Origin of the sequence: Janthinobacterium sp. GMG2, from assembly GCF_033949445.1 — a bacterium.
GTDB classification, from domain to species: domain Bacteria; phylum Pseudomonadota; class Gammaproteobacteria; order Burkholderiales; family Burkholderiaceae_D; genus Janthinobacterium; species Janthinobacterium aestuarii.
In genome coordinates this window covers 1,259,843-1,315,854 of record NZ_JAXAWA010000001.1, presented here as the reverse complement: position 1 = coordinate 1,315,854, position 56,012 = coordinate 1,259,843, and the positions used below count along the sequence as shown (strand labels likewise).

Annotated in this window: 55 protein-coding genes (1 of these 55 cut by a window edge); 21 read left to right on the top strand and 34 right to left on the bottom strand. The window is 63.9% G+C overall.

All coding sequences use genetic code 11. The features are described 5' to 3' along the window. The first annotated feature begins 11 nt into the window (after positions 1-11). Positions 12-3,218: a DUF2339 domain-containing protein gene (locus SKZ59_RS05880; protein WP_319991060.1), complete on the top strand. Its 3,207-nt coding sequence runs from the start codon at positions 12-14 to the stop codon at positions 3,216-3,218. Beyond that, positions 3,215-4,666, top strand: coding sequence for a DUF3999 family protein (locus SKZ59_RS05875; protein WP_319991059.1), 1,452 nt, complete (start codon positions 3,215-3,217; stop codon positions 4,664-4,666). Before SKZ59_RS05880 ends, SKZ59_RS05875 begins: the two co-directional genes overlap by 4 nt. A 37-nt stretch (positions 4,667-4,703) precedes the next feature. Here SKZ59_RS05875 and SKZ59_RS05870 read toward each other — a convergent pair whose 3' ends face one another. After that, complete coding sequence (locus SKZ59_RS05870) at positions 4,704-5,447, bottom strand: helix-turn-helix domain-containing protein (protein WP_034750344.1); 744 nt, start codon at positions 5,445-5,447, stop codon at positions 4,704-4,706. A gap of 160 nt (positions 5,448-5,607) precedes the next feature. Between SKZ59_RS05870 and SKZ59_RS05865 the strand changes: the two genes are divergently transcribed. From SKZ59_RS05865 to SKZ59_RS05855, 3 genes are read left to right on the top strand one after another with little or no spacing between them, the layout of a single operon-like run. Then, positions 5,608-6,030: a hypothetical protein gene (locus SKZ59_RS05865; RefSeq protein ID WP_128142355.1), complete on the top strand. Its 423-nt coding sequence runs from the start codon at positions 5,608-5,610 to the stop codon at positions 6,028-6,030. A 24-nt stretch (positions 6,031-6,054) separates the two neighbouring features. Further along, entirely contained in the window at positions 6,055-6,471 is a 417-nt protein-coding gene (locus tag SKZ59_RS05860) for a hypothetical protein (RefSeq protein WP_034750348.1), read from the top strand. 5 nt (positions 6,472-6,476) lie between these two features. Beyond that, on the top strand, positions 6,477-7,262 hold the full coding sequence (locus tag SKZ59_RS05855; RefSeq protein WP_070305218.1) for a DUF2145 domain-containing protein: 786 nt from the start codon (positions 6,477-6,479) through the stop codon (positions 7,260-7,262). Here SKZ59_RS05855 and SKZ59_RS05850 read toward each other — a convergent pair. From SKZ59_RS05850 to SKZ59_RS05725, 26 genes are all read right to left on the bottom strand, one after another. Then, entirely contained in the window at positions 7,259-7,882 is a 624-nt protein-coding gene (locus SKZ59_RS05850) for a 4-phosphopantetheinyl transferase (protein WP_319991058.1), read from the bottom strand. The genes SKZ59_RS05855 and SKZ59_RS05850 overlap by 4 nt on opposite strands. 133 nt (positions 7,883-8,015) lie before the next feature. Continuing rightward, on the bottom strand, positions 8,016-8,612 hold the full coding sequence (locus SKZ59_RS05845) for a hypothetical protein (protein WP_034750355.1): 597 nt from the start codon (positions 8,610-8,612) through the stop codon (positions 8,016-8,018). 106 nt (positions 8,613-8,718) lie between these two features. Continuing rightward, on the bottom strand, positions 8,719-9,168 hold the full coding sequence (locus SKZ59_RS05840) for an excinuclease ATPase subunit (RefSeq protein ID WP_034750358.1): 450 nt from the start codon (positions 9,166-9,168) through the stop codon (positions 8,719-8,721). 73 nt (positions 9,169-9,241) lie between these two features. Beyond that, positions 9,242-10,474 (bottom strand): beta-ketoacyl-ACP synthase, encoded by a 1,233-nt coding sequence (locus SKZ59_RS05835; protein WP_319991057.1) that lies wholly within the window; start codon positions 10,472-10,474, stop codon positions 9,242-9,244. Continuing rightward, on the bottom strand, positions 10,471-11,196 hold the full coding sequence (fabG, locus tag SKZ59_RS05830; protein WP_374106824.1) for a 3-oxoacyl-ACP reductase FabG: 726 nt from the start codon (positions 11,194-11,196) through the stop codon (positions 10,471-10,473). The genes SKZ59_RS05835 and fabG overlap by 4 nt, the downstream gene beginning before the upstream one ends. Further along, positions 11,189-11,662: a hotdog family protein gene (locus tag SKZ59_RS05825; RefSeq protein WP_319991056.1), complete on the bottom strand. Its 474-nt coding sequence runs from the start codon at positions 11,660-11,662 to the stop codon at positions 11,189-11,191. The genes fabG and SKZ59_RS05825 overlap by 8 nt, the downstream gene beginning before the upstream one ends. After that, on the bottom strand, positions 11,659-12,849 hold the full coding sequence (locus SKZ59_RS05820) for a beta-ketoacyl-ACP synthase (protein WP_319991055.1): 1,191 nt from the start codon (positions 12,847-12,849) through the stop codon (positions 11,659-11,661). The genes SKZ59_RS05825 and SKZ59_RS05820 overlap by 4 nt, the downstream gene beginning before the upstream one ends. Further along, complete coding sequence (locus SKZ59_RS05815) at positions 12,850-13,404, bottom strand: DUF3261 domain-containing protein (protein ID WP_070305212.1); 555 nt, start codon at positions 13,402-13,404, stop codon at positions 12,850-12,852. After that, positions 13,404-15,797: an MMPL family transporter gene (locus SKZ59_RS05810; RefSeq protein ID WP_319991054.1), complete on the bottom strand. Its 2,394-nt coding sequence runs from the start codon at positions 15,795-15,797 to the stop codon at positions 13,404-13,406. The genes SKZ59_RS05815 and SKZ59_RS05810 overlap by 1 nt, the downstream gene beginning before the upstream one ends. Further along, complete coding sequence (locus SKZ59_RS05805; protein WP_319991053.1) at positions 15,794-16,405, bottom strand: outer membrane lipoprotein carrier protein LolA; 612 nt, start codon at positions 16,403-16,405, stop codon at positions 15,794-15,796. Before SKZ59_RS05805 ends, SKZ59_RS05810 begins: the two co-directional genes overlap by 4 nt. Beyond that, positions 16,402-16,857, bottom strand: coding sequence for an acyl-CoA thioesterase (locus SKZ59_RS05800; protein ID WP_319991052.1), 456 nt, complete (start codon positions 16,855-16,857; stop codon positions 16,402-16,404). The genes SKZ59_RS05805 and SKZ59_RS05800 overlap by 4 nt, the downstream gene beginning before the upstream one ends. Then, positions 16,850-18,418, bottom strand: a complete 1,569-nt coding sequence (locus SKZ59_RS05795) for an aromatic amino acid ammonia-lyase (protein ID WP_319991051.1) — start codon at positions 18,416-18,418, stop codon at positions 16,850-16,852. The genes SKZ59_RS05800 and SKZ59_RS05795 overlap by 8 nt, the downstream gene beginning before the upstream one ends. Further along, entirely contained in the window at positions 18,405-19,376 is a 972-nt protein-coding gene (locus tag SKZ59_RS05790; RefSeq protein ID WP_319991050.1) for an acyltransferase, read from the bottom strand. The genes SKZ59_RS05795 and SKZ59_RS05790 overlap by 14 nt, the downstream gene beginning before the upstream one ends. Then, positions 19,373-20,128 carry a glycosyltransferase family 2 protein gene (locus SKZ59_RS05785; protein WP_319991049.1) on the bottom strand — a complete coding sequence of 252 codons (756 nt, stop codon included), beginning with the start codon at positions 20,126-20,128 and terminating at the stop codon, positions 19,373-19,375. Before SKZ59_RS05785 ends, SKZ59_RS05790 begins: the two co-directional genes overlap by 4 nt. Then, positions 20,121-21,209 (bottom strand): class I SAM-dependent methyltransferase, encoded by a 1,089-nt coding sequence (locus tag SKZ59_RS05780; RefSeq protein WP_319991048.1) that lies wholly within the window; start codon positions 21,207-21,209, stop codon positions 20,121-20,123. The genes SKZ59_RS05785 and SKZ59_RS05780 overlap by 8 nt, the downstream gene beginning before the upstream one ends. After that, on the bottom strand, positions 21,203-23,035 hold the full coding sequence (locus SKZ59_RS05775; RefSeq protein ID WP_319991047.1) for an AMP-binding protein: 1,833 nt from the start codon (positions 23,033-23,035) through the stop codon (positions 21,203-21,205). Before SKZ59_RS05775 ends, SKZ59_RS05780 begins: the two co-directional genes overlap by 7 nt. Continuing rightward, entirely contained in the window at positions 23,028-23,573 is a 546-nt protein-coding gene (locus SKZ59_RS05770) for a hypothetical protein (protein WP_070305203.1), read from the bottom strand. Before SKZ59_RS05770 ends, SKZ59_RS05775 begins: the two co-directional genes overlap by 8 nt. 3 nt (positions 23,574-23,576) lie before the next feature. Beyond that, positions 23,577-23,843: an acyl carrier protein gene (locus tag SKZ59_RS05765; RefSeq protein WP_374106831.1), complete on the bottom strand. Its 267-nt coding sequence runs from the start codon at positions 23,841-23,843 to the stop codon at positions 23,577-23,579. A gap of 19 nt (positions 23,844-23,862) precedes the next feature. Further along, a complete protein-coding gene (locus tag SKZ59_RS05760) occupies positions 23,863-24,117 on the bottom strand; it encodes a phosphopantetheine-binding protein (RefSeq protein ID WP_034750401.1) in 255 nt (84 codons plus the stop codon). Beyond that, on the bottom strand, positions 24,110-24,901 hold the full coding sequence (locus tag SKZ59_RS05755) for a lysophospholipid acyltransferase family protein (protein WP_070305201.1): 792 nt from the start codon (positions 24,899-24,901) through the stop codon (positions 24,110-24,112). The genes SKZ59_RS05760 and SKZ59_RS05755 overlap by 8 nt, the downstream gene beginning before the upstream one ends. Further along, the gene (locus SKZ59_RS05750; RefSeq protein WP_319991046.1) at positions 24,894-25,655 is read right to left on the bottom strand and encodes a beta-ketoacyl synthase chain length factor; all 762 of its coding nucleotides are present in this window, start codon (positions 25,653-25,655) and stop codon (positions 24,894-24,896) included. The genes SKZ59_RS05755 and SKZ59_RS05750 overlap by 8 nt, the downstream gene beginning before the upstream one ends. A gap of 678 nt (positions 25,656-26,333) precedes the next feature. After that, positions 26,334-27,407, bottom strand: a complete 1,074-nt coding sequence (locus tag SKZ59_RS05745) for an ABC transporter ATP-binding protein (RefSeq protein WP_070305197.1) — start codon at positions 27,405-27,407, stop codon at positions 26,334-26,336. Positions 27,408-27,440: 33 nt separating this feature from the next. After that, a complete protein-coding gene (locus tag SKZ59_RS05740; protein WP_072454034.1) occupies positions 27,441-29,231 on the bottom strand; it encodes an ABC transporter permease in 1,791 nt (596 codons plus the stop codon). A gap of 69 nt (positions 29,232-29,300) precedes the next feature. Continuing rightward, on the bottom strand, positions 29,301-30,398 hold the full coding sequence (locus SKZ59_RS05735; RefSeq protein ID WP_072452496.1) for an ABC transporter substrate-binding protein: 1,098 nt from the start codon (positions 30,396-30,398) through the stop codon (positions 29,301-29,303). Positions 30,399-30,441: 43 nt separating this feature from the next. Then, on the bottom strand, positions 30,442-31,437 hold the full coding sequence (locus SKZ59_RS05730) for a Bug family tripartite tricarboxylate transporter substrate binding protein (protein WP_034750417.1): 996 nt from the start codon (positions 31,435-31,437) through the stop codon (positions 30,442-30,444). Between the two features lie 3 nt (positions 31,438-31,440). After that, complete coding sequence (locus tag SKZ59_RS05725) at positions 31,441-32,502, bottom strand: porin (RefSeq protein WP_128142349.1); 1,062 nt, start codon at positions 32,500-32,502, stop codon at positions 31,441-31,443. A gap of 214 nt (positions 32,503-32,716) precedes the next feature. Between SKZ59_RS05725 and SKZ59_RS05720 the strand changes: the two genes are divergently transcribed. The 3 genes from SKZ59_RS05720 to SKZ59_RS05710 are packed head-to-tail and all read left to right on the top strand — an operon-like array spanning position 32,717 to position 35,324. After that, positions 32,717-33,439, top strand: coding sequence for a response regulator (locus SKZ59_RS05720; protein ID WP_034750889.1), 723 nt, complete (start codon positions 32,717-32,719; stop codon positions 33,437-33,439). Next, positions 33,436-34,950, top strand: coding sequence for a sensor histidine kinase N-terminal domain-containing protein (locus tag SKZ59_RS05715; protein ID WP_319991045.1), 1,515 nt, complete (start codon positions 33,436-33,438; stop codon positions 34,948-34,950). Before SKZ59_RS05720 ends, SKZ59_RS05715 begins: the two co-directional genes overlap by 4 nt. A gap of 23 nt (positions 34,951-34,973) precedes the next feature. After that, the gene (locus SKZ59_RS05710; RefSeq protein ID WP_081367940.1) at positions 34,974-35,324 is read left to right on the top strand and encodes a ribonuclease E inhibitor RraB; all 351 of its coding nucleotides are present in this window, start codon (positions 34,974-34,976) and stop codon (positions 35,322-35,324) included. Positions 35,325-35,495: 171 nt separating this feature from the next. Here the strand turns inward: SKZ59_RS05710 and SKZ59_RS05705 are convergent, their stop codons facing one another. Further along, positions 35,496-36,818 (bottom strand): homoserine dehydrogenase, encoded by a 1,323-nt coding sequence (locus SKZ59_RS05705; protein ID WP_070305189.1) that lies wholly within the window; start codon positions 36,816-36,818, stop codon positions 35,496-35,498. An 86-nt stretch (positions 36,819-36,904) separates the two neighbouring features. Further along, positions 36,905-38,134, bottom strand: a complete 1,230-nt coding sequence (locus tag SKZ59_RS05700; RefSeq protein WP_070305187.1) for a pyridoxal phosphate-dependent aminotransferase — start codon at positions 38,132-38,134, stop codon at positions 36,905-36,907. A gap of 423 nt (positions 38,135-38,557) precedes the next feature. On the opposite strand from SKZ59_RS05700, the gene SKZ59_RS05695 reads away from it, so the two are divergent. The 13 genes from SKZ59_RS05695 (at position 38,558) to SKZ59_RS05635 (ending at position 51,334) form a co-directional block, all read left to right on the top strand. Beyond that, positions 38,558-38,950, top strand: coding sequence for an Mth938-like domain-containing protein (locus SKZ59_RS05695; RefSeq protein WP_070305185.1), 393 nt, complete (start codon positions 38,558-38,560; stop codon positions 38,948-38,950). After that, positions 38,947-40,620: a glycosyltransferase family 39 protein gene (locus tag SKZ59_RS05690; protein ID WP_034750432.1), complete on the top strand. Its 1,674-nt coding sequence runs from the start codon at positions 38,947-38,949 to the stop codon at positions 40,618-40,620. The genes SKZ59_RS05695 and SKZ59_RS05690 overlap by 4 nt, the downstream gene beginning before the upstream one ends. 205 nt (positions 40,621-40,825) lie before the next feature. Beyond that, the gene (locus tag SKZ59_RS05685; protein WP_034750435.1) at positions 40,826-41,962 is read left to right on the top strand and encodes a DegT/DnrJ/EryC1/StrS family aminotransferase; all 1,137 of its coding nucleotides are present in this window, start codon (positions 40,826-40,828) and stop codon (positions 41,960-41,962) included. A gap of 11 nt (positions 41,963-41,973) precedes the next feature. After that, complete coding sequence (locus SKZ59_RS05680) at positions 41,974-42,969, top strand: glycosyltransferase (RefSeq protein WP_319991044.1); 996 nt, start codon at positions 41,974-41,976, stop codon at positions 42,967-42,969. After that, positions 42,969-43,886, top strand: a complete 918-nt coding sequence (locus SKZ59_RS05675; protein ID WP_072452490.1) for a formyltransferase — start codon at positions 42,969-42,971, stop codon at positions 43,884-43,886. Before SKZ59_RS05680 ends, SKZ59_RS05675 begins: the two co-directional genes overlap by 1 nt. Positions 43,887-43,907: 21 nt before the next feature. Then, a complete protein-coding gene (locus SKZ59_RS05670) occupies positions 43,908-44,960 on the top strand; it encodes a bifunctional UDP-4-keto-pentose/UDP-xylose synthase (RefSeq protein WP_034750441.1) in 1,053 nt (350 codons plus the stop codon). Beyond that, on the top strand, positions 44,960-45,919 hold the full coding sequence (locus SKZ59_RS05665; RefSeq protein ID WP_070305177.1) for a polysaccharide deacetylase family protein: 960 nt from the start codon (positions 44,960-44,962) through the stop codon (positions 45,917-45,919). The genes SKZ59_RS05670 and SKZ59_RS05665 overlap by 1 nt, the downstream gene beginning before the upstream one ends. Positions 45,920-45,994: 75 nt before the next feature. Beyond that, a complete protein-coding gene (locus tag SKZ59_RS05660) occupies positions 45,995-46,465 on the top strand; it encodes a peroxiredoxin (RefSeq protein ID WP_034750445.1) in 471 nt (156 codons plus the stop codon). Between the two features lie 289 nt (positions 46,466-46,754). Continuing rightward, positions 46,755-48,569 carry a PhoH family protein gene (locus SKZ59_RS05655; RefSeq protein ID WP_072452486.1) on the top strand — a complete coding sequence of 605 codons (1,815 nt, stop codon included), beginning with the start codon at positions 46,755-46,757 and terminating at the stop codon, positions 48,567-48,569. Positions 48,570-48,854: 285 nt separating this feature from the next. Next, positions 48,855-49,382 carry a site-2 protease family protein gene (locus SKZ59_RS05650; RefSeq protein ID WP_319991043.1) on the top strand — a complete coding sequence of 176 codons (528 nt, stop codon included), beginning with the start codon at positions 48,855-48,857 and terminating at the stop codon, positions 49,380-49,382. A 35-nt stretch (positions 49,383-49,417) separates the two neighbouring features. Beyond that, on the top strand, positions 49,418-49,843 hold the full coding sequence (yidD, locus tag SKZ59_RS05645; RefSeq protein ID WP_319991042.1) for a membrane protein insertion efficiency factor YidD: 426 nt from the start codon (positions 49,418-49,420) through the stop codon (positions 49,841-49,843). A gap of 265 nt (positions 49,844-50,108) precedes the next feature. Beyond that, the gene (locus SKZ59_RS05640) at positions 50,109-51,050 is read left to right on the top strand and encodes a bestrophin family protein (protein ID WP_319991041.1); all 942 of its coding nucleotides are present in this window, start codon (positions 50,109-50,111) and stop codon (positions 51,048-51,050) included. Positions 51,051-51,133: 83 nt separating this feature from the next. Then, positions 51,134-51,334, top strand: a complete 201-nt coding sequence (locus SKZ59_RS05635) for a heavy-metal-associated domain-containing protein (RefSeq protein WP_034750458.1) — start codon at positions 51,134-51,136, stop codon at positions 51,332-51,334. Between the two features lie 47 nt (positions 51,335-51,381). Here the strand turns inward: SKZ59_RS05635 and SKZ59_RS05630 are convergent, their stop codons facing one another. The 5 genes from SKZ59_RS05630 to SKZ59_RS05610 all read right to left on the bottom strand — a co-directional run. After that, positions 51,382-52,104, bottom strand: a complete 723-nt coding sequence (locus SKZ59_RS05630) for a glutathione S-transferase family protein (protein ID WP_319991040.1) — start codon at positions 52,102-52,104, stop codon at positions 51,382-51,384. 21 nt (positions 52,105-52,125) lie between these two features. Further along, on the bottom strand, positions 52,126-52,545 hold the full coding sequence (gene cueR / locus SKZ59_RS05625) for a Cu(I)-responsive transcriptional regulator (RefSeq protein ID WP_034750463.1): 420 nt from the start codon (positions 52,543-52,545) through the stop codon (positions 52,126-52,128). 1 nt (position 52,546) lies between these two features. Beyond that, positions 52,547-54,970, bottom strand: coding sequence for a heavy metal translocating P-type ATPase (locus tag SKZ59_RS05620; protein WP_319991039.1), 2,424 nt, complete (start codon positions 54,968-54,970; stop codon positions 52,547-52,549). A 105-nt stretch (positions 54,971-55,075) separates the two neighbouring features. After that, a complete protein-coding gene (locus SKZ59_RS05615; RefSeq protein WP_034750469.1) occupies positions 55,076-55,819 on the bottom strand; it encodes a FecR domain-containing protein in 744 nt (247 codons plus the stop codon). Continuing rightward, positions 55,788-56,012 carry the 3' end of a YDG domain-containing protein gene (locus tag SKZ59_RS05610; RefSeq protein ID WP_319991038.1) on the bottom strand. Its footprint extends 7,623 nt past the window's final position, so the window shows 225 of its 7,848 coding nt (coding positions 7,624-7,848); the start codon falls outside the window, past its right edge; the stop codon is at positions 55,788-55,790. Before SKZ59_RS05610 ends, SKZ59_RS05615 begins: the two co-directional genes overlap by 32 nt.

Genomic DNA, 56,012 nt, shown 5'->3' with positions numbered 1-56,012 from the left:
AAAGCTGACCCATGTTTGGATTGATAACGCTGTTCATCCTTGGCGTGCTGATCACCGGCTTCGTGCTGGTGCTGCAATACCGCAGAAAAGTGGCGGATCTGGAATTGCTGACGGCGCGCCTGCGCAAGGAAGTCGACGGCATACAGCAGCGCCTGCTAACCTTGGAAGGCCAGGACGTAGCGCCAGCTGCCGCGCCTGCCGTGCCCGCTGCCGTTGCGCCAGTCGCAGTGCCGACGCCCGTTTCCGTGCCTGCACCGGCGCCGGTGCAGGTGCAGGTGTCGAAGGCGGCCGTGATCGAGCCGGTCGAGCTGGCAAAGGCCGCGCCGGCCGCGCCCGTACCGCCGAAGCCTTCGCCACCCACGCCACAGGCTCCCGCCAAACCCGCCCCCGCTGCCCCGGCTGCCCCCAACACCCCGTCCTGGATCGCGCACCCCGATGGCCTCGTTGCCAAGGCGAAGAACTGGCTGTTCACGGGTAACCTGGTCGCCAAGCTGGGCTTGATGATTCTGTTCCTCGGCGTCAGCTTCCTGCTCAAATACGTGTCGGCGCAGGTGACCGTGCCCATCGAGCTGCGCCTGGCAGGCATCGCGCTGGCCGACATCGCCCTGCTGGCCTGGGCCTGGCGCATCCGCATCAAACGCCCCGGCATCAGCTTGCCGCTGCAGGGCACGGCGCTGGCGATCTTGATGCTGGTGACGTTTGGCGCCTTCCGCCTGTATGAACTGATCCCGGCGGGCCTGGCGTTTGCCGTGCTGTTCGTGCTGACGGCGTTCACGTGCTTGCTGGCCGTGCTGCAAAACGCCGTCTGGCTGGCCGTCTTCGGCATCGTCGGCGGCTTTGCCGTGCCTCTGCTCGTCTCGACGGGCAGCGGCAACCATATCGGCCTGTTCAGCTATTACGCGCTGCTCAATGCGGGCGTCTTCGCCATCGCCCTGAAACGCGCCTGGCGCGTCCTGAATGTGCTGAGCTTTGGCTTTACCTTTGTCGTCGCCACCACCTGGGGCTTGCTGCGCTACACGCCCGAGCACTACCTGTCGACGCAGCTGTTCCTGATCCTGTTCGTGCTGTTCTATATCGGTATCGCGATTGCCTACTGCGCGCGCCAGGCGCCGCGCTTGAAACACTATGTGGACGGCACCCTCGTGTTCGGCACGCCGCTGGCGGCCATGGGCCTGCAATACGGCCTGGTCCGGCACTTCGAGTTCGGTCTGGCGTTTTCCGCGCTGCTCGCCGGCTTGACCTACACGGGACTGGCCGTGGCCCTGTGGCGCCGCGCAGGTTTCAAACTGCTGGCCAAAGCCTTCCTCGCGCTGGGCATCGTCTTCGGCACCCTGGCCATCCCGTTCGCCCTCGATGGCCGCTGGACGTCCGCCGCCTGGGCGCTGGAAGGCGCGGGCATCGTCTGGGTCGGCTTGCGCCAGCGCCAGACCCTGGCCTGGGTCTTCGGCCTGCTGGTGCAGGGGGCCGCCTGGCTGGCCTTCCTCGGCGCCATGCAGGGACTCAATACGGCAGCGGCCCTGCAAGCCAACATCTGGCTCGGCTGCGCGCTGCTGGCGGCCGCCGCGCTGGTGATGGCCTACAATTTCCGCCGCCACGCCAGCCACTTACATCCTGAATTCATGAGCAGCCTGTCCGTGCTGTTCCTGACGGCCGCCACGGCCTGGCTGCTGGGCGGCATCTGGAGCGAAATCCTGCTGCGCACGGATGCCGCCACGCAACTGAACCTGCTCACCGTCAGCGCGCTGGCAGTGGCGGTCCTGCTGGCGGCGCTGGCGCGGCGCGAACAATGGCATGCGCCGCGCGCCCTGCTGCTGGCCGTACAGGTACTGGCCGGCATGGTCATGCTCAGCCGCGCCAGCTGGGCCTGGGACCAGCATCCGGCCAACCTGTTCGACGGCTCCTTCCTCAGCGCCCTGCTGCTGGGCGCCGCCGCCTTTGCCAGCGCCCGCTTCCTTGCGCTGCGCGCACGCGGCGGCGACGAGCTACTGGCGCTGGCAGCGCGTCCCCTGCTGGTCTGGAGCGGCTTGCTGTGGTTTGCCGCCATCCTCGTGCCGTTCACCAGCTGGCTGCTGCGCCTGATCGATGGCGACCTGAGCATGCAGCCGTACGCGGGCGAGCACTGGCTGGCGCTGTACCTGATCGCCGTGTCCGTCACGACACCCGTGTTCGCCATTGTGGCGCGGCGCCTCGATTGGCCGCAGCTGCGCTGGTTCACCGTGGCCGTCTGGCTCGGCCTGGGCCTGTGGAGCGCCAATATGCTGCTGGCACTGTACCTGCGCGACTATCTGCTGACGGGCTTGAGCTGGCTGGCCCTGGCTGGCGCGCTGGCGGCCGGCGAATACCTGCTGCAGGCCTGGCCGAAAGCCGGCTGGCAACTCGACGTGCGTGCGCTGCGCCTGCTGCATACGTTGCGCACGGCCGCGCCATGGCTGATGCTGTGGCCCGTGGGCGCCATACAGGTTGGCGCCTGGCTGGCACAGCATGAAGACAGCGTCAGCCCCGCCTGGGCCCGCTACTTGCCGGCCTGGGCCATGATGCTGGTACTGGCCTGGCTGATCCGCCGCTGCCGTGCCGGCGTCTGGCCGGTGGCACCGATTGCCGAGTGGTACCAGCGCACCCTGATACCGCTGGGTGCGCTCTGGTCGCTGCTGCTGATCGCCGCGTGGAACATCTTCGACGATGGCGCCATGGCGCCGCTGCCCTACTTGCCGCTGCTCAATCCGCTGGACTTGAGCACGGGCTTTGCCGTGCTGCTGGCCATTGCCAGCTACCGTTTGCTGCCGGCGAAGCAGTTGCCGCTGCCCGCCCTGTGGCAGGCGCGCTTGCCCGTCGTGGCCGCGTGCTTGCTGTATGTGTGGTTCAACCTGATGCTGCTGCGCACGGTGTCGCATTACGTCGGCGTGCCCTATACCTTCGACGCCATGCTGGCCTCGCAGTTCGTGCAAGCGATGCTGTCGCTCGTGTGGAGCGTCACGGCCCTGCTGCTGATGCGCCACGCGGCCCGCCATCAACGGCGCCAGCAATGGAGCATGGGCGCCGTGCTGCTGGGGCTGGTAGTTGTGAAACTATTCCTGATCGACCTGTCCAACGTGGGCGGCATAGAACGCATCGTATCCTTCGTGGGTGTCGGCTTGCTGATGGTCTTGATCGGCTACCTGGCGCCCTTCCCCAAGGCTGCCGCAGCAGCGCCAGCCGAACCACAACAGGGAGCAGCATGAAAACCACCACACTCATGTTCGGCATCGTGTTGATGGCAGGCGCCGCGCTGGCCGCGCCTGGCCAGGACAGGCCACAGGACTACGGCTGGAGCATGCCGGTGACCGTGCCGGCCGGCGCGGGCATCGTCCAGCTATCGTTGCCCAGGGAAGTCTACCTGCACGCCAGCTCGGCCAGCCTGGCCGACGTGCGCCTGTTCGACGCCGACGGCAAGCGCCTGGCCTACGCCATCGGTGCACCGCCAGCGCAATCGGCGACGCAACGGACAGCCATTCCAGCCCGTATCTTCCCCGTGACGGGCGCGACGGCAACTGGCGACGGCTTGCAAGGTATCGACATCCGCACGGCCGACGATGGCCGCTTGCTATCGGTCAGCACCCGCGCCGGCACGGCTGCGACCACGGCGGCCCTGCAAGCGCTGATTCTCGACCTGGGCAAGCAAACGCAAGACAAGCGTATCGCCGCCTTGCGCTTCACGCCACCGGCCCGCACGGTCAATTACAGTGCACAAGTGCTGCTGGAAGTGAGCGATGACCTGAAGCAATGGGACGCCATCGGCACCACCACCTTGAATTGGCTCAGCAACAGCGACACGCAAACCCTGGCCAACGACAGCATCAGCTTTGCGCCGCGCGCGTTTCGCTATGCGCGCCTGAGCTGGCAAGCGGGCGAACCGCTGGCCTTTGCGGCGATCACGGCGCAAGCCGTCAGCGAAACGGACATCGCCGCGCCGCGCGCCACCGTCTTGCTACAAGGCGCGCCGAGCAAGCAGGCAAATGAATGGCGCTACGCCACTCCGCTCGCCATCCCCGCTGACAGCATCGCTCTGCAATTGACGCAGACCAATACGGTACTGCCAGTGACCTTGGGCGTATATCGCCAGAACAGTTATGTTCCCCGGCACCGGCTGCACCTGCGCCAGCAAGCGCGTCCCGCGCAAGGCGCGTATTTCGATCCCCTGCTGAGCACCACGTTTTACCGCATCGGCCTAGACGGGAAGGAAAGGGTCTCGGGCGACTTGGCCATGCCCGTGACGCAGACAAACGAATGGGTGCTGCAGACGGAACACCCGTTCTCCGCCAGCGATGCGCCCACATTGCACCTGGGCTGGACGCCGGCCACCGTCGTTTTCCTGGCCAGCGGCAAGCCGCCTTATCAGCTCACGTTCGGCAACAGCAACGCCGCCGCCGTCGCGCAGCCGCTGTCGCAGGTAGCGCCCGGCTTCAAGGCGGACGAATTACTGGCGCTCAAGACGGCCAGCACCGGACCGCTCCAGTCCAACGCCGGCGCGGCAGCACCAGCACCGGCAACAAAGGACGGCGCACCATGGCGCTTGGCCGCCCTATGGGCCGCACTACTGCTGGGCGTGGCCGTGCTGGGCTTTTTCGCCTGGCGTTTGCTGTCGCAGATGAAAGAGGAACAAGGCAGCACCGACAAGCAGCAACCTTAGCCACAACATCCGCCGCTTGAGCGCTGCACTCGCCAGCTCACTGCCGCAGCAGCGCCTTGAACGTTTGCGGCATCCAGGGACGCGCCGCCAGCATGAAGCTGATGGCCAGGCGCTCATTGCCAGGCAGGCGCGCGTCTTCCTGGTGTTGCTGCGAAAATTCCACGGCCACTTGCTTCAGGCGTTCCAGCAAGGCCGCCGTGGATTTCTTCGACAGCATCACGTTCACCAGGCGCAGCAGTTCCGTCTCGCCATCGAACTGCGAATTCAAGTAGTCGCCATAGGCTTCCTTTTTGAAATACGTGTGGATGGGACCATTCGGTATCCACGCAAACGTGCGCGCCACCAGCAGTTTGACCCGGTTATTCGGCAGCAGTTCCAGGAAACCGATCTTGTCGAGACGCAGCAGGTATTTCACGGCTTGCGCTTCGCTGATGTCATAGATGGCGACGATCTGTTCCAGCGGCAGCAAGTTCAGGGCGGAGACGGCCACCACGAACAGCCGGGTGTCCTCGATGATTTCCTTTTCCTGCGCATACGTCAGCCCCGTGATCAGGGTGGGCGCGGCCTGGGCTGATTGCACGGCCAGCGCCAGCTGCTGGAAATCGCTGCCGATGGCCACCAGGATCTGGTCCAGCCGTTGCAAAGTAAATTGCTTCTGCGAAAACATCCGCTTGACGCTGGCTTCGGACACGCCGATGCGCTGGGCCAGCTCGGCATACGTGACGGAGCGCGCTTTCAACAGGCGTTTCAAGGCTTCGATCAAGGCGTGGGTTTGCGGCATGCACTTCCTTTATAAAAATAGCATCGATTCTGGCGGCAGAAAAGTAGCGCAATATGCTACCTGCGGTATGCCTGCCCGCTACGAGTAGCGTATTCATTGACCAATTGCCCACAGTCTACAATGATGGCGTTGCCACTTGGCACACTTGAAGGAGAAACACATGAAACGCCTGCTGCCCCTCTGCCTGTCCCTGTCGCTGTTGACGCTCTCCGCGGCCGCTCCCGGCCTGGTCCACGCCGCCGCCTCCGAGAATCTGTCGAAAGGCTCGCAAAACCTCAGCGAAGGTTCCGCCGTGGTCGTCGCCGGTTCCATGTCGATGCTGGTCGCCTCCGGCCAGGTGGTCGTCGCCAGCGTGGAAACGGTGGGCGAAGGCATCGTCATCGTGCTCAAGGGCGCCTCCGAAGCGGGTGGCGCGTCCATCCAGATGAGCGGGCAAGCGGCCAGGGGCCTGTCGCTGGCGGCCGGCACCGTAGTCAATGTGGTGGCGATGTCCACCGGCCATATGCTGGTTCTTTCCGGCAAGGCCATCGCCTTCATCCCGAACGAATTGGGCAAGGCGCTGCTGCACCACTCCAAAGTGTAATCACCAATAAAGAACGGACATCCCATGAAACATCTGCTCGCCACCGCCCTGCTGTGCGCCGCCACCATGGCGCCGCTGGCCCAGGCCGCCAACTCCGATACCACCAACGCCTCCGACAACGCCAGCATGGCTTCGGCCATCGTATTGGTCGGCTCCATGTCGGTGCTGGCCGCCGCCGGTGAAATCGTCATCGACAAGGTGGAAGACGCGGCCGACGGCAGCGTCCTCGTGCTCAAAAGCGCGGCCAGGGGCGCGTCCTCCGCCGCCACGGCCTCCGTCAAGCTGAGCCAGAAGGCTGCGCAAGGCCTGTCGCTGGCGGCCGGTACGGTGATCAAGGTGGTGGCCGTCTCGACGGGACACATGCTGGTGCTGTCGGGCAAGGCCATCGCCTATGTGCCGAATGCCGCCGGCAATGCGATTCTCCACCATTCGAAAGCGTGAACCCCATGAAACGCCTGACCGTGATTCTCATCAGCCTGGCCCTGGCCGGTACCGCCCATGCGGGACGCTCGTGCGAGGAAAAGCAAACGGATGCGACCACCCTCGTCAAATCGATGGATCTGGCGCAAAAGACCCTGCAGGCGCTCGATGCCTCGGGCGCGCAAGTGGCGCTGGTGGCGCGCGCCGGGCAAGACCTGTCGAAATACAATTTGCGCTATTCGCACATGGCGCTGGCCTGGCGCGACCACCCGAAAGGCCGCTGGCTGGTGGTGCATGAACTCAATGAATGCGGCACGGCGCAATCGTCGCTGTACAACGAAGGCTTGGGCAATTTCTTCATGGATGATGTGTTCATGTATGAAACCCTGATTCTCGTTCCCGGCCAGGATACGCAGCAGCAACTGGTGCGCCTGCTGACGTCGAACACGCCCAAGCGCCTGCATGAGCCGCACTACAATATGCTGGCCTACCCGTTTTCCACCAAGTACCAGAACTCGAACCAGTGGGTGCTGGAAACCCTGGCCGCTGCCAGCAACGAGCCTGGCAAGATCGAAACGCGCGCCGAAGCGCAAGGTTGGCTGCGCAGCGCCAGCTACGCGCCGCAAACGCTGAGCATCCCCGCCGCCACGCGCCTGGGCGCGCGCATGTTCCGCGCGAATATCGCATTCGACGATCACCCGTTCGAGCGCCGCATGACGCGCCAGATCGACGTCGTCACCGTCGACTCCATCGTGCGCTTCATGCGCCAGCGCGAGCCAAAGGCGCAGGAGATCGTCGTACGGGGGAATTAGTCTGGCGCCAGACCCTGCACGATCAAGGCGGGCGCCTGCGCCAGCGGCGCCGCGCTGCACAGCACGATGGATAGCTCGGCATGCGCCAAGGTCGCGCAAGCGCCCGCGTCCATGCCCAGCTTGTAGCGCGCCTCGGCCTCGCTCCAGCGCTGGTAAAACGCCGCCAGCCGCGCTTCAAGCGGCATGCTTTCCAGCTCGGCGGCCACATCTGCGCCAAACGCCTGGCGGGCCAGCGCCAGCACGTCGCGCCGCGGGTCGCGCAGCTCAATATCGAGTCCCAGCCGCGTAGTACCGCTCAACGCGCAGGCGACCCAGTGGCCGCTGTGCGAAATGCTGAAGTGCGGCCCCTCCGCGGGCGACAGCAGCCGCGGCGCCTGGCCCGGCCTCTCTTCCAGCGCGATGGATTCCGGCGCTACTTCCAGCAGTTTCCCCATCGCTACGCGCAGCAAGGCGCGCCCCAGCAGGAACTGGCGCTGGCGCAACGGCCGCACAAAGCGTGCGTAGCGGGCCGCTTCCGCGGCACCCAGCCACGTTTCATACTGGCTGATCTGCGCAAGATCAATGCTGCGGGAATCGAGCAGCCAGATGCTGGCGCCGCTACTGGGCAAGGCTGGTGGCATGACAAGGTCGGGATAGGCAAAGGCGCAGTCTGCCACAAATTGCCAGCATGCATACGGCAAAAAAAATGGCAGCGCGGTTGCCCGTCGCTGCCATTCTCAGCAGGTCTGCAGGCGCTTGCGCGCCGCGCCCGTCTTAGTTAGTCATTGCTGCTTCGACCGCTTTATTGTCGGCGCCCGTCGGGCCGCCTTCGGCACGTACATAGTTGGCCTTGATGTAAGCGCTGGTCAGGTTGGCGATGCGGGTCAGCATCAGGTTATCGTGCACGCCAAACGTGAATCCGGCCGCCATCGCGTCCGCGCGCTGGAAGAACTCTGGCGTTGCGACCACGGCACCCTTGTTGTCGCGGATCATGACGCGCATGCGCACGCCCGAGCTGCCGGCCAATGGTCCCAGCAGTACGCGCTTGGCGCCGCTCTTGAACTGGATTTCTTCGACGATAGGCTCGATGGTCAGCACGCGGCCATTGGCCGGAGCGGCATTCCAGCTGGTCAGCGATTCGGCCAGGTCCTTGCGGATATTCTCGTCGATCTTCGCCATGCCGGCCTGGTTGCCCTTGTAGCCTTCGGCAAAGACTGTCGGCTTGACTTCAATGCGGCCAAACGACGAGAAAGCCTCGCTCGGCGGCGGATTGGTCGTCGACGATGCCTTGATGCGCGTGGCGCAGCCTTGCAACATGGTCAATGCCAGCAGTGCGCCAGCCAGGATGACAGTTTTCGATACTTTTTGCATATTCTCTTTCTACTTTTTATTGGAATGGCTTCCGGACGCGATCGCTGCTCTGATTGCGCCGGTTACCGATGGGGTGGACTTCCCTGCTGCTTCCTGCTACTGCTACTTACTTGCCTGCCTTCAACTTCACGAACTCGCCCTTCAAGGCCACGCCCGTCATCATCGTGCCTTCATGGCACTCGAATTCCGTGGCGCTGGAATTTTCGATGTTTTTGTAATTGCTGACGATATTGACGACGGCATCGGCGCCCACCGACTGGGCGCGCTTTTGCAGCGCAAGCATGGCCGACAGGAAGGCCCAGTTGCACGAGGTTTCCGCCGACTTGCCGACGCCATTGGTTTTCTGGCTGGTCTTGTCGCTGCTGATGCGCGTGGCAACCGGGGGCGTTGCCTGGTCGCCAAAATAGAATTTCACGGTGTCGCCAAGGCGGGCCTGGGCGTCGTTGGCGGACATCGCATTGGCGATCGACATCATGTGTTTGGTATCGCCTGCCTGTGCCGGCAAGGCAACCGTCAGCGCCGCACTCAGCGCCGCCAGGATCATCATTTTTTTCATGCTGTTTTCCTCGATAAGTTAAAGATAGTACAAAGGGAACCACACTTGCCACTTGCGCCAGCGCAAGCTAACTTCACGGCCGGTAACGCTTGAAGATCAGCGACGTGTTGATGCCGCCAAAGGCAAAATTATTCGACATCACGTACTCGCATTCGATGGCCCGGCCTTCGCCGGCGATGTAGTCGAGCGGTGCGCATTGCGGGTCGACCTGCTGCAAGTTGATGGTGGGCGCAAACCAGCCTTCGCGCATCATCTCGATGCTGATCCACGCTTCCAGCGCGCCGCAGGCACCCAGGGTATGGCCCATGTAGCTTTTCAGCGAACTGATAGGCGTGCGGTCGCCAAACACTTCGAACGTCGCTTGCGACTCGGCGATATCGCCCTGCTGCGTGCCCGTGCCATGCGCATTGATGTAGCCGATATCGGATGGCTGCAGTCCCGCGTCGGCCAGCGCCAGCAGCATCGCCTGGCGCATGGTGGCGGCGTTCGGCTGGGTCACGTGGCAGCCGTCGCTGTTCGTGCCGAAGCCCACCAGTTCCGCATGGATGGTGGCGCCGCGCGCCTGCGCATGGCCGAATTCTTCGAGGATCAGGCAACCGGCGCCCTCGCCGATGACCAAGCCATCGCGGCTGGCGTCGAACGGGCGCGGCGTCGTGTGGCCATCGTCGTTGCGCGTGCTCGTGGCGAACAGGGTGTCGAAGACAGCCGCTTCGGTGGCGCACAGCTCCTCGGCGCCGCCGGCGATCATCGCCAGCTGCTTGCCGCCGGCGATCGCCTCGTAGGCATAGCCGATGCCCTGGCTGCCCGAGGTGCAGGCGCTCGAGGTGGTAATCACCCTGCCCGTGACGCCGAAGAACACGCCGATGTTGACGGGCGCCGTGTGCGCCATCATCTTGATGTAGGTAGTGGCGTTGATGCCCTTGGTGGTGCGCTCTTCCATCATGCGGCCAAAGTCGCCGATGGCGCTGGGCGTGCCGGCCGACGAGCCGAAGGAAATGCCCATCTGCCCGCTCTTGACCACGGGGTGCCCGGCCAGGCCCGCGTGTTCCAGCGCCAGTTCGCTGGCGCGCGTGGCCATCAGCGCGATGCGTCCCATGCTGCGCACGGCCTTGCGGTTGTAGCGGTCCGTCAGCGCGAACGGCACGGCCGGCGCGCCCAGTTGCGTATTCAAGCCTTCGTAATCGGCCCATTCCTCCATGCGCACGACGGCATTGCGGTACTCGCCCAGGCGCTGGCGGATGGCCGGCCAGTCATTGCCGATCGGGCTGATGCCGGCCATGCCGGTCACGACTACGCGGCGGCTCATGCCATGCCTCCATTCACGGAAATGACCTGGCGCGTGATGTAGCCCGCTTCCTCGCCGACGAGGAAACTGACGGCGGCGGCCACTTCTTCCGGCGTGCCGACTCTGCGCGCGGGAATCATCTTCAGCGCTTCGTCGAGCGGCACCTCGCTGATCATGTCCGTCTCGATCAGGCCCGGCGCCACACAGTTGACCGTGATGGCACGCTTGGCCAGTTCCAGCGCCAGCGCCTTGGTCGCGCCGATGATGCCGGCCTTGGCGGCGCTGTAATTGACTTGCCCCCGGTTGCCGATCAGGCCCGAAACAGACGCCATGGTGACGATGCGCCCCGGTTTGCGGCGCTGTACCATCGGCATCACCAGCGGATTGAGCACATTGTAGAAACCATCGAGGTTGGTCTGCAGGACGATGTCCCAGTCCTCGCCCGACATGGCGGGAAACGCATTATCGCGCGCCACGCCGGCGTTGCACACGACGCCGTAATAGCAGCCATGTTCAGCGATGTCCGCTTCCAGCGCGGCAGCTGCCGCGGCACGGTCGCCGATATCGAATTGCAGCACGCGCGCCGCGCGTCCCATGGCCTGCACCTGCTGCGCCACCGCGTCGGCTTCGCCGCGCGCGCTGCGGCAATGCAGCACCACGTCAAAACCGTCGCGCGCCAGCCGCAAGGCGATGGCCTTGCCGATGCCGCGCGACGACCCCGTCACCAATACACTTTTACTCATGCTGCGCTCCATTCATACTCTCCTGCAGAAATTGCTTTGCATCCTCGGGCTGGAATACCGTAATCGTCGCTTGCGCCAGCACGGCGCCCGCCATCTCGATACGGCACTCGAACGCGCCCAGTCCATTCTCGCCCTGCAAGGCCTGCTGCACATGCACCTGCAGCACGCTGCCATCGACAAACAGGGGCAGCTGCGCTTCGTAGCGCCGCGCCCCCAGCAAAAAACCGATCTTCACGGGCGCGCCGGCCAGCCGCGCCAGGTAGCCCGCGTGCGCGGCGATCGCCTGCGCCATGTATTCGATGCCGACCCAGCTGCCCACCCCTGCCAACGGCGCGTCATAAAACACGCTGCCGGCATGGATGGCCACTTCGGCGCACAGGTTTTCCGCATCGGCCGACAACACCCGGTCGAGCAGCACCATGGCGCCGGAATGGGGCACCAGTTCGCGGATAGGGGGAAAACTCATGCTCCCCTCCCGAACAGCAGGGCGGCGTTCGAGCCGCCGAAGGCAAACGAATTGCTCAGCGCCCAGTCGAGCGGACGCCCCAGGCGCGCACCGGGCAAGGCCAGGCGCAGCGGCGGCAGGGATTCATCAGGCACGCCGTCCCACAGATGCGGCGGCAGCAAGCCCTCGGCGTTATCGTCCTGCATCGCCAGCCAGCACAGCGCCGCCTCGATGGCGGCCGCCGCGCCCAGCGCATGGCCTGTCAGCGGCTTGGTGGAGCTGACCATCGCCGTGGCGCCGAACAGGTCGGACACCACGCGCGCTTCCATCGCATCGTTCTGCGGCGTGGCCGTGCCGTGCAGGTTCACATAGTCGACTTGCGACGCCGCGATGTCCGCGCGCGCCAGTGCCTGGGCGATGGCCAGCCGCGCGCCGCCGCCTGCGGGATCGGGCGCCGACATGTGGTGGCCATCGGACGATTCGCCCCAGCCGCGCAAGGCCACGCTGGCCGCTTGCGCCGTCATCAGGAACAGGGCCGCACCCTCGCCGATATTGATGCCGTCGCGGTTAGCGCCCAGCGGATTGCAGCGCCGCGCACTGACGGACGCCAGCGCGGAAAATCCGGCCACGGTAAAGCCGCACAGGGTATCGACACCGCCCGTCAGCACGGCGTCGCACAGGCCCATGCGGATCAGGCGCGCCGCGCTGGCCATGGCCTTGGCGCTCGACGAACAGGCGCTCGAATGCACGAGGGCCGGGCCGTCGATGCCCAGTTCCTCGGCCAGCATCAATGCCGGCGACGCCATCTCCTGCTGCCCATAATGAAAGGCTTTCGGCAAGCCGTCGCCCGCCACATGCTGGCAGATCGCGCCTTCCGTCTCGGCGATGCCCGACGTGCTGGTGCCGATCACCACGGCCACGCGGTCCGCGCCGTAGCGGGCGATGGCCTGTTCCACGGCGGGACGGATCTGCGCCAGCGCCGCCAGCGCCATCCGGTTGTTGCGGCTGCGCGCGGCGATGCCGTGCTGCGCCACCGATGGCAAGGCCGCATCGACCACGCCCAGCGGCAGCAGGCGCCCCGGCGTGTAGGTATCGACGGGCACCACGCCGCTGTGCGCGGCAAACAGGCGCGCGCGCACTGCTTCGCGGTCCGCGCCCAGCGCACAGACGATGCCACAGTCGTTCAGGTACACAGTCAAGCCAGTCATTCAGCTTCCTTCCGGGGCGTTCTGTATCGTCAGGCGATAGCGGTAGCGCAGGTTGTCGAGCACCACCGTGCCGCTCCAGCGCGGCATGCCGCTGTAGTCGATCACCGTCACCGCCTCGTCATGCAGGAACAGGGTGCGGCGCAAGCCGCTGTCCTCGATGCGCCAGCCTGCCGGCAGCGCTTGCGCAATCGCTTCGCGCGGCCACAGGGTCAGCTGCATGTCTTCCAGCACATCCTCGGCGCGCACCTGCGCCGGCAGCATCAGGTGGCGCCATGACGTCATCTCCTTGCCGTCGTAATGCAGCGACAGCACGCGCTGGCCGAACGCCAGTCCCACCAGGTCGAGATGCGACGGCTCCACTTCCAGCGCCGCATCGAGTTCGTCGATCCGCCCGGCCCGTTCAACGACCAGGTGCTGCTGCACGCTGACCGTGGCGCCCAGCGCCTGCGGTGCCAGTTTCAGGCCCAGGCGCGCGGGTGCCGAAGGCGGCGTGCTGGCGCAGCCGGCCAATGCCAGCAGCAATGCCGGCGCCCATCGTTGACAGTGCAAAAACATCAGATTTCTCCTGCGGCATCGGCCGCGCTACGGTGCTCGGCTTCGGCAAAGCACGGCGACAGCAGCCACACCAGGGCCGTGCCGATCAGCATGGTCAGGCCAAACGCCTGCAATGCGGCCGTCTTGCTCAGCGCCAGCAAGCCGAAAGACAAAATGGTATTCGCCGCCGACAGGCCCACGGCCAGCCATGGCGTATCGTTGCGGCGGTCGGGGTGCTCCTGCATGAAGATGCCGTAGTCGACGCCGACGCCCAGCAGCAGCATCAGCGCCAGCACGTGGAACAGCTGCAGCGGCAAGTTCAAATAGCCGAGCAAGGCCAGGGCCGCCACGCTGGCCAGCGCCGTGGGCGCCAGCACGCGCCAGGTGCGGCGCCCGTAACGGGGCAGCAGCAAGCCGAAGACCACCAGGTAGGCGCCCAGCACCACGGCGCCCATGTAGACGCGGTAGCGGCCCAGCACCGAGGAAATTTCGCTGACCTTGTCGACCCACTGCACGCCGGGTACGCCCTCGCCCGCCTTCGCCAGCAGGGGAATGGCCGCATACTGCATGCCGCGCAAGGCGACGATGGAGGCATAGCCGCCTTCGACCTTGCCCAGCCACAGATGGCGCCACGGCTCGCTGGCCGGCACCTTCAGGAAGGCGTCGATCGACAGCGGCGCTCCCGCTTGCGCCAGTTGCGCGCGCACCTTGCCGGCCCATTCCGGGCCTTCGTCGACGGACTGCGCCAGCAGGTCGAGCGCGGCGCCCGGCTGCAGGATGGCCGTGTCGAGCAAGGCCCGGCGCGCCGCCTGCGTCTGCAGCGACGGCACCCAGTTCGACATGGCCTGGACACCGCTGATGTGCTGTTGCGCGATCAGCGGCAGCAGCCGCTGTTTCAACGCTTCCTCGCGCTGCAGCACGGCTTCCGCGCTATCGCCGCGCACCAGGTAGAACTGCACCGGCGTAGGTCCATCGAGCAATTTGCTCAATTTGATCTGGTCGCGTATCAGGTGCGCGGGTGGCGTTTGCAGCAGGCGGATATCGTCGTTGACACCCAGGCGGCTGATGCCGATGAGCGCAAACAGGGCAAACACCACGCCGCCAGCCAGGGTGGCGCGGTTGGCCCGCAACAGCGGCCAGCGCGCGCGCGCCGCGCCATACTGCTTGACCAGCGCGCCGCTCTTCAAGGTGCCGCCACCGATCAGCGCGGGGAACCAGAACACCACCGTCAGCCAGGCAAACACCAGGCCCAGAGCGGAAAACACGGCCATGTGGCGCAGGCCGGGGAATGGCGTCAGCGCCAGGCCCATGTAGCCGATGACGGCGGCGAGCAGGGTCAGGCACAGGCCCGGCAGCAGACGGCGCAGCAAGGCGCGCGAATCGAGCGACGGATCGGCGCCCAGGCGGTTGCACAGGAAATAAATGCCGTAGTCTTGCGCCACGCCGATCAGGCTGGCGCCAAAGACCAATGTCATCAAGTGTATTTTGCCAAACAGCAGCCAGCACACGGACAGGGAACCGAGGCAGCCGATGCCGATCGACAGCAGGATCAGCGAGATCGGCTTGAACGAGCGGAAGGTGAACCACGTCAGCAGGATGATGCCGGCCAGGGAGCCCAGGCCGATGGTCGACATTTCGCCCGCCGCCTGGCTGCTGGCGGCCGCCGCATGCAGGATCACGCCGGCGCTGATGATGTCCACGCCGGGCACGGCCTGCCGCGCCGCCGCCTCGGCTTGCGCCAGCACGGGCAGCGCGCTTTCCTGCGCGCCCAGCGAAAAGGCGGGCAGGCTCAAGGTCAGCGGCAGCAGCACATACTGGCGCTCGGCGTCGGCGACGAACAGATGGCCGTCGCGCGGACGCACGGGCGTTTCCTGGGCACGTTCCTGCACCCAGCCGCCAAACAGGCCGAAGGGATCGTCCTGCCAGGCGCCCAGTTTCGGCCCGCCGAATGGGCTATACAGCTGACTCAACGCCGAATCGCGCCAGAACGCGGGCGTTTCCTGGCGCAGCTGCATTTCCTGCGGCGCCGTCAGCAAGGTCAAGCGATGCTGCTGGAACAGCGCCAGCCAGTCGTTCTGCGTCTGCTCGTCGAGCGGCGTGGACTGGAACAGGCCAGCATGGCGCGCCAGCACGGCGCCGTAGGCGTCGGCCGCGCGCTTCGCATCGTTCCATTCGGCCGCGCCGACCAGCACCGCCACGCGCTGCTGCGCCGCGTCGACCATGTGCGTAAATGACGCCTGCAGCACCGGGTCGCGCTCCTGCACCGGCAGCAAGGCAAGAATGTCGGTTTCGGGCGCGATGCGCTTGCCCAGCCACAGATAGGCGTTATGCGCGAGCAGCAGCGCCACCACCAGCGCCCAGGCGATGGCCAGCAGGCGCCCGGCGTTGCGGCCGCGCTTCGTCAATGCGTTCATAACAGGGCCGCCTCTTGCGCCGTGATGGCGGACGGTCCCGTTTCAATCGCCGAGAACACGATGCTCGTGCGGTCGCCGCTCGCTTCGCTGATGCTGATGTTTTTCACGAAGGCGCCGCCATCGAGGCGGATGCTGCCGATGGCCTTGGCCAGCGCCGGCTGGCGCGCCTTCAGCGCCACCTGCCAGGTGCCGCCATCGATGCTGCCGTCCACTTCAAACAGCGTATCGAGTTGCGCCAGGTCGCCGGCCAGCAGCGAAAACAGCACGCTGTTGATCATCTTGACCACCGGCTCCGTCTTCGCGTCGAGGCGCATGGCCACGCGCTCGCCCTGGAAATGCACGATCTCGTCGCGCGTCAGGCGCAGGGTATTCGGAAACGGCTGCAAGGTGCGCCACAGCACGCCCTTGCCGGCCACCACGCAAAAGCGGCCATTCGACGCCAGCGCCTTTTTCATGCCGGCCAGCTGCTTGCTCTGGTCGAAGCGGCCGCACAGCTGCTGCGGCTTGGCCAGCATGGCCTCGATCTTCGCTACCGGCGCGGCCGCGTGCAGCGGCGCCATCGCCAGCAGGCACAGGCCCGCCAGCAGGATTTTGAATTGTTTTTTCATACGGCCTTCAATCCCAATTTTTCAAACAAGATGGGCGGCGAGGCAAAGCACATCTCGCCGCTGGCGATATCGACGGCCACCTGCGTCGTGCTGGCGCGGTTCAGGCGCTTGCCCGTCGTGCTATCGCTGACCAGGTACTCGATCTTCAAGCGGTCTTCCCACTCCACCAGGTCGGCGCGCAAGGTCAGGCGCTGGCCAAAGGTGGCTGGCGCCACATAGCGCAAGTGCATGTCGATCACGGGCCAGGCATAGCCGGAGGCCTTCATGTCGACGTAGTTGTAGCCGATGCTGTCGAGCAGCGCGCAGCGCACCACTTCGAGGTATTTCACGTAGCGGCCATGCCAGACGATCTCCATCGGGTCGAGGTCGAAGAACTGCACCTGCATCTCCACTTCGGCATGCCAGCGGCTGGGCGTGGCCTTCTTGCCGCGCACTTTATGCGTCTCAGTCATTCACGGCTCCGTACAGTGGCCACGCCTGGGCGCGCATGCGTTCGAGCAGCACGCGCAGTTCCGGGTCGAGCCGGCGGTCTTCCTCGACGGGCGCGATATCGGCGGCCAGCGCTTCCAACATCGCCGCCAGCGCCGCTTGCGGCGGCACGTCGGGATTGACCTTGCAGCGCAGCCAGACGCCCTGGCGCACGGTAATCAGCAGGGCCGCGGCCACCTGCTCGCACAGTTCCAGCACGCGCAGACAGTCGCGCGCGGCGATGGTACCCATGCTGACCTTGTCCTGGTTGTGGCATTCGGTCGAGCGCGAAAATACGGAGGCCGGCATGGTCAGCTTCAGCGCTTCGGCCGTCCAGGCGGAGGCGCTGATCTGCAATGCCTTCAGGCCGTGGTTGATGGCCGCGCGCGGGCCCGTGGCGCCCGACAAGTTGGCCGGCAAGCCCTGGTTATAGCGGCTGTCGACGAGCAAGGCCATCTGGCGGTCCAGCAAGTCGGCCAGGTTGGCCACCGTATTCTTCATGCTGTCCATGGCGAAGGCGATATGGCCGCCGTAGAAATGGCCGCCATGCAGCACGCGTTCGCCTTCGGCGTCGATGATCGGGTTGTCGTTGGCGCTATTGAGTTCATTCTCGATCGACGAACGCAGCCAAGGCAAGGCGTCGGCCAGCACGCCGATCACGTGCGGCGCGCAGCGGATCGAGTAGCGGTCCTGCAGCCGCTTGCCATTGCGCTCCCAGGAATCGGTGGGCAGATCGGCGCGCAGCCAGGCCGCCACTTGCTGCATGCCGGGATGCGGCTTGACGGAGAACAGGGTTTCATCGAAATGGTGCGCGTTGCCGTCGAGCGCAAACGAGGCCATGGCCGTGATGCGCGTCGTCAGCCGCGTCAGGTATTCGGCGCGCTCATACGCCAGGCAGGCCAGCGCCGTCATGACGGCCGTGCCGTTCATGATCGCCAGGCCTTCCTTCGGACGCAGGCGCAGCGGCGTGATGCCCGCTTCGCGCAGCGCCTGCTGCGCCGGCACCTGCACGCCGTCGCGCCACACTTCGCGCTCACCGCACAAGACGGCCGCCAGATAGGACAGCGGCGTCAGGTCGCCGCTGGCGCCGACCGAGCCTTCCGACGGGATCAGCGGCAGCAGGCCCGCATCGAGCAAGCGCGCGATCTGCGCCAGCAGTTCCACGCTGACGCCGGAAAAACCCTTGGAGAGCGACGCCAGGCGCGTGGCCATGATGGCGCGCGTCTGCGCCGGCGTGAAGAATTCACCCAGGCCGCAACCGTGATAGGTGTACAGGTGGTGCGGCAGTTCGGCCACCAGTTCCGGCGGCACGGTCACCGTGCACGAATCGCCGTAGCCCGTGGTCACGCCATAGATGGTGCCATCCTCGCGCAGCAGGCGGTCGAGGAAATCGGCGCCGCGCGCGATCGCCGCCAGAAAGACGGGGTCGCTGGACAGTTCGGCGCTGGCCCGGCCATGCGCAATGTCGGTAATGTCTTCGATGCGCAGGCGCTCGCGGTCGAAGCGGACGGAGCGCCGGGTGTTTTTCAGGTCAGCGAGTTGCATCGGGAGTATCCAGTCTTGAAGTATCGGGGAGTTGCCAAAAATCGTAGAAGTTGAACCATTCGAGCGGCGCGCGCAGGCAGTGGTACTGCAGGCGCGCCGCATAGGCGGCCGCCAGTTCGGCCAGCATCGCCTCGCGTGCCTTGCGCGGCAGGTGCAGCGACTCGCGGAACAGTTCGAAATGTATTTCGGAGCGCTGGCCGATGCGCATGGAAAACAGCAGATACACGGGGCATTGCAGCACGCTGGCCAGCACATATGGGCCGATCGGGAAAGCGGCCGGCTGGCCCAGGAACGGCGCCACCGCCACGCGCGGCTGCGGCGAGACGGGAACGCGGTCGCCGGCGATCACCACGAACTCGCCTTGCGCCACCTTTTCCGCCAGCAGCATGGCCGTGGCGGGCGTGATTTCCGTCACCTGCATCAGATTGAGCTGGCTGTCCGGATTGAGCGTCTCGAGCATGCGGTTGAACGCTTGCGCATGGCGCGTGTGCACGAGCACCGTCAGCTTCAAGCGCGTATTGCGCTGCGAGAGCACGCGGCACAAATCCAGGTTGCCCAGGTGGGCGCAGATCAGCAAGGCGCCGCGCCCCTCGTCCAGGCAGCGGTTGACGCCATCGTCGCCATCGACGCCATGCAGGCTCACGCTGCGCGTGTCGTACAAGCCGCCCCATAGCAGCATCTTGTCGAGGATGGTTTCGGCAAACGTGGCAAAGTGCCGCAGCACGCCCAGGTTTGCCGGGCCGCCGCTGGCCGCGACGCGGCGCAGGTAGCTGCGCGACACGCGGCGCGCACGCGGCTTGGTCAGCACGTACCAGGCCAGCACCGGGTACAGCACGATGCGGAAAGGCCAGCGGCCAAAGACGCGGCAGATCCAGAACAGCAGGCGCATGCCGGCCACGAAGCTGACTTCATTGAAGCCGGACCAGTGTCCGCGCGGCTGCTGCGGTGCTGCCGTCATCGCGCGCGCCAGTGGCGGGCCAGCAGGCGCGGTGCGCGCCACAGCATGCCGAAAAACAGGCGCGCGTGCATGCGCGAAATGAGCACGTTGTCGCGCCACAGTTCAAAGTGCGAGACGCCGTCGCTGGGGTAACCGACGCGCGTGGGCAGATTCGCCATCGACAAGCCATCCCAGTACAGGCGCACCAGCACATCGGTGTCGAAATTCATGCGCTGTCCCAGCACGCCACGCTGCGCCAGCGCCGCCAGGGGCGCCAGCGGATAGACGCGGAAACCGCACATGGAGTCGCGGATCTGCAGCGACAGGGTATTGATCCATACCCAGATATGCGTCGCATAACGGCCGTAGTAGCGCGCCCTGGGTACCGAGGCGTCGTACACGGGATAGCCGATCACCACCGCCGCCGGCGTGGCTTGCGCCTGCGCCAGGAAGCGCGGCACGTCGTCCGTTTCGTGCTGGCCGTCCGCATCGATCTGCAACGCATGGCTGTAGCCGTGCGCATGCGCGTGGCCGCAGCCCGTCAGCACCGCCCCGCCCTTGCCCTGGTTGTGCGCATGGCGCAGCAGGGTCACGCGCGACGGATGCGCGGCGGCCAGCGCGTCCAGGGTGCGCGCGCCGGCAGAGGCGCTGCCGTCGTCGACGAGGATCAGCGGCACGCCATGCGGCAGCAGGCGCTGCACCACGGCGCCGATCGCGTGTTCATGATTGAACACGGGGATCACGATGCACGGTTGAAAACGCACTTCAGTCACTGTGTGCTCCGGTGCGGCCAAAGCGCAGCAGCGAATGGCAATAGCCGATACCGTCGCGCGTGGTCAGCAATTCCAGTCCGGCCGCTTGCGCCAGGCGGATATAGTCGGTGCTCTGGTAAATCTTGCTGTTACCGCTGGCCATGGCCGTGAAGTAAGGCGAGGTGTTGATCAGGCAGTAGGCGGCGATATCGTACTGCTGGCGGTCCCAGAAGGTATCCATGATCAGCACTTGCCCGTTCGGCCCCAGCGCCTGCGCCACGCGGCGCAGGATGCTGGCGATGGCCGGCTCGCTGAAACAGCTGAGAAATTGGCTCATCCAGATCAGGTCCATGCCGGCCGGCAGCGGCGCCGCGTCGTCGAGCAGGTCGCAGGCGTGCAAATGGGCCCGCTCGCGCACGCCGGCATCGGTGAGAGTCCGGTCGGCCACCGCCAGCTGGCGCTCCAGGTCGACCAGGTGCAGTTCCACGCCCGCATGGTAGGCCAGCGCCGCACTGGCGAACTTGCCCGTATTGGCGCCGATGTCCATGATGCGGCGCGGCGCCGTGGCGAAGACGTCCGGGAATATCTCGGGGAACGATGTATCCGAATAATGGTGATCGAAGGCGAACCAGCTGCCCTTGGCCGGCTCCGACAAGGCCGACAGGCCCTGGTACAGGGTGGGCCAGTCGCCCAGCGCGGCCAGTCCCAGTGGCTGCTCGGCGTCGAGCGAGCGGTCCAGGTCGAACAAGCCCTGGTAGCAGACGTCATGCATGAAGTCCAGGTTGACCTGGGTGATGCTGTCCGTCAGCATGCAAAAACCGACTTTATCGAGCACATACGCGCCATCGCGCAGCGAGACGACGCCGGCCGACAGGCACGACTCGAGCGCCACCTTCAGCGCATACTCCGTCCAGCGGCCGCTGGCGGCCATGTCGGCAATCGTCAGGCCGCTGTGGCCCGTGTCGGCCAGCGCCTGCAGCATGCCGCGCTTCCAGGCATAGCGCACGCATTGAAAGACGACGGGACCGAAAGCGATTTTTTGCGCCTCGTAACGGGCGGCAAAGGCGGTCTGGCGTTCGGGTGAAAATTTTTTATCTAACATGCGCTCGCTGCTGGAGTGGGTGTATCGGCGCCGCCATCGGGAACGGCAGCGGCATTCGGGTGAAACAGGATGCGGCCGCTGGCATGCTGGCCGGCGTCCGACAGATAACGAAATTGCAGGCTGGCCTTGGGCGCATCGTATTCGAGCGCCAGCCGCACGGGCCGGTCCGGCAGGACCGGCTGCTGGAATTTCAGCGCATGCATGGCGCGGAACCGCGCGGGCAGATCCAGGTGCTGGCGCGCGAAGTGCAGCGCCCACTCCACTTGCACCACGCCGGGCAGCAAGGGTGCGCCCGTGAAATGGCCCTCGAAATAGAACAGATTCGCCGGGACGTGCAGTTCGAACAGCAACCGTGGCGTTTCGCCTTCGGCCGAACGCTCGATCAGCCGCGCATGCGGCAAGCGGGGTTTCTCGAGCAATGCCAGCAACAGCGCCTGGGTCGTCTTGCCCTGCGCATTGATGGGCAGTTGTTCCAGGTAGCGCCAGCGGCGCGGCACGGCAACGGCGTCGACCTGGCCGCCCAGCGCCGTTTGCAGCTGGCGATTCAGGGCCAGCTTGCCTTCGGCGTCGAGCAGCGCGCGGCCGGCGGCGCTGCAGACGATAAAGGCGGCCACCTTCTGGCGCTCGCCGGCCGGCGCATCGCACAGCAGCACGCGCGCATCCAGCACCAGCGGCGTGGCCAGCAATGCCGCTTCGATGGCATTGAGGGAAATGCGTTTTTCTTCGATCTTCACGATGCGGTCGCTGCGTCCCAGCAGCTGGAAGCGCCCTGGTGCCGTTACGCGCGCGCGGTCGGCCAGACATAGCCAGCCATCGTCGGCCAGGTGCGCCGAACGCACTTCCAGCGCGCCGTCGTCCATCAGGCGCCAGTTCACGCCAGGAAAACCCTGCCAGCTCTCGTCGTCAGGGTGCTCCGGCACGCGCTGGCGCCAGGCGACGCCGCCGGTCTCCGAACTGCCATAGATTTCGCGCGGCACGCGGCCCAGCAAATGCCCCGCCGCCAGCGCGCTGTCCAGGGCCAGCGGCCCGCCCGAGGAAAACACGGCGCGCAGTTGCGCCCGCGCGCCGGACCAGTCGATGTGTTGCGGCAGGCGTTTCAGGTGCGCGGGGCTGGCGGCCAGCACGCACGGACCGCGCGCCAGCAAGGCGGCCAGCTGTTCCGGATAATCCACGCTGTGCGCATGCACGGCACGCCCGGCGGCCAGCGGCCACAAGACCTTGAACAGCAAGCCGTAGATATGCTGGTGCGAGACGGTGGCGACGACGGCCGCGCCATCGGCGTGTTCGCCAAACAGCTGCTCCAGCGTGGCCACCTCGCTGGCCAGCTGCGAGAGTTTTTTCGGGATCGCTTGCGCCGCGCCCGTGCTGCCCGAGGTGTACACCACCAGCGCCGGGAAATCGTCCGCAAGCTGCGTCCACGCACGCTCGGCCAGGCTGTCCGCTGGCAGCGGCAGCGGCGCATGCGCAGCCGGAAACTGCCCCAGGAAACCATCGACGGACGCAGCCAGCGAAGCGCAGCTGCCCGGCAGCGTATCGGCCGTCAGCCAGACGGTCTTGCCCGCCTGCCAGGCGCCCAGCAAGGCGGCGCCAAACTCGATGCTGTCGTCCAGGTACAAAGCGAAATGGCGTCCTGCCTGGCCTTCCAGCAAGCCGGCCCAGGCGGACATGCGCGCCGCAAAGTGCGCATGATCGAGCACCGCGCCATCGCGCCAGCCGACGGGCATGGCCGGCGGGCGGCCATGCATGGACAGCGCAAGGCGCGCCAGCGGGGAAATCGGCGGATGTGCGTCAGGCACGGGAGCTTGCGGCAACGAGGATTCAGGCATGGTGCAAACGCTTAAAACGCAGGCGGACGAGATACTCGCCGCCAAATAACAGGGCCATCAGGATATAGGCGATGACGCCCGTGTACAGCGACCAGACGGCTTCGCTGGCCCACAGTGCCGTACCCAGCGCGATGCCGCCATTGACGATGAAAAAACCGCACCAGACCTGCGTCACGCGGCGCGTATAGCGCACGGCGGCGGGTGGAAAATCCTTCTCGCGCAAGCGCGCCAGGCGTTCCACCACCGACGGCGGCGCCCACAGGCTGTAGCCGAAGGTGGCCAGCAAGACGACGTTGACCAGTACCGGATACAGTTTCAGCGGCAGCAGCAGATTGCTCCACAGGGCGATGGCGGCCAGCAGCAGTGCGGCCGCCACCGACCAGCGCGCGGCGCGCTGCAGCTTCAGCGCGGGCAGGCGGCAGGCGGCAGCCAGCAACAGCAGCAGCGCCAGCCAGCGCGGCTCGACCTGGCCGTGACCGAACCAGATCGCCAGCGGATACAGTACGGTCAGCAGCAACGCGACGGCATTGAGCAGCACGCGTTACGCCGCCTGTTCCGACACCGACATCGCGCGCAGCGCTTCGACCACATCGTCGATCGTGCGGATGGTCTTGAATACTTCCGGCTGCAGGCGCTTGCCCGTCAGCTGCTTCAGCTTGACCGCCAGGTCGACCGCGTCGATGCTGTCGATATCGAGTTCGGCGTACAGATTCGATTGCGGCGTCAGCGCCGCCGGATCGAGCTCGAACATTTCGGCCAGCAGCTGCACCACCCATGCGTACAGTTCATCGCGGCTCATTGCGCTCATATCTACCATTTGCTGCTCCTTACTTCTTTCTGTGAGTGTCAACCATCGCCGCCAGCGCCCGTACCGAGGCAAAGTGGCGGCGCGTATCGGCCGAATCGGCCGACAGGGAAATGCCATATTTTTTTTGCAGGGCGACGCCCAGTTCCAGCGCATCGATCGAATCGAGTCCCAGGCCCTCGACAAACAGGGGTGCATCCGTATCGATATCGGCAGCGCTCACGTCTTCCAGTTGCAGCGCCTCGATGATCAGTTCCTTCACTTCTTGTTCAAGCATGTTGTTCCTGTTTCCCGCTAAAGTAATGTTGCAGATGAGTGGTCAAGGTGCGCGCCGCCATCACGTCGCTGGCGCCACCGCCGGTAAACTCGCCGATCGCCAGGTCGTCCTGCACGGCGATCTCGAAATGCGCACGGCGGGCCGGCACGCGCCACCATGGCTCGCCCTTGCCCAGGGTCCTGGGCAGGCAACGTATCAGCACCGGCGTCACGTCGCGGCGGCCGCGCACGGCGATATTCGCCGCGCCCCGCTTCAGCACGACTTCGCCGCTGCATGGCGTGCGCGTGCCTTCCGGGAAAATGATCAGGTTATTGCCGCGCTCCAGCGATGCCAGGCAGGCGTCCACCAGTTCGGCGCCGCCCGTGTTATTGATATAGCCGGCCGCGCGCACGGGGCCGCCCGTAAACGGGTTATTCCACAAATCGGACTTGACGATGCAATCGGCCTGCTTGACATACGCCATCAGGAAAATCGTGTCGATCAGGGTCGGATGATTGGCCAGGATCAGCAAGCCGCCGCGTTCCAGCTTGTCGAGACCGCGCAAGTCATAGCGCAGCACGCCGAGAAAACGCATCAGGCCGATATACAGGCGAAAACTCCAGCGGATGATGGCGCGCGCGCAGGCGATGCGCGTGTCGCGCCGCCACACCAGCACCTGCAGCACGGGGAACACCAGCACGCGCAACAGCAAGCCACCGAGGCCGAAGGCGGCGAAACTGAGCGCGGTCGCGATCGTGCGCCAGCCTATCGATATGCCGGCGCGAACAGCCTCCAGCTTATGCATGGCGGCTCCAGCACCATGCCTGGCGGTTGGCCGCGTGCACGAACGTGCGGGCCTCGCCGAGCATGAATCGCAACACGGCCAGGCTGCCCGGCATGGCGCCGGGGGCAGCCGCCAACGCATCATCACCGCTGCGGGGACGACACGTCAGGCTGAAAGCGGTGCCCGGGGCAGCCTCGGCCTGCAGCAGCCAGGCAAACGCATGCGATTGCTCGTGACAGTCTTCAAAAGCTTCAAATGGCACTGGCAAGGGACACTCCGCCAGCACCAGCAATACCTGCGCCGCGCCATCGGCCAGCAAGCCGCACGCCTCGATCACCGCGGCTTCGAGGCTGGCCGCACCGGCGGCGATGGCCAGCTGATTCGCCGTATCGGCGCGAGCGATGGAAAACAGGCCTGCGCTGGCATTGTGCACGGCCATGCCGAACGCCGTCGGCGACAGGGGTTCGCCCTGGGCCAGCGCCGACAACAGTTCGACGGCGCGCGCCACCTCGCCGTGGCGGGAACAAAAGACGAGCGGAATATCGCGCTGTTCGCCGAGGCAGGTGTACGCCACTTCGAGCGCCATCTTGCCCAGCTGACCGGCGCGGCGGCGCAGCATCGGCGCCATCGCACGCACGCCCGGCTCGCCAGCAGCGGCAATCGGCGCGACGGGCAGGGCGCTTTGCGCCCACGCCTGCCATTGCTGCGGCGTTTCCAGGCCCGGTGCCCATGCGGCATGTCTGACAATTGAAAAACGGACACCATCGGTGCGCATATGCATTTTCCTGAGCTCAAAAAAAGGGCGAACTCACGTCAAAACTGCGCAAAAAGCCTCGCCGGCGTTCTTTTCAAATTATAAACGATGGAAGTAAAAATAACTAAAATAAATGGCCATGCGGCAACTTTTTAAATGTAAATACAAAACCCGTCTTTTAAAGAATACCCCGCCCTAGTTACTATTTGTAACACTCGTATCCATTCTCTTCCGATGGAAAAATCAGCCTTTTCCGGCAAACCATCGGCATTCTCGGAACGGGTGTTTTTTTATCCATGATCAAGACAAGCCGGGCATGCGACACATAAGAGCGTTGTTTTTAGATAACACATGCGGCATGGCGCAACGGCGCCCCCATATTACCCGCGCATGGCGGCAGCGAGGATTAAAGGGCGCGCGGCAAGGGCAATACAGAGCGTTTGCTTTATGCGAGTTTCAGCCGGCCGATTCAACTCAGGCGGCGTTGTCTTGTCAGCAGGGAAAAGAATGGAGCGGCCAGCAGTGCCATCCACGGCCATGGCAAAGAAGGCGGTGGCATGGCGCCAGCGTGAACGGCACGGCGCCGGCGATCACGGCATATGAGGAAGGCCGGCACGGGCGCCGTGAAATACGGGGGCGATGCAAAACCGGTGGCCAGCGCGGCACAGACTGCGCGCCAAGGTGGCCACCGCGGTACCTTTAAAACACCCAGAGCTTATCGGCCGGCATGTGCAGCCAGTACTTGCCCGCTTCGAGCTTGTGGCGCGAATAGGCGCGCAGGCTGATGTTCTCGGCGCCGCCGCGCTCGAACAGGCATTCCCAGCGGTCGCCCAGGTACATGCAGGTCAGCAGCGGCAGCTCGATGGCGTTGTCCACCTGCGTGGCGCTGATCTTCACTTCCTCGACACGGATCATGGTGGTCACTTCCGTGCCCACGTTGGCGCCGCGCGCCACGCCCTGCATGGAGGCGCCATCGACCAGCAGGCGCACCTGGTTGCCTTCGCGCTGCACCACCTTGCCGGGCAAGCGGTTGTTACTGCCCATGAATTCGGCCGTGAACAGGGTGTCCGGCGTTTCATACATGCTTTGCGGCGTGCCCTGCTGCTCGATCTTGCCGTTATTGAGCAGCAGAATGCGGTCGGAAATGGCCATCGCCTCGCCCTGGTCATGCGTCACCATCAACGCGGACAGGCCCAGGCGCACGATCAGTTCGCGCAGGAAGGCGCGCGCTTCCTCGCGCAGCTTGGCGTCCAGGTTCGACAGCGGTTCGTCGAGCAGGATCACGGGCGGGTTGTACACCAGCGCACGGGCGATCGCCACGCGCTGCTGCTGGCCGCCGGACAGCTGGTGCGGATAGCGCTCGCCCAGGTGGCCCAGGCCCAGCTGCGTCAATACTTCCTTGATGCGCGCGGCGATTTCCGTGCTGCCCATCTTGCGCAATTTGAGGCCGTAGGCGACGTTGTCGAACACGGTCTTGTGCGGCCACAGCGCGTACGACTGGAACACCAGCCCCAGGTTGCGGTGCTCGGCCGGCATTTCGAAATGCTTCGCGCCATCGAAGACATTGCGCTCGCCGATCTCGATCGTGCCCGCCTTCGGGCTTTCCAGCCCGGCGACGGCGCGCAGCAAGGTGGTCTTGCCGCTGCCCGAAGGCCCCAGCAGGGCGACCACTTCGCCTTTTTTCAGGTGCATCGAGACACCCTTCAGGATCTGGTTGGCGGAGGCGCCGGTGCCGTAGTCCAGGTACAGCTCATTGACGGTCAATTCATTCATGATGTGGTCTCAGTCTATTCTTAGTTATGCAACTCAGTTGTGTAACTTCACGCCGAAGCGCAGCGCGATGCCCAGGCCGATGGCCACCAGGGTGATATTGATGAAGGACAGCGCCGCCACCAGGTCGGTCGAGCCGCCCGCCCACAGCGATACCAGCATGGCGCCGATCACTTCCGTGCCCGGCGAGAGCAGATATACGCCCGTCGAATATTCGCGCTCGAAGATCAGGAACACCATCAGCCAGGCACCCAGCAAGCCGTATTTGATCAGCGGCAGGGTCACGTCGCGCGTCACCTGGCCGCGGTTGGCGCCGACGGCGCGCGCCGCCTCTTCCAGCTCCGGCCCCACTTGCAGCAGCGCGGTGGAAATCAAACGCATGCCGTAGGCCATCCACACCACCGAATACGCGAGCCACAGGGCGAAGATCGTCGAGCGCACTTCGCGCAGCACGGGAATCACATGGCCGCTCAGCCACAGAGCCACGCCGTTATCCATGCCTTTCAACATGCCGTCGAGCCAGGCCGGCACGAACAGGAACACCCACAAGAACGACAGGCCGGCCAGCAAACCCGGCACGGCGCGCGGCACCAGCACGCTGTAATCGAGCAGGCGCGTGACGCCGTCCTGCTTGCGGTGCATGGCCAGCGCGATGAAGCTGTAGCAGCCCACGGCCAGCGCGCCGCCAACAACGCCGATCAGGATCGTGTTGACGATGCCGCGCACCAGCGATGGCTGGTCGAAAATATCGCGGAAATGCTGCAAGGTCAGCACGTCGGCCAGGTGCACGCCCTCGCCCCAGTACTGCACGAAGGAGCGCAGCACGATGCCCGTCAGCGGCAGGATGATGGTGAAGATCAGCCAGCCCGCCAGCAAGGCAAACGCCAGCCACTTCCAGCGGCCCAGCGGCATGGCCTTGCTGCGCGCGCCCTTGCCCTTGATCGACACATATTTGTTGGCGGACTTGAGCAGCCAGCGCTGTATCATCACCAGCGGCATGGTCACCATCACCAGACAGACGGCGACGGCGGCCATCAGGTGGTACGACGGCGTACCCAGTTTGTTGGTCAGCTTGTACAGATAGGTCGGCAGCACCAGGTGGCCTTCCGGATCGCCGAGCACCAGCACCAGGCCGAATACTTCGAAGCCGAGGAAGAACACCAGCACGCCCGCATACGCCAGCGCCGGCATGATCATCGGCAGCGACACGTTCAGCATGACCTGCACCGGTGAAGCGCCGGCCACGCGGGCCGCTTCTTCCACGTCCGAACCCAGGCTTTTCAGGGCCGACGAGGCATACAGGTAGACGTGCGGCACGTGCGTCAGGCCGGCGATGATGACGATGCTGGTGAAGGAATAAATATTCCAGGGCACGAAGCCGAACAGCTCCTTGGCCCAGACCGAGTAGAAGCCCACGGGCCCCATCGACACGACGTAGCCAAAACCCATCACCATCGGCGAGACAAAGATCGGCACCAGCAGCATGGGCGCCACCCAGCCGCGGCCCGGCAAGTCGGTGCGCACCATCAGGAAGGCCAGCATGCCGCCCAGCGGCACGGCGATGACGGTCAAGCCGCAGGCAAGCATCAGGCCATTCTTGAAGGCCATCGAGAAATCGGGATCATCGAAGATGAAACGGTAGGAGTCAAAGCCGAATTCGCGCACCGGCATGAAAAACGGCGCGTTCAAAAAGCTCTGGTAAAAAATCAGGAACAGCGGCAGGAAAATGGCGACCATGGTGATCGCCACGACCACGCCGCGCGGCCAGTTCAGGCGCGACAAGGGAGAGCGCGACCGTGCAGGCAGCGGCAAGATAGCAGTTTGCATGATGAATCCAATGAATGAAGGGTACGGCATCCGTCCGCAGGCACGCGCCTGCGGACGGCCAGGACGGCATTATTTTTTGCCGGCTGTTTCTTTCCATTGCTTCAAGAAGGCCATGCGCTTGGCTGGCCCCAGGAATTGCAGGATGATCGGGTGCACCGGCACCGGCTTGATGTTGGCCGCGCCGATTTCCTTGATCAGGTCCGCCGAGGTGGTCTCGCCCGTGACGTCGGCGCGAATCGCGTACAGCTTGGCGCCGTTCGCGATGATGGTCTGGCCGCGGTGCGACAGGATGTAGTCGAGCCACAGCTTGCTGGCGTTGACGTTCTTCGCGTTCTTGTTGATGAACTGCACGCGCGACAGGATCAGCGTGTAATCCTTGGGCAGCACCACGCCGATCGACGGGTCGGTCTTGGCGCGCACCAGGGCGTAGGAGCCCAGCACGTTATAGCCGATCAGGTTTTCACCCGACGAAATGCGTTCCATCATGGTGCCCGTCGACGACTGCACGCGCACCTTGGCCGTGCCGAACGCGTTTTGCAGCGCCAGGAACTGCGGATATTCCTTCGCATCCTGCGACATGAACATGAAGCCCACGCCCGACTTTTCGATGTCGTAGGTGGTGACCTTGTCCTTGAATTTCGGCGTGGCGATCAGCTTGACGAAGTCGTCGTGGTTCTTCGGTACTTCCTTCGGGTCGAGCAAACGCTTGTTGTAGACGATGGCGGCAGGCTCGAAAGTGGTGCCGTAAGCCTGGTCGTCCCACATGGCCCAGCCGGGGATCTTGGCCGCTTCGACCGACTTGTATTTCAGGGCGTAGCCGTCCGAGGCCAGGCGCATCTGCAAGTCCATCGCCGACGACCACATCACGTCGGCCGTATTGCCGCCGGCGGCCACTTCTGAAATGAAGCGGTTATACACTTCCGTCGAATTCATGTCGTTGTATTCGACCGAGATGCCCGGATACAGGGCGCTGAAATCCTTGATCAGCGGCGCGGCGGCCTTGCTGTCGGTGGCGCTGTAGATCACCACCTTGCCTTCCTTCTTGGCCGCGTCGATGATCTTCTGGTAGTCGGCCGGATAACCTGCCGGCACCTGGGCGAAAGCGGCGCCGGTGCTGCCCGCGAAAGCGGCTGCCAGGGCGATGGCGAGAATGGTCTTGGTTTGCATGGTTTGTCTCCGTCTGTGATTGTTGTATGGTTTGCTATTCGATTCAGCGCATCAGGCCCAGTTCGGCCGCCTGCCTGGAGTAGCGTTCGACTGCCTGGTTCACGTACTGCGTCAATTTGTCGCCCGTCAGCGCGAACGGATACATGCCCGATTGCGTGCGCCACTGGGCAAACTGCGGCGTGGCCATGGCACGGTCGAACGTGGCCACCCAGCGCTGGTAATCGGCTTCCGGCACCTGTGGCCCCATCCACAGGCCGCGGATGATGGGCCAGACCACGTCGACGCCCTGCTCGCGCGCCGTCGGCACGCTGGCCAGCACGCCGGGCAGGCGCTTTTCCGACAGCACCGCCAGCACCCGCGCATGGCTGTCTCCCGCGTTCAGGGTCGCCTCCGACGTATCGCCCGACATCACCTGCACGTAATCGGCCTGCATCGCCGTGAATATCTCGCCGCCGCCTTCCAGCGCCACGAAGCGCAGCACTTTCGGGTCGATGCCGGCCTTGCGCGCCACCAGCGCCATCTTCAGCCAGTCCTGGCTGCCGATAGTGCCGGACACGCCGATCAGCACCTTGTCGGGGTGGCGCTTGAGCGCGGCGATCAGGTCGGCCAGGCTCTTGTAGGGCGAGTCGCTGCGCACGGCGATCATGCCGTAGTCGGCGCCCAGCGCCGCCACCCAGCGCACGTCGCCCGTCTTGGCGTTGCCAAACTTGCCCTGCGCCAGGTTCAGCAGCGAGCCGCCCGAAAACACCACCAAGGTGTTGGCTTCGGCACGCCGGCGCTGCGAACCCATCGAACGCCACGCCACCGCACCGATACCGCCCGGCAGATAGCTGATGCGCACCGAGGACGCGAACGGCGCCGCCACCGCCGGATCGGGCTGCAGCAGCCCTTTCTGCGCCAGCTTGCAGGTCAGGTCCATGGCGCCGCCCGGCTTGGACGGCACCACGCAGTCGACTTCAGGCGCGGCGGCCGTTGCCAGCGCCGGCAGCAGCGCGGACAACAACAGCAGCGACAGGAACACGGTGCGCAGCATCGTCATGCCTTAGAAGCGGTGCTGGATGCCGGCGATCAGGCCACGCTGCGTGTCGCCGAAACCGGCGTCGTCACGCGACAGGCTGACCAGCTGGTTGTGCTTGGCCTTGGCGTAAGCGCCGGCCACGTACAGGTCGGTGCGCTTGGACAGGGCATAGCGCACGCGCGCCACGTACATGATCGGATCGGCATCGAGGTTGGCGGCCACGTTCTTCACGTCCTGGTAGTAGATCACGCCCGTCAGGGTGATGACCGGTGTGGTCTTGTAGCTGACGCCGCCCCAGTACATGGTGCCGCGCACGTCGGCCTTGCCGGAGGCAGCCGGATCGAGCTTGTAGTCGCGCGCCGCCGCCTGCACTTTCCACGGGCCGTCGTCGTACATCGCGCCCAGGTGGTAGACGGTGGTCTTGTCACGCGCGCCGCCGGCGATGGTGTTGCCGTTGACCTGTTCATACGTGGCCAGCAGGCTGACCGGACCGGTCTTGTAGGTGACGGCCGTCGACAGCTTGGCGCTGTCCGAGCTGCCCGTCGACTGTTCGCCGAAGCCGTACGATGCGCCGTAGCTGAAGCCGCCCGTCTTGCCCGAGTACTTGACCATATTGTCGAAGGCCGTCGTCATGCCGTATTTGCTCGGGCCCGTCGCGTTGGCCGAAGTGGCCCACGAGTAGAACGGCGCATAGGCCATCGGGTCGAATGGCAGCACGAAGTCATACACGGTGGTGAACGAACGTCCCAGTACGACGCGGCCAAACGCGCCTTCCAGGCCCACGTTGGCCTGGCGCTTGAACAGCGCGCCGTCGGCCGCGCCCGTGTCGACGAGGATGCCGCCTTCCAGATTGAACACGGCTTTCAAGCCACCGCCCAGGTCTTCGCTGCCCAGGATGCCCCAGCGCGACGTGTTCATGCCGCCGGAACTGACTTGCGTCATCGAGCTTTTGTTCGGACCGGCGTTGCTGGTGTTGCTGATGCCGGCGTCAAGACGGCCGTACAGGGTGACGTTCGATTGGGCGTGGGCGCTGCCGGCTGCGGCGAGTACCGCCATGGCGGCCAGCGAGAATGCAGTTTTCTTCATGTAGAGTGTCTCCCTTAGATATAGTTATTAGTGATATGCCTGATCAATTTCATGAATCAGGATCACACTATATGATCGCGATCCTTTCAATTGGCTTTCAGACTGACAGGTGTCGCCGGCCAGCCACAGGCAATACCAACAAATTCATTGCGGCCCCTGTCGGCGGCGTGCCGACAGGCTTACACTGCACCAATTCAAACGAATGGCGGAGACCATGCGCATATTATTAGTGGAAGACCATCTGGAGCTGTCGCACTGGCTGGCAAAGGCCCTGCGCGACGCGCACCTGACGGTGGAGACCGCCCACAACGGCGCCGATGCCGACGCCCTGCTGCATACGCAGGAATATTCATTGGTGCTGCTCGACCTGACCCTGCCGAAGATGGATGGCCTGGACGTGCTGCGCCGCCTGCGCGCGCGCGGCGGCACGCGCGGCAAGACTCCCGTCATGATACTCACGGCGCGCGGCGGCCTCGATGAAAAAGTGCAGGGCCTGAACCTGGGTGCCGACGACTACATGGCCAAGCCGTTCGAACTGGCCGAACTCGAAGCGCGCGTAAAAGCCCTGCTGCGCCGCAGCCAGGGCAACGAAGCGCTCGTGCACACCTGCGGCGCGCTCAGTTTCGACACCGTCACGCGCATGTTCAGCTATGCCGGCGCCCCTTTCCCCCTGACGCCGCGCGAACACGCCGTGCTCGAAGCGCTGATCACGCGCTCCGGGCGCGCAGTGTCGAAGGAAAAGCTGTTCGACGAAGTCTTCGCGCTGGCCGACGACGCCAACCTGGACGCCATCGAACTGTATATCCACCGCGTGCGCAAGAAACTCGAGAGCGGCGTCGAAACCGGTTCGCCCGACGGTGCCGTCATCACCACCCTGCGCGGCATCGGCTACCTGCTGCAGCCGCGCAGCGCGATGGCGCCGGCCGCGTCAAAATGAGCGTGCGCGCCCCAAGCCTGCCCCTGTTCGAGCGCCTGCGCCGGCGCTGGGCGCAGGGCCGGCCGCTGGGCAGCCTGCGCAGCCAGCTGCTGCGCTGGCTGCTCATCCCGCTGGTGATGCTGGTGCTGCTCGATGCCGTTTTTGTGTACCGCAACGCGCTCGACGCGGCCGACATGGCCTATGACCGCTCCTTGCTGGCGTCGACGCGGGCGCTGGCCGAAAGAGTCTCCATCGTCAACGGCAAGGTGGTGGCCGAAGTGCCCTACGTGGCGCTCGACAGCTTCGAGACCGACACCCTGGGCCGCATCTACTACAAGGTCACGGGCATCAACGGCGAGCTGGTATCGGGCTATGGCGACTTGCCGCCCGTGCCGAAAAACGTGCCCCGCTCGCAAAATTATCCGGCCCTGGTGCGCTTCTACCACGCCGACTATCACGGCAAGCCGATCCGCATTGCCGCCCTGCTGCAGCCCGTGTATGACGACTCGATGCGCGGCATCACCCTGATCCAGGTGGCCGAAACGCTGGACGCGCGGCGCGGCCTGTCGAACCAGATCCTGTTCGATACCCTGAGCTGGCAGGCGGCGATGATACTGGTGATGGGCGCCCTCGTGTGGTTTGCCGTGCGCCTGGTGCTGCGCCCGCTGATGCGCCTGAAAACGGAAGTCGAGACGCGCACCCTGTCCGACCTGTCCGACGTCGATCCCACGCTGGTGCACAAGGAAATGCGCCCGCTGGTGAGCGCCATGAACGGCGCCATGTCGCGCCTGCAGCAGCTGATCGCCAGCCAGCGCCGCTTCATCGCCGACGCCTCGCACCAGCTGCGCACGCCGTTGACGGTGCTGAAAACCCAGGCCGAACTGGCCATGCGCGAATGCGACCGCCAGGCGGGCGCGCCGCCGGACATCGCCGCCCTGCGCGACATCGTGCGCTCGATCGCCGTCACCACCGATTCGACCGTGCTGCTGGCCAACCGCCTGCTGACCCTGGCGCGCATCGAGCATGGCGGCGAGAATCTGGCCATGGACACCGTCGCCCTGCGCGACATGGCGCAGCAGGTAGGACTGGAAATGGCCATGGCCGCCGTCGCCAAAAATATCGACCTGTCGCTGGAAGCGCCCGACGAAGCGCCCGTGCATGGCCAGGCCCTGCTGCTGCATGAACTGGTCGCCAATCTGGTCGACAATGCCCTGCGCTACACGCCACCGGGTGGCAGCGTAATCCTGCGCGTGCGCGCGGGCGGCGATGGAAACGAAACGCTGCTGGAAGTGGAAGACAGCGGCGCCGGCATCCCCCCCGCGGAACGCGAACGCGTGTTCACGCCGTTCTACCGGGTCGGCGCGGCGCTCGAGAGCAACCCTGGCGGCGCCGGCCTGGGCCTGGCCATCGTGCGCGACATCGCGGCCCTGCACGGCGCCCGGCTGGAACTGGCGACGGCGGCGAATGGGCATGGATTGAAAGTCGGCGTGTATTTCGCCCCGGCGCCAGTCGGTGCTAAGATCGCGCCCTGAGATTTTAATGAAAGCCCGCAGCCATGATGACCAAAGACGACGTAACCGAACTGTTTGCCAATATCGCCGAGAATGCGCCGTGGGATTTGTCCCAGCCGCTGCTGTGGGGCTATTACTTCACCAACCCCACCTCCGAACCGCTGGAGCAGGCCGCCACCCTGCTGGCGCTGCAGGGCTACCGGCCCGTGGAACTGTACCAGCCGGAACTCGACGATCCGGCGGCTCCGCCCGTGTGGGTGCTGCACGTGGAAAAAGCCGAAGTGCATGGCGTCGACAGCCTGCATGCGCGCAATGGCGAACTGATGGCGTTTGCGCAGGACAACCAGCTGGCCAGCTATGACGGCATGGACGTGGGCCCCGTCCCCGCGCCTTGATCGGCGTAGGCGTAGGCCGGATCAGGTCCAAAGGGCCGTAATCCGACAGCACCATCGGTCACGCCAACAATGTTGTCGGATTACGTCCGGCCTTGCCGCACTAATCCGACAACATCACGCATAAAAAAACGGCGCCCGCGGGCGCCGTTTTGCATGGCTCGCTGAAAACGCTCAGCTGAGGTTTTCCAGGCGGATCTTGGTGACCGTGCCCACCACGCTATTCAACGCTTCCATCTTCTCGATGGCGGCCGTGACGTTCTTTTCCTGCGTCTGGTGCGTCAGCATGATGATGTCCGTATGCGTCTCGCCCTCGGCCGGTTCTTTTTGCAGCATGGCGTCGATCGAGATGCCGCGTTCGGCCAGGATGCGCGTCAGGTCGGCCAGCACGCCCGGCTGGTCGGCCACGTGCATGCGCAGATAGTAGCTGGTGGTGATTTCCGACATCGGCAAGATGGCGATATCGGTCATCGCGTTCGGCTGGAACGCCAGGTGCGGTACGCGGTGTTCCGGGTCGGCCGTGGCCAGGCGCGTGATGTCGACCAGGTCGGCGATCACCGACGAAGCGGTCGGCTCGGCGCCCGCGCCGCGGCCCGAGTACAGGCTGGCGCCGACGGCGTCGCCATGCACGAGCACGGCGTTCATGGCACCTTCCACGTTGGCGATCAGGCGCTTGGCGGGGATCAGGGTCGGATGCACGCGCAGCTCGATGCCTTCCACGCCATTGACGATGGCGCGCTTGGTGATGCCCAGCAGCTTGATGCGGTAGCCCAGCTGCTCGGCGTAGCGGATGTCGACAGCACTGAGGTTGCTGATGCCTTCCACGTAGGCCTTGTCGAACTGCACCGGGATGCCGAAGGCGATGGCCGACATGATGGTGGCCTTGTGCGCGGCGTCGACGCCTTCGATGTCGAAGGTGGGGTCGGCTTCCGCGTAACCGAGTTCCTGCGCCTGTTTCAGCACGGTGGCGAAATCGAGGCCCTTGTCGCGCATTTCGGACAGGATGAAATTGGTGGTGCCGTTGATGATGCCGGCGATCCATTCGATGCGGTTGGCCGTCAAGCCTTCGCGCAGCGCCTTGATGATGGGGATGCCGCCGGCGACGGCCGCTTCGAAGGCCACCATCACGCCCTTGTCCTGGGCGGCGGCAAAGATTTCGTTGCCGTGCACGGCCAGCAGGGCCTTGTTGGCCGTGACCACGTGCTTGCCGTTGGCGATGGCCTGCATCACCAGGGTTTTCGACAGGTCGTAGCCGCCGATCAGTTCGACGACGATGTCGATCTCGGGATCGTTGACGATCAGGTGCGGGTCATTGACGACCTTGCAGCCGCCGGCGACGAGCGCTTCGGCGCGCGCCACGTCGCGCACGGCGACGGCGACGACTTCAATGCCGCGGCCGGCGCGGCGCTTGATTTCTTCCTGGTTGCGTTTCAGGACGCTGAACGTGCCGTAACCGACATTGCCCAGGCCCAGCAGGCCGATCTTGATGGATTTCATAGTTGTGCTTGACTGCTCATAAGTGGCGCCCCCTTGGGCGGCGCCAGGTTGATCGGTATGGTTGATCGAGATTGCTGCTGGCTGGTTCAGCCCCGGCCGTGACGCTTGCGGTAACCTTCGAGGAAGCGCGCAATGCGTCCCATGGCCTCGGTCAGGTCATCGGAGTTCGGCAGGAAGACGACGCGGAAATGATCGGGCGCGATCCAGTTGAAGCCCGTGCCCTGCACGATCAGGACCTTCGCTTCGGCCAGTAATTCATAAGCAAACTGCTGGTCGTCGGCGATCGGGTAGATCTCCGGATCCAGGCGCGGGAACATGTACAGCGCGGCCTTCGGCTTGACACAGGTGACGCCCGGAATATCGGTCAGCAGCTTGTGCGCCAGATCGCGCTGTTTCAACAGGCGCCCGCCGGGCCCCACCAGGTCTTGTATGCTCTGGTAGCCGCCAAGCGCCGTCTGGATGGCAAACTGCCCCGGCGCGTTGGCGCATAGCCGCATCGAGGCCAGCATGTTGAGGCCCTCGATGTAATCTTTTGCGTGGCGCTTTTCGCCCGAGACCACCATCCAGCCGGAGCGGTAGCCGCAGGAGCGGTAATTCTTCGACAGGCCGTTCATGGTGATGAACAGCACGTCGTCGGCCAGCGAGGCGATCGACACGTGCTCGGCTTCGTCGTACAGCACCTTGTCGTAGATCTCGTCGGCGAAAATGATCAATTGGTGCTGGCGCGCCAGTTCGACGATCTGCAGCAGCACGGAAACCGGATACAGCGCGCCCGTGGGGTTGTTCGGGTTGATGACGACGATGGCTTTCGTTTGCGGCGTGATCTTGCGGCGCATGTCGTCGATGTCGGGGTACCACTCGTTCTGCTCGTCGCACACATAGTGCACGGGATTACCGCCCGACAGGCTGACGGCCGCCGTCCACAGCGGGTAGTCGGGCGCCGGCACCAGCACTTCGTCGCCACTGTTGAGCAGGGCGTTCATCGACATGACGATCAGTTCGGAAGCGCCATTGCCCAGGTAAATGTCATCGATGGTCACGCCGGCGATATTCTTGCCCTGCGTGTAGTGCATGACGGCCTTGCGCGGCGCGAACATGCCTTTCGAATCCGTATAGCCGGCCGCATTCTGCAGATTGAGCATCATGTCGCGCACGATCTCGTCGGGCGGATCGAAGCCGAATACGGCCAGGTTGCCGATATTGAGCTTGGTGATCTTGTGGCCTTCTTCTTCCATTTGCCTGGATTTTTCCAGGACCGGGCCGCGGATGTCGTAGCAGACGTCCGCCAATTTATTCGATTTCTGAATCGGTCGCAAAATAAATCCCTGTCGTGATGCGGCGCGGTGACCAGAACTTGCAGCGTGGCCGCCGCGCCAGAACTATGAACCCGTGAAACTGCGATGCGAAAGACTGCAAGGCGAAAACAACCATTCTCGCCGAAAACAGGGCATTTTATCAAATTAAACATGGCGAACCGCAGCATTTGACGCCGATTCTGCCACGTTGGCGCATCCGGACGACAATCGGGCGGGCGCCATCTTCATCTTCCCTTAATCTTGCAGCATTACCATGGCGCAAGCATGCAGCGCCACTGTGGCGCCGAACATTGCAATCTGGAAAGGATGTTGCTTTTCAGTCGCTCTTTTCTGTCATTTATGGCATGCTTACGCCCTTGGCCGCGGCGCCCAGTTTGGCCGCGCGCGTACCGATCAACCGACACGACCAGCCCCGATATCGCCATGAAACTCCACGCCAGCAGCACCCAACAATACCAGACTGTCACCGGCTATGACGAAAACGGCGTCGAGATCAATGCCCAGCCGTACAACTACAGCCTGATCGTCATGCCGGAAACGCCGCCACGCGCGTGGGAAGTCACCAGTTTCGAAGAATTGACCGAGGCGCATTTCGCGCAAATCCTGGCCGACTCTCCCGACGTGGTCATCCTCGGCACGGGCGAACGCCAGCGCTTCGTGCATCCGAAACTGACGGCCGCGCTGACCATGCGCCGCATCGGCGTCGAATGCATGGATAGCCAGGCCGCCTGCCGCACCTACAATATCCTCATGGGCGAAGGCCGCAAAGTCACGCTGGCCCTGATCCTGGCCCCGGCCGCAGGCAAGGCCGCATGAAAATCAATGTCAACGAACTGCACTCGTCGCGAGTGCTGATGTGGTCCCTGCTGGGCATCTTCATCGTCGTCACCCTGTATGCGCTGGGCGTGCGCACCCTGGTGCCGCCCGACGAGGGCCGCTACGCCGAGATGGCGCGCGAAATGTTCGTCACGGGCGACTGGATCACCACGCGCCTGAACGGCATCAAGTACTTTGAAAAACCGCCGCTGCAAACGTGGATGAATGCGCTGACCTTCGCCGCCTTCGGCCTGGGCGAGTGGCAGGCACGCCTGTGGACTGGCCTGTGCGGCATCATCGGCGTGTGCATGACAGCCTACGCGGGCAAGAAAGTGTTCGGCCCGCGCGTGGGCCTGTATGCGGGCCTGGTGCTGGCGTCGAGCCTGTTCTGGCTCGCTTCAGGCCAGATCAATTCGCTGGACATGGGCCTGTCGGGCATGATGACCCTCACCATGGGCAGCCTGCTGATCGCCCAGCGCGACGACGCCACGGCGATCGAGCGGCGCAACTGGATGCTGGCTTGCTGGGCCGCCATGGCGCTGGCCGTGCTGGCCAAGGGCCTGATCGGCATCGTGCTGCCGGGAGCCGTGCTGGTGCTGTATTCGCTGTGCGCGCGCGACTGGCGCATCTGGACGCGCCTGCACCTGGTCAAGGGCCTGCTGGTGTTCTTTGCCATCGCCACGCCATGGTTCGTGCTGGTCGCCCTGCGCAATCCGGAACAGCCGCATTTCTTCTTCATCCACGAGCATTTCCAGCGCTTCCTGATGAAGGGCCACAAGCGCGAAGGCGCCTGGTACTACTTCCTCGTGCTGCTCATTCCCGGCATCCTGCCATGGATAGGCGTACTGCCGCAAAGCCTGGCCGCCGCTTTCAAGCGCCAGGAAGGGGCCTTCCAGCCCCGTTTGATGCTGCTGATCTGGGCCGTCTTCATTTTCTTCTTCTTCAGCTATTCGACCTCGAAACTGCCCGGCTATATCGTGCCCATCTTCCCGGCGCTGGCCTTGCTGGTGGCGCTCTACCTGGAATCGGCATCGCGCCGCCAACGCCTGTTCGCCGCCGGCCTGCTGTGCGTACTGGGCGCGGCCATCCTGATCGGCGGTCCGATCGCCTTCAGCAAAGCCAGCGCACGCGACGCGGATGCCCTGGTCGCGCTCAAGGGCTACCAGCCCTGGCTGATGGCGGCCGGCTTCTTCGCCCTGGCCGGCGGCGCCCTGGCCCTGCTGCATGCGCGCCAGCTGCGCCGCGACATGACGGTGCTGACGATTGCCGGCGCCGGTTTCCTGGCCACGCACTGCATCCTGGCCGGCTCCGAACTGTATGGCCAGAACCGCGCGGGCACCGACATGCTGCCGCAGATCCAGGCCGAACTGACGGCCGATACCAAGCTCTATTCGGTCGGCATCTATGAACAGTCGCTGACGTATTACCTGCAGCGGCCCGTGATCCTCGTCGATTACTGGGATGAGTTCACGTTTGGCCTGAAACAGCAGCCGGAATTGTCCATCCCGAGCATCGAGACTTTCATCACGCAATGGACGAACGATGCCAACGCCGGCGTGCGCGACATGGCCATTATCAGCCTGAACCGTTACAAGGAATTGCAACAACGTGGCGTGCCCATGCGTGTTATCGCCGAGGATGCGCGCCGCATGGTCATTGCCAACAAATAGTGTTTAACTGGGGCGCGAGGCAGCATGGATCGCGCCCCCGGCCAGCTTGCCCCGCCCCCGCAGCGGCAGGATTTTTCACTGCTGAACCGGCTGCGCCGCCATACTGACGATATAAAATAGCCATGCCTGCCGGCCGCGTTTGAGCGCACGGCAGCCTTGGCGACACCGATACCCTGACACCATACCGACCCAAGAGCCGCACCCCATGACCTCTACCCTGCCCTTTTTGCCATTTTCCAAACCCACCATCGACGAAGCGACCATCGCCGCCGTCGGCGAAGTGCTGCGCTCGGGCTGGATCACCAGCGGCCCGAAAGTGCAGGCCTTCGAAGCCCAGCTGTCCGAGTATTTCGGCGGGCGTCCCGTGCGCACCTTCAATTCGGGCACGTGCACCATGGAAATCGCGCTGCGCATCGCCGGCATCGGCCCCGGCGACGAAGTCATCACCACGCCCGTGTCGTGGGTAGCGACGGCCAACGTCATCATCGAAGTGGGCGCCACGCCCGTGTTTGCCGACATCGATCCCGTCACGCGCAATATCGACCTCGACAAACTGGAAGCGGCCATCACCGCGCGTACGAAAGCCATCATCCCCGTCTACCTGTCCGGCTTGCCCGTCGACATGGACCGCCTGTACGCGATTGCTGAAAAATACAATCTGCGGGTCGTGGAAGACGCGGCGCAAGCGTTCGGCTCCACGTGGAAGGGCAAGCGCATCGGCGCGTTTGGCGACTTCGTCTCGTTCAGCTTCCAGGCCAACAAGAACATCACCACGGGCGAAGGCGGCTGCCTCGTCCTGAACAACCTGGAAGAAGCCAAGCTGGCCGAGAAATACCGGCTGCAGGGCGTGACGCGCAGCGGCGTCGATGGCATCGATGTCGACGTGCTGGGCGGCAAATACAACATGAGCGACATCATGGCCGCCATCGGCCTGGGCCAGTTCGCCAATATCGACGCCATCACGGCCCACCGCCGCGCGCTGGCGCGCCATTACTTTGAGCAATTCGGCAGCGACTTCGAAGCGCAGAGCGGTGCCCAGCTGCCCGTGCAGGATTTTGAAAACAGCAACTGGCACCTGTTCCAGATTATCCTGCCCGATAACGGCCCCGGCACGCGCGCCGCCTTCATGCAGCAAATGGCACAACAAAACGTGGGAACGGGCTATCATTACGCACCGATCCACCTGTTTACCATGTACCGCGAACGCGGCTTTACCGAGGGCATGTTCCCTGTCTCGGAAAAGATCGGCCGCCTGACCGTGACCTTGCCGATGTTCTACGCCATGACGACACAGGATGTGGAACGCGCCGTCGCCACCGTCAAATCCATTCTCATCAAATGAGCAGCGCGCCGATGAAACCTGAACTGTCCGTTATCATTCCGATCTACAACGAGCAGGATGGCCTGGCCAGCCTGTTCGCCCGCCTGTATCCGGCCCTCGATGCCCTGCAGACGAGCTACGAGATCATCTTCATCAACGATGGCAGCCGCGACAATTCGGTGGCCATCCTGGCGGAACAGTTCCGCCAGCGCCCCGACGTCACGCGCGTGGTCCTGTTCAACGGTAATTATGGCCAGCACATGGCCATCCTGGCCGGTTTTGAAGCGTCGCGCGGGCAGATCATGGTCACGCTCGACGCCGACCTGCAGAACCCGCCCGAAGAAATCGGCAACCTCGTGGCGAAGATGCGCGAAGGCTACGATTACGTGGGTTCGATCCGGCGCAAGCGGCAAGATTCCGCCTGGCGCACCTTGGCCTCGAAGATGATGAACCGGCTGCGCGAGCGCATCACCAACATCAAGATCACGGACCAGGGCAACATGCTGCGCGCCTACGGCCGCAACGTGATCGACCTGGTCAACCAGTGCGCCGAAGTCAATACCTTCGTGCCCGCCCTGGCCTACACGTTTGCCCGCAAGCCCACGGAAATCACCGTCGAGCACGAGGAACGGGCCGCCGGCGAGTCGAAATATTCGCTGTACAGTCTGATCCGCCTCAATTTCGACCTGGTCACGGGCTTTTCGCTGATACCCCTGCAAATCTTTTCGATGCTGGGCATGCTGCTGTCATTCAGCTCGGCCGTGCTGGTGATCTATCTGCTGGCGCGCCGCTTCCTGTTCGGCGCCGAGGCGCAGGGCGTGTTCACCCTGTTCGCCATCGCCTTCTTCCTGATGGGCGTGATCCTGTTCGGCATCGGCCTCGTGGGCGAATACGTGGGACGCATCTTCCAGCAAGTGCGGGCCCGTCCCCGCTACGTGGTGCAAACCATCTTGCAAGACGGCATGGCCCAGGCGGAAGCCGAGGCGCCATCGCACGTGCGCCTGGAAAAACGCCAGGTGGGCCGCTGATGGGCGCCCCGCGCGCCGTCGTCTTCGGCTACCACAATGTGGGCGTGCGCTGCATCAAGGTGCTGCTGGCCGGCGGCGTCGATATCGCCCTCGTCGTCACACACGAAGACAGCCCCACGGAAAACCTGTGGTTCGAATCCGTCGCCAGCCTGTGCCAGGCTGAAGGCATCCCCTACATCACGCCCTCGGACGCGCGCGCGCCCGAGCTGCTGGCGCAGGTGCGGGGGGCAACACCGGACATGCTGTTCAGCTTTTACTACCGCCACATGCTGCCGGCCAGCATCCTGGAAGTCGCGCCCGCCTACAATATGCACGGTTCGCTGCTACCGCAGTTCCGCGGCCGCGCGCCCGTCAACTGGGCCGTGCTGCATGGCGCCCCGCAAACGGGCGCCACCCTGCATGAAATGACGGTCAAGCCCGATGCCGGCGCCATCGTCGCGCAAACGGCCGTGCCCATCCTGCCCGACGACACGGCCTTCGAAGTCTTCGGCAAGGTCACCGTGGCGGCGGAGCAAACCTTGTGGAACGTGCTGCCGGCCTTGCTGGACGGCACGGCGCCGCGCCAGCTCAACGATTTGCGCCAGGGCGGCTACTTTGGCGGACGTACGCCGGAAGACGGCCGCATCGACTGGAAGTTACCGGCGCAGCAGGTCTACAACCTGCACCGGGCCGTCGCGCCGCCCTATCCCGGCGCGTTCACCGAAGTCAACAATGTTATTTACACCATCGAAACAGCCCGTTTAAGCAAGCATTCAGCAGGAAGTTTGCCACCGGGCTTGGCCGTAGTGGATAATTGCATCTTTGGCGTCTGCGGAGACGGCCACATGCTGGCCATTTCCGCGCTGAGGGCTGCCGGGGAGCCGGTTTCGGCTCAGCAATTGCAAGCAAGTCTGACCACCCGCGTCAGCACACACTGATATCACACAAGAGAATCTCACATGAAAAAAGTCCTCATCTTAGGCGTCAACGGCTTCATCGGCCACCACCTGTCCAAGCGCATCCTGGAAACCACCGACTGGCATGTCTACGGCATGGACATGAACACGGACCGCATCACGGAATTGCTGGAAGATGACAACTACAAGTCGCGCATGCACTTCTTCGAAGGCGACATCACGATCAACAAGGAATGGGTCGAGTACCACGTCAAGAAGTGCGACGTGATCCTGCCGCTGGTGGCCATCGCCACGCCATCGACCTATGTCAAGCAGCCGCTGCGCGTCTTCGAACTGGACTTCGAAGCCAACCTGCCTATCGTCCGCTCGGCCGCCAAGTACGGCAAGCACTTGGTCTTCCCGTCGACCTCGGAAGTGTATGGCATGTGCCATGACGAGGAATTCGATCCGGAAAACTCGGAACTGATCTGCGGCCCGATCAACAAGCCGCGCTGGATCTATTCGAACGCCAAGCAGCTGATGGACCGCGTGATCTGGGGCTACGGCATGGAAGGCTTGAACTTCACCCTGTTCCGTCCATTCAACTGGATCGGCGCGGGCCTGGACTCGATCCACACGCCAAAAGAAGGCTCATCGCGCGTGGTGACGCAATTCTTCGGCCATATCGTGCGCGGCGAAAACATCTCGCTGGTCGACGGCGGCGCGCAAAAACGCGCGTTCACCTACATCGACGACGGCATCGATGCGCTGATGCGCATCATCGCCAACAAGAACGGCATCGCCAGCGGCAAGATCTACAACATTGGCAATCCGACCAATAACTATTCGATCCGCGACCTGGCCGGCATGATGCTGACCCTGGCCGCCGAGTACCCGGAATACGCCGAAGGCGCGAAACACGTGAACATCGTGGAAACGACTTCGGGCGCCTACTACGGTGCCGGCTACCAGGACGTGCAAAACCGCGTGCCGAAAATCACGAATACCTGCGAAGAGCTGGGCTGGGCACCGACCACCACCATGGCCGATTCCCTGCGCAATATTTTCGACGCCTACCGCAGCCAGGTAGCCCAAGCCAAAGCCCTGATGGATTAATGTTGAGCAAGCCGTTCCTGACCCTGAAAATCGACGTCGATACCTATCGCGGCACCCGTGAAGGCATGGGCAATCTGGTGCGCATACTGGCCGCGCACCAGGCCAAGGCCACCTTTCTGTTCTCGCTGGGCCCAGACCACACGGGCTGGGCCTTGCGGCGCGCCTTGCGGCCCGGCTTTTTCAGCAAGGTGTCGCGCACGTCGGTAGTCGAGCACTACGGCTTGAAAACATTGATGTACGGCACCTTGCTGCCGGGACCCGATATCGGCAAGCAATGCGCGGCGCAATTGCGCGCCGTGCGCGATGCCGGTTTCGAGTGCGGCATCCACACATGGGATCACACCCTGTGGCAAGACAACGTGGCCAAGCGCAACGCCGCCTGGACCATCAACATGATGCGCAAGGCCGCCAACCGCTACGAACAGGTGTTTGGCACCAAGCCGCACACGCACGGCGCGGCCGGCTGGCAAATGAACGTCAGCGCCTTTGTCGAGCACGACACGGCCGGCTACCGCTTTGCCTCCGATGGCCGCGCCATGCTCGACGCGCGCGGCGCCATGGCGCAGCCGTCGCAAGGCCCGCACCGCGTGCGCAACGGCAACACCATCCTGCAATGCGTGCAACTGCCGACCACGCTGCCCACCTTGGACGAACTGCTGGGTTGTGAAATCGACGGCAAACTGATCACCACCGGCAATGTTGCCGCGCATATATTGTCGCTGACAGCGGATAATCCCCGCGATCACGTGTATACCTTGCATGCGGAACTTGAAGGACAGAAACTCGCCCCCATTTTCGAACAACTGCTGGCTGGCTGGAAAGCCCAGGGCTACCGGTTTGCAGCGATGGGCGATTACTATGAAAAGATAAAAGATGCGGACTTGCCCGTTTGCCCCATCACCTGGGATGAGTTGCCCGGGCGTTCGGGACGCCTGATTGTGCAGGGCAAAGCGGCCTGAATGCTGTATTGTTGCACCTGGATGCGTTGCCAGATTAAAAACCAGCGCTGATGATCACCGTTCAGGAGAGAACCTGTGGCTGATAGCCAATCCCTCGTTAGCATACCCGACTTTAGCGCCGCCATGACCAGCGGCAAAACCTTTCAGTTGCTGGGCCGCCCGGCCAAGGCCACCGTGCTGTTTTTCTATCCGAAGGACAATACCCCTGGCTGCACCACGGAAAACATCGCTTTCCGTGATGCGTATCCGCAATTCGTCGCTGCCGGCGTGGAAATCTACGGCATCAGCCGCGATTCCCTGCGCTCGCACGAAAGCTTCAAGGCCAAGCTCGAGCTGCCATTCGAGCTCATTTCCGACCCCGACGAAGCCGTTTGCCTGCTGTTTAACGTCATGAAGATGAAACAGATGTACGGCAAGACGGTCCGCGGCGTCGAGCGCAGTACGTTTGTGATTGACGCCCAGGGCCGATTGGTGAAAGAATGGAGAGGCGTGAAGGTCGCAACTCACGTGGAAGAAGTGCTGGAATTCGTAGCGCATCTGAATTGATCGTCCATGTTGATCCAATGCGTGTTGTCGGCTTCCAGCGAGCCTGGTTCAACCGCAGTTCAGTTCACGGTACCTATCGCCATTTTGAGTCAACGAAGCGCCTCCATCCACTCCGCCAGGCGGGTCAGCAGCCCGCCGATGGCGTCCATGACCGGCCATGCTGCCGGCCTTCCGGCAGTTTCTCGTCCTGTAGCATTGTTGTTCCCCTCGCATCCCCCCATGAGAAGTGCCGCCAGAAGCTGGCTGCCCATGGGAGATTCATTCCAGAAATTTTTTGATTGAGATCCTGATGCCACTGCCAAAATTACCGAGCAAGCCAGCCACCATCCTGGCCACCCAAGATTACCCAACCGCAGGCGCAGCGCGCCCGGCCACCAAAACCCCGGCAGCCAAGAAAGTGGCTGCACCGATCATTGAAGCGGCGATCGCCGAAGTTGCCAAACCGGTCCGCAATGCGGCCACGAAGATCAAGCAAGTGGCGGCCCTGATGGTCGCCAAGCCAGCAGCGCCTGCACCTGCGCCTGTTGCGGCCACGCCTGCCGCCGTTGCTGCGCCCGCAGCGAAAGCCAAGCCGGCGGCAAAAGGCAAGGTCACGCCGATCAAGCCCGTCAAGCAAGCCGAGCAACCGCATCCGGCCAAGCACAAGCCTGTGGAAGTGCAGCTCAAGTCGTCCGCCAGCCGCGCCGCCGACCAGCGCGGCATCAGCAAGCTGTTCGTGCTCGACACGAACGTGCTGATGCATGATCCATCGTCGCTGTTCCGCTTCGAGGAACACGACGTGTACCTGCCGATGATGACCCTGGAAGAGCTGGACAACCATAAAAAGGGCATGACGGAAGTGGCGCGCAATGCACGCCAGGTCTCGCGCACCTTGGACGCCCTGATCAGCAACACGGACGACGACGCCATCGAACACGGCATCTTGCTGTCCAAGCTGGGCAACAAGGACGCCAAGGGCCGCCTGTTCTTCCAGACGCGCTTGCAAAGCGCCGATTTGCCGGCTGGCTTGCCAGTGGGCAAGGCCGACAACCAGATCCTCGCCGTCGTGCGCTCGCTGGAATCGGAACAGGAAGGCCGCCCTGTCGTCTTGGTGTCGAAAGACATCAACATGCGCATCAAGGCGCGCGCCCTGGGCTTGCCGGCCGAAGATTACTTCAACGACCATGTGCTGGAAGACACGGACTTGCTGTATTCGGGCATCGTGCAATTGCCGGACGACTTCTGGAACAAGCATGGCAAGGACATGGAATCGTGGCAGGAAAGCAAGAACGGCTACAGCTCCACGTTCTACCGCGTGACGGGCCCGTTCATTCCTTCCTTGCTGGTCAACCAGTTTATCTATCTGGAACCGAAAAACGGCGAAACGCCGTTCTATGGCCAGGTGAAACAGATCAACGGCAAGACGGCCGTGCTGCAAACCCTGCGCGACTTCAGCCACACAAAGAACAATGTGTGGGGCGTGACGGCGCGCAACCGCGAACAGAACTTCGCGCTGAACTTGCTGATGAATCCGGAATGCGACTTCGTCACCCTGCTGGGCCAGGCCGGTACCGGCAAGACCCTGCTGGCCCTGGCCGCCGGCCTGGCGCAAGTGCTGGAAACCAAGCTCTACAATGAAATCATCGTCACCCGCGTCACGGTGCCGGTGGGCGAAGACATCGGTTTCCTGCCAGGCACGGAAGAAGAAAAGATGTCGCCATGGATGGGCGCTTTCGACGACAACCTGGAAGTGCTGAACAAGTCCGACTCCGATGGCGGTGAATGGGGCCGTGCGGCAACGCAAGACCTGATCCGCTCGCGCATCAAGATCAAGTCGCTCAACTTCATGCGCGGCCGCACGTTCGTCAACAAGTTCCTCATCATCGATGAAGCGCAGAACTTGACGCCGAAGCAAGTCAAGACCCTGGTCACGCGCGCCGGTCCCGGCACGAAGATCCTGTGCCTGGGCAACATCGCACAGATCGACACGCCATACCTGACGGAAGGATCGAGCGGCCTGACCTATGTGGTCGACCGCTTCAAGGGCTGGACCCACAGCGGCCACGTCACCCTGGCCCGCGGCGAGCGCTCGCGCCTGGCCGACCACGCCAGCGAAGTGCTGTAAGTGATAGCGGGCGGCGCAAGCTGCCCAGTCATTCGAAGCCCCGGCTGCAGCGATGCGACCGGGGCTTTTTTCATGTGCGCAACTTTTCTTGACGGTATGTTCTAATACCGCTCCTTTCATTCAGGACACCCTATCCGATGCACCCCGCCCTCCAGTTGCTGCTCTGCTTCGTCCTTTTCATGCTCATCCACATTTCCATCATGGCCGCGTGCGCCCGCGCATTCGGCATCACCGTGCGCAGCGTCAGCTATGGCGTGGGCCCGACTTTGCTGACCTGGGGGGGAAGTGCACGTCAAGCTGCTGCCCCTGGGCGGCAATGTGGTGCTGAAGGATACGCGCGAGGAAACCTTGTATGACGATGATCGCTGCCTGGACGCCTATAACTTCCAGCCGCTGTGGAAGCAGGTGCTGCTGCCATTGAGCGGAGTGGGAGTGCTGCTGGCCTTGTCGCTGGGCATCCTGGGAGCCTCGGGCTGGGAGCGCTTTGTCGCTACCTTCGGACAAATCATCCACGGTGCGCTGGCGCCGTTGTCGGCGGCGCAGGCATTGCTGGGTGATGGAGAAAGCTTTGCCCGCACGCACGGCTTTGCGCTCGTGTTCGCCCTGTTCTCATTGAAACTGTGCGCGTTCAACCTGCTGCCGTTTGCCGGCTTGAACGGGGGCCAGGCGCTGCTGGCCATCGCGCGCGGCGGCAAGCCGTATGTGGCGTGGGAAGAGTCTGTGGCGAAGTGGTTATTGCTGCCGGGGCTGGCGATCTTGCTGGCGTGGGTGGCGGCGTTCGGCTGGTATGGCTGGAAAATCATGGCTGCCTAGGCCGCTGACGCTATTATTTTTTGGACACTTGTCGTATGCTCGCACACCGTCTTGACGCCCCCGGCAAAGGAGCTGGCATTTTCTCATTCGACACTTGCGGCAAGCGCCTGGCCCTGTGGGCCATTCGCGCCTACCAGCGCTACCTGTCCCCATGGAAGGGTTTTTCCTGCGCCTACCGCGTGCTGACGGGGCGCGACAGCTGCTCCGCCTATGGCTACCGGGTGATTGAACGTCATGGCTTGCGCACGGGCCTGCCCCTGTTGCAACGCCGCTTGCGCGCCTGCGGCGAACGGCATCGCCAGCACCTCGCGCTGCATCCGCAGGCACGACGCAGCGGCAGACATCTGGCCCAGGCAGGCTTTTGCGATTGCGACATCCCGTCGCCGGACTGCCACCATTGTTCCTGCAACCCATGCGACTTGCTCGATTGCGACTGGCCCCGACGGAAAAAGAAACAGTAATTTCAGTAGTTATGTGAATTTAAATTACAAATGAAATATTCATTCATAAAATGAATGATGCCCATTATCACTGTGAATTGGCTTGAAGCGGAGCGGCGGCCTATACTCAAGCCGTCTCCGCTACTCTGCTTCCCATGCACACCCTGCTCAGCCCGCATACATCGCGGGCTTTTTGTTCCCGGCCATTGCCATTCCGTCTTACCCCTTTTAATCATCACCGGGCGCGCCGTTCCCCGCCAGCCCGCTCCCAAACGGGGAGCACAACATGATCGTGCGCGAGCGTCCATCGGCGCTGCGGCTGTTCCTCGTGGTACGCGGTTCCGTCCTGCCGCGCATCCGCACCACGCTGATCGTCAACACCCTGATCGCCACCCTCGTCACCTGGTGCCACGGCACCCTGTTCGACCACAAGGTGATCCTCACCACCATCCCGTTTACCCTGATCGGCTTGCCGCTGGCCATCTTCCTGGGCTTTCGCAACACGGCCGCCTACGACCGCTACTGGGAAGCGCGCAAGCTGTGGGGCGAACTGGTCTTGCGCAGCCGTAATTTCTCGCGCCAGTGCCAGACGATGATACGCGGCGACACGCCGGCCCACGCCAGGCTGGGCCTGGAAGACGTGCGCGTGCGCATGATTTACCGCACCATCGCCTTTTGCCACGCCTTGCGCCACCAGCTGCGCGACACGCGCGGGCCGACCGACTTGCAGCCGCTGCTGCGCCCGGCCGAATGGGACTCGGCCTGCAAGGCGGCGAACCCGTCCGACTACCTGATGCTGCAGATGGGCCACGACCTGGCCGACTGCGTCCGGCAGGGCCGCATCGACAGCATCCTGGCCACGCAGATCGATAACACGGTCTCGGCCATGGTGGCGGCCGGCGCTTCGTGCGAACGCATCCGCAGCACGCCGATCCCGTTCTCGTATTCGCTGCTGCTGCACCGCACGGCGTATCTGTACTGTTTCCTGCTGCCCTTCGGCCTCGTCGATTCGCTCGGATTCATGACGCCGTTCGTCGTCGCCATCGTCGCCTACACCTTCTTTGGCCTCGACGCGCTGGGTGACGAGATCGAGGAACCGTTCGGCGAGGATGCCAACGATCTGCCGCTGTCGGCCATGTGCCGCGCCATCGACATCAGCTTGCGCGAATCCGTGCAGGACGACAAGGTGCCGCCGCCCATGCAAGCCGTCGATTTCCTGCTGAATTGATCCGTAGGGCAGCTTTCCCCTTGACCTTACCATAGGGGTAAGGCTTACAGTGGACACACTTAACCATTGAAGGAGTGCTTGCCATGTATCAGTTACAAGTTGAAAACATGAGCTGCGGCCATTGCGTCGGCTCGGTCACGAAAGCGGTGCAAGCCATCGATCCGCAAGCCCAGGTGCAGATCGACCTGGCCAGCAAGCGCGTCACGGTGGAATCGCCCGCCGAACTGGGCGCCATCAGCGCGGCCATCGTGGAGGCGGGATTTCCCGTCACCAGCGCGCAATAACAGCCACAGCAGCGTCACGACAGCCGGCCTTTGCGCCGGCTGTTTTTTTATCCGTCCAGTTCGGGATAATGGCGGAAGATGCCGTCCTCATTGAAGGCGATTCTGCGCTTCGACTTCAGGTAGCGGGCGATGTTTGGCCGCGCCGCCACAGCATCGTGCAAGTCGGACAAGGCAGGATATTCAGGCGTCAGACGCGCCATGGCTTGCGGAAATGCATAATGCAAACCGGCCAGCATCTGGAACAGCGACAGGTCGCCATACGTGAGCCTGGCGCCCACCAGATACTGGCCGCGGCTGTTCAGCAACACTTGCGTGAAATAATCGAGAAACTTGGGTAAACGTGTTTGGCGGAAATCCGCGCTGCGCAGCATGGCCGCCTGCTTTTGCTCTTCGTAATATTGATTCATCGACAGTGGATGGTGCGTGTCGTGCACTTCCGTCAGCCAGTCGGCCATCGTCAGCTGCAACTGGTTCAGCCACAAACGGCCGCTTTCCGCGCGCGGCGCCAGCCCCAGGCGCCGGCCCAGATAGAACAGGATATTCGTCGTCTGGCCGATCAGCATCTCGCCATCGCGCAGCACGGGCGGCGCGTAGGCGGCCTGTGGCGTGCTGCCGCCGTCGAGGCAGGCCAGCATGGCGGGAACGCCTTGCCCCTTGCGCTCAGGCAAACGGGCGATGTCGTGGTACTCGGCGCCCGCCTCTTCCAGGGCCAGCCGAATGAATTCGCCACGCCCCTGTATCGTGGGCCAGTAGTACAGTTCATACGCCATATGCACCTCCGTTGACTTACATCAAGGGCAACATGCTTTCGCTTCCTTGTCGCCGGCCAGCCCCAGGCTTTGCAGGATGGGGCAATCAGGCTTGTCGTCGCCGTGGCACGATTGCGCCAGGTGGGCCAGGGTATCGCGCATTTCCGTCAGTTCGGCGATCCGCTGATTCAAGTCCGCCACGTGGGCCAGGGCGATGCCTTTCACGTCCGCGCTGGCGCGCTGGTCGTTTTGCCACAGCGACAGCAACTCGCGGATCTGCTCGAGCGAAAAGCCCAGGCCCCGCCCGCGCTTGATGAAACGCAGCGCGTGCAAGTCGTTCGGCGTGTAGATGCGGTAACCGGCGTCGCTGCGCGCGCTGGGTTTTAACAAAGTAATGCTTTCATAGTAGCGTATCATTTTTGCCGATACGCCCGTCTCGCTTGCCGCCTGGCCGATATTCATCCTATGACTCCTTGGTATGCGCACTGCGGGCTTTCCAGCGGCGCAGCAACAGGGCATTGCTGATCACGCTGACCGAACTGAAGGCCATCGCCGCGCCCGCCACCATGGGGTTGAGCAGGCCGAAGGCGGCCAGCGGAATGCCGATCAGGTTATAAATGAAGGCCCAGAACAGATTCTGCCGTATCTTGCTGTACGTGCGGCGCGAGATATCGATGGCATCCGCCACCAGGGCCGGATCGCCGCGCATCAGGGTGATGCCGGCCGCATGCATGGCCACGTCCGTGCCCGTCGACATGGCGATGCCCACGTCGGCGGCCGCCAGCGCGGGCGCGTCGTTGATGCCGTCGCCCACCATAGCCACCTTCGCGCCCTCGCCTTTCAACGCGACGATTTTAGCGGTTTTATCGGCCGGCAGCATTTTCGCCGCCACCGTGTCGATGCCCAGCAGCTTGCCGACGGCGTCCGCGCTACCCTGATTATCTCCTGTCAACATCACCGTCTGGATGCCGAGGCTGTGCAGATGGGCGATGGCCGCCTGCGCGTTCGGCTTGACCTGGTCGGAAAAGGCGAACAGACCCAACAGTTCCGTTCCCGAGGCCAGCCACGAGATCGTGTTGCCCGTGTTTTCCAGCGACAAGGCTTGTGCCGCCAGCGGCGCCATGTCCACGTTCAACTCCTGCATCAACCGCGTGCTGCCCAATTTCAATTCCAGGCCATCGACGTGGGCCGCCAGGCCGCGGCCCGGCAAGGCCGACAGTCCCGTGGCTGGCAACGGTTCGATGTGGCGCGCGGCAGCCGCGTCCAGCACGGCCGTCGCCAGGCTGTGCTCGCTGCCACGCTGGATGCTGGCCGCCAGCTGCAACAGCCGTCCATCGTCGATGCCGTGCGCATGCAGGGCCGCCAGCGCAGGTTTGCCCACTGTCAGGGTGCCCGTCTTGTCGAACACGACGGTATTGACGGCGTGCGCCACTTCCAGCGCTTCCGCATCCTTGATCAGGATGCCGTAGCGGGCAGCCACGCCCGTGCCGGCCATGATGGCCGTCGGCGTGGCCAGGCCCAGCGCGCAGGGACAGGCGATGACCAGCACGGCCACGGCATTGATGATGGCATTCTCCAGCTCACCGGTGGCGAACCACCAGCCCAGCATGGTCAGCAGCGCCAGCACCAGCACCACGGGCACGAAGATTGCGCTGACCTTGTCGACCAGATGCTGGATCGGCGCCTTGGCCGCCTGGGCATCTTCCACCAGGCGGATGATGCGCGACAAGGTCGTCTCGCCACCCACCGCTTGCGTGCGCACCAGCAATAAACCATCGGCATTGATGGCGCCGCCCGTGACCTTGTCGCCTGGATGCTTATCGACCGGCAAGCTTTCGCCCGTGATCAGCGACTCGTTGATCTGGCTGGCGCCTTCCACCACCACGCCATCGACGGCCACCCGCTCGCCGGGACGGATGACCACCAGGTCGCCCACTTTTACTTGTTCCACGGGCAAGTCGATCTCGATGCCGTCGCGGCGCACGCGGGCCGATTCCGGACGCAGGACTTGCAGCGCGCGGATGGCGGAAGCCGTCTGGCGCTTGGCGCGGCTTTCCAGCCATTTGCCCAACAACACCAAAGTGATGACGACGGCCGATGCTTCAAAGTACAAGTGCGGCAGTATTTCGCCCGCCGTCAGCCATTGGTAGACGGACAAGCCATACGCGGCGCTCGTCCCCAGCGCGACGAGCAGATCCATATTGCCGCTGCCGGCGCGCGCCGCCTTCCAGCCGGCCTTGTAGAAGCGCGCGCCAAAGTAAAACTGCACGGGCGTGGCCAGCGCGAATTGCAGCCAGCCTGGCAGCATCAGATGGATGCCGGCCCATTCGAGCAGCATCGGCAGCATCAAGGGGAAAGCCAGCACGGCCGCGAACGCCACTTTCATGCCGTCGCGGTTGGGTGCGGCAGCGGGCGCGCTGGCCTGGCTGGCGGCGGGCACGGTGGCTGCATAGCCGGCCTTGTCGATGGCGGCGATCAGGGTGCCCGCTTCCAGGCCGCCCGTCACCTTGATGCGAGCGCTTTCCGTCGCCAGGTTGACGCTGGCGCCCAGCACGCCAGGCACCTTCAGCAGGGCTTTTTCCACCCGGCCCACGCAAGAGGCGCACGTCATGCCGGCGACGTTCAGGTCGATTTCGCGCTGCGCCACGCTATAGCCGGCCTTTTCCACGGCTGCCTGCAAGGTGGCCAGTGGAATCGGCGTGTCGGAACTGATTTTGGCCACTTCGGTGGCCAGGTTGACGCTGGCCTGGGTCACGCCGGGCACGGCGGCCAGGGCCTTTTCCACGCGGCCCACGCATGAGGCGCAGCTCATGCCTTCGATGGCCAGCGCCTGCGCATGCGCGGCGGCGGGAGGGGAAGTGGCGGGAGCGAGTGCACTCTGGTTCATGGCAGGTCCTGTCCGAAAGATTAACGAATAAGGTCAGGATCTGCTATCCAACGATGGGAAGGTCAAGCCCTATTTTCATGGGTTTCCCGGGCTTGCGTGAAAAACTTAGCGCACCACGCAATCGATGGCGGCAGGCTTGCTGCCGCCGGCGGGACCGCCGCCGCTCAACGACGATGGCACAAAGGCAGCTGGTGGCGTGAACTTTATGCCAGGATTGACGGGCAGCAGCGTGGGCGGCTGCTGGAAGTTGGGCGTAAAACCGAACTGGCCCGGGGCAAAGTTGAGCGTGCCCGCAGGATTGGTCACATGAATCATGCCATCGAGCACCTGCACATACAATCCTGGCAGGCCAGCCTTGGGCGCCGCTGCCCCGCCAGGTGCCGCCGGCGGCACGTAGCTGGCAATGAAGGTGGTGCCACGGATACCGATGGTGGCCGCCGGCGTCTTCATCTCGAAGCGCTCCTTGTTGCGCTTGCCCAGCAGGCCTGTGACGGAGCGCAAGCCGCCCTTGAGCAAGCTGAAGATGGCATGGTCGCCATCAGGCTGCTCGGCCGTGTAGCTGAATTGCTCGATCACGAAACTGGTATTCGGTTTCAGGATGATTTCGCTATTGTCGATCAGCTTGATCAAGGCATAGGTTTCCTTTTCCGTCAGCAAGGTGTCACCCTGCTCGACCTCGGACTTGATGGCCAGGATTTTCACCTTGCCGTCCATCTTCTTGGCCATCAGCGGACCACTCAATTGCATGACGGTACCGGCCACCTGCCCCGCCCAGGCGTGCGCGCCCACGCACATCAGGGCCAGCCACAGCAAGGCCTTAATTGCAGTACATTTTTTTAGCGGCATCATCGAATTTGTATCCTGTAGGTTTATCTGTGGCATCGGCAACATCCTTGCTGTCTTTCTTCTTGTCGTCCGGCTTGGCTGGCGGCGTCGACACGAGCACATCATTGGCACGGTCGGCCTGCTTGATGATGCGCAAGGCGTCGTCGATGGCGGCGTTCGTGGCGGCGTCGATCACGGGTTTGTCGATGGTCGTCGC

Bases quoted from the DNA above. Each gene is read 5' to 3' on its own strand.
- SKZ59_RS05880 (WP_319991060.1), top strand. From the start codon at position 12: ATGTTTGGATTGATAACGCTGTTCATCCTTGGCGTGCTGATCACCGGC.
- SKZ59_RS05875 (WP_319991059.1), top strand. From the start codon at position 3,215: ATGAAAACCACCACACTCATGTTCGGCATCGTGTTGATGGCAGGCGCC.
- SKZ59_RS05870 (WP_034750344.1), bottom strand. From the start codon at position 5,447: ATGCCGCAAACCCACGCCTTGATCGAAGCCTTGAAACGCCTGTTGAAA.
- SKZ59_RS05865 (WP_128142355.1), top strand. From the start codon at position 5,608: ATGAAACGCCTGCTGCCCCTCTGCCTGTCCCTGTCGCTGTTGACGCTC.
- SKZ59_RS05860 (WP_034750348.1), top strand. From the start codon at position 6,055: ATGAAACATCTGCTCGCCACCGCCCTGCTGTGCGCCGCCACCATGGCG.
- SKZ59_RS05855 (WP_070305218.1), top strand. From the start codon at position 6,477: ATGAAACGCCTGACCGTGATTCTCATCAGCCTGGCCCTGGCCGGTACC.
- SKZ59_RS05850 (WP_319991058.1), bottom strand. From the start codon at position 7,882: ATGCCACCAGCCTTGCCCAGTAGCGGCGCCAGCATCTGGCTGCTCGAT.
- SKZ59_RS05845 (WP_034750355.1), bottom strand. From the start codon at position 8,612: ATGCAAAAAGTATCGAAAACTGTCATCCTGGCTGGCGCACTGCTGGCA.
- SKZ59_RS05840 (WP_034750358.1), bottom strand. From the start codon at position 9,168: ATGAAAAAAATGATGATCCTGGCGGCGCTGAGTGCGGCGCTGACGGTT.
- SKZ59_RS05835 (WP_319991057.1), bottom strand. From the start codon at position 10,474: ATGAGCCGCCGCGTAGTCGTGACCGGCATGGCCGGCATCAGCCCGATC.
- fabG (WP_374106824.1), bottom strand. From the start codon at position 11,196: ATGAGTAAAAGTGTATTGGTGACGGGGTCGTCGCGCGGCATCGGCAAG.
- SKZ59_RS05825 (WP_319991056.1), bottom strand. From the start codon at position 11,662: ATGAGTTTTCCCCCTATCCGCGAACTGGTGCCCCATTCCGGCGCCATG.
- SKZ59_RS05820 (WP_319991055.1), bottom strand. From the start codon at position 12,849: ATGACTGGCTTGACTGTGTACCTGAACGACTGTGGCATCGTCTGTGCG.
- SKZ59_RS05815 (WP_070305212.1), bottom strand. From the start codon at position 13,404: ATGTTTTTGCACTGTCAACGATGGGCGCCGGCATTGCTGCTGGCATTG.
- SKZ59_RS05810 (WP_319991054.1), bottom strand. From the start codon at position 15,797: ATGAACGCATTGACGAAGCGCGGCCGCAACGCCGGGCGCCTGCTGGCC.
- SKZ59_RS05805 (WP_319991053.1), bottom strand. From the start codon at position 16,405: ATGAAAAAACAATTCAAAATCCTGCTGGCGGGCCTGTGCCTGCTGGCG.
- SKZ59_RS05800 (WP_319991052.1), bottom strand. From the start codon at position 16,857: ATGACTGAGACGCATAAAGTGCGCGGCAAGAAGGCCACGCCCAGCCGC.
- SKZ59_RS05795 (WP_319991051.1), bottom strand. From the start codon at position 18,418: ATGCAACTCGCTGACCTGAAAAACACCCGGCGCTCCGTCCGCTTCGAC.
- SKZ59_RS05790 (WP_319991050.1), bottom strand. From the start codon at position 19,376: ATGACGGCAGCACCGCAGCAGCCGCGCGGACACTGGTCCGGCTTCAAT.
- SKZ59_RS05780 (WP_319991048.1), bottom strand. From the start codon at position 21,209: ATGTTAGATAAAAAATTTTCACCCGAACGCCAGACCGCCTTTGCCGCC.
- SKZ59_RS05775 (WP_319991047.1), bottom strand. From the start codon at position 23,035: ATGCCTGAATCCTCGTTGCCGCAAGCTCCCGTGCCTGACGCACATCCG.
- SKZ59_RS05765 (WP_374106831.1), bottom strand. From the start codon at position 23,843: ATGAGCGCAATGAGCCGCGATGAACTGTACGCATGGGTGGTGCAGCTG.
- SKZ59_RS05760 (WP_034750401.1), bottom strand. From the start codon at position 24,117: ATGCTTGAACAAGAAGTGAAGGAACTGATCATCGAGGCGCTGCAACTG.
- SKZ59_RS05755 (WP_070305201.1), bottom strand. From the start codon at position 24,901: ATGCATAAGCTGGAGGCTGTTCGCGCCGGCATATCGATAGGCTGGCGC.
- SKZ59_RS05750 (WP_319991046.1), bottom strand. From the start codon at position 25,655: ATGCGCACCGATGGTGTCCGTTTTTCAATTGTCAGACATGCCGCATGG.
- SKZ59_RS05745 (WP_070305197.1), bottom strand. From the start codon at position 27,407: ATGAATGAATTGACCGTCAATGAGCTGTACCTGGACTACGGCACCGGC.
- SKZ59_RS05740 (WP_072454034.1), bottom strand. From the start codon at position 29,231: ATGCAAACTGCTATCTTGCCGCTGCCTGCACGGTCGCGCTCTCCCTTG.
- SKZ59_RS05735 (WP_072452496.1), bottom strand. From the start codon at position 30,398: ATGCAAACCAAGACCATTCTCGCCATCGCCCTGGCAGCCGCTTTCGCG.
- SKZ59_RS05730 (WP_034750417.1), bottom strand. From the start codon at position 31,437: ATGACGATGCTGCGCACCGTGTTCCTGTCGCTGCTGTTGTTGTCCGCG.
- SKZ59_RS05725 (WP_128142349.1), bottom strand. From the start codon at position 32,502: ATGAAGAAAACTGCATTCTCGCTGGCCGCCATGGCGGTACTCGCCGCA.
- SKZ59_RS05720 (WP_034750889.1), top strand. From the start codon at position 32,717: ATGCGCATATTATTAGTGGAAGACCATCTGGAGCTGTCGCACTGGCTG.
- SKZ59_RS05715 (WP_319991045.1), top strand. From the start codon at position 33,436: ATGAGCGTGCGCGCCCCAAGCCTGCCCCTGTTCGAGCGCCTGCGCCGG.
- SKZ59_RS05710 (WP_081367940.1), top strand. From the start codon at position 34,974: ATGATGACCAAAGACGACGTAACCGAACTGTTTGCCAATATCGCCGAG.
- SKZ59_RS05705 (WP_070305189.1), bottom strand. From the start codon at position 36,818: ATGAAATCCATCAAGATCGGCCTGCTGGGCCTGGGCAATGTCGGTTAC.
- SKZ59_RS05695 (WP_070305185.1), top strand. From the start codon at position 38,558: ATGAAACTCCACGCCAGCAGCACCCAACAATACCAGACTGTCACCGGC.
- SKZ59_RS05690 (WP_034750432.1), top strand. From the start codon at position 38,947: ATGAAAATCAATGTCAACGAACTGCACTCGTCGCGAGTGCTGATGTGG.
- SKZ59_RS05685 (WP_034750435.1), top strand. From the start codon at position 40,826: ATGACCTCTACCCTGCCCTTTTTGCCATTTTCCAAACCCACCATCGAC.
- SKZ59_RS05680 (WP_319991044.1), top strand. From the start codon at position 41,974: ATGAAACCTGAACTGTCCGTTATCATTCCGATCTACAACGAGCAGGAT.
- SKZ59_RS05675 (WP_072452490.1), top strand. From the start codon at position 42,969: ATGGGCGCCCCGCGCGCCGTCGTCTTCGGCTACCACAATGTGGGCGTG.
- SKZ59_RS05670 (WP_034750441.1), top strand. From the start codon at position 43,908: ATGAAAAAAGTCCTCATCTTAGGCGTCAACGGCTTCATCGGCCACCAC.
- SKZ59_RS05665 (WP_070305177.1), top strand. From the start codon at position 44,960: ATGTTGAGCAAGCCGTTCCTGACCCTGAAAATCGACGTCGATACCTAT.
- SKZ59_RS05655 (WP_072452486.1), top strand. From the start codon at position 46,755: ATGCCACTGCCAAAATTACCGAGCAAGCCAGCCACCATCCTGGCCACC.
- yidD (WP_319991042.1), top strand. From the start codon at position 49,418: ATGCTCGCACACCGTCTTGACGCCCCCGGCAAAGGAGCTGGCATTTTC.
- SKZ59_RS05640 (WP_319991041.1), top strand. From the start codon at position 50,109: ATGATCGTGCGCGAGCGTCCATCGGCGCTGCGGCTGTTCCTCGTGGTA.
- SKZ59_RS05635 (WP_034750458.1), top strand. From the start codon at position 51,134: ATGTATCAGTTACAAGTTGAAAACATGAGCTGCGGCCATTGCGTCGGC.
- SKZ59_RS05630 (WP_319991040.1), bottom strand. From the start codon at position 52,104: ATGGCGTATGAACTGTACTACTGGCCCACGATACAGGGGCGTGGCGAA.
- cueR (WP_034750463.1), bottom strand. From the start codon at position 52,545: ATGAATATCGGCCAGGCGGCAAGCGAGACGGGCGTATCGGCAAAAATG.
- SKZ59_RS05620 (WP_319991039.1), bottom strand. From the start codon at position 54,970: ATGAACCAGAGTGCACTCGCTCCCGCCACTTCCCCTCCCGCCGCCGCG.
- SKZ59_RS05615 (WP_034750469.1), bottom strand. From the start codon at position 55,819: ATGATGCCGCTAAAAAAATGTACTGCAATTAAGGCCTTGCTGTGGCTG.